Source organism: Emticicia fontis (assembly GCF_054779675.1).
In genome coordinates, this window is the sequence record NZ_BAAGXU010000009.1 from 1 (window position 1) to 50,928 (window position 50,928).

Genomic DNA, 50,928 nt, shown 5'->3' on the forward strand with positions numbered 1-50,928 from the left:
CGCTACTTTGTAGGATTTAGTAGCCGTCGGGCTTATTGTTATACTTGTGCCTGTTAAACCACCTGTCCAATATAATATCCCTTCTGTACAGCCGGTGGCCGTCAGGGTGGTAAGTGTTCCTGCGCAAATCGTAGCAGATGTTGGAGCTATGTCCGGTTTTGATGGTACGGGATTAACAGTTATTGTAAGCCCATCTCCGAATCCGGATGAAGTACTGCACCCTATATTATCGCTTACAGAGACTAAAGAATAGCTTGTAGTACTATTTGCGCTAATGGGAATATCGGCACCATTGATATAATCATTTATCGTTGTTTCATTTTTTCCATCTGTATAAACAATCGTAAATGGCCCAACAGCCCCATTAATATCAGCTACCAGGATGGTACTACTGCCCACACAATAAACAGATGGTGAACCTGATTTAATTGATAAAGTCGCTGAATTTGGTAAACAGATTTTTCCAAGAGCAATATTATCAGGTTTATGAACTAATTTTTCTTCCAACGCTAATCTTTCCGAATGACTCATTTCAATGGCTTTTTTGCCTCCGAATGTCGCATTGCCTCCATCAATATCACCGGTACTGGCAATTAATTCTATATAATTACTGGTCTGCCCCTCAAAAGTTGTGTTATTTAATGACCCGTCAGTAATAACAGCATTAGAACCATTTAATACCAGACCTTTGGCTCCTCCTGAAATAGTTGTGTTATCGGTTATTGTTAATGAGGTCTTTGAGTAATTGAAAGAATCATCAATGGTTATTCCACTTACTTCTGAATCTACTAGCTCTACCCCACTGATAATACTTTTACTGGCTTTGTTTGACATTCCAAATTGTGGGTCATTGCTTGTAGCCAGAATCCCGTATAGGTTATTCGTAAGTGTCCCACCAGAAACCTTTATCGTGCTGGCTGTCGGATTATTCCATAATAATATTCCGTATTTCATTCCGCTCACATCGTTACTTTCAACCGTGACACCTACATTAGTCTGAACGGAAGCTATTTCAACTCCGAAGTTTTCGGCTGCGGCAGCAAAGTTCCCTGAGGTTTCTTTGGCAATGGTATTATTGGCTATTCTGGCAGTTGAAGCATTACTATATTGCAGATTGTGGAAAATACCCCGGCGATAGGTATGAATTTCATTATATTCAACCACCGTTCCGGTACCCGGAGAGGCACGATAATAATTATCGTCCTGCCAGCCTACATTTACTCGTGTAGCAACATTGTGGGCAAAAGTACCATAATGGTTTTCTTCAAAGGCTGCGGCCCTGCCTCTTTCTCCGCCGAAATTATCTCCGGAAGGAATATTGTCGAATTTATTGTAGCTTACATTAGTACCGGCTAAGGCTTTTACAGGTAAAATGCCATCGGCTAATACACCGTATCTTTCCAGATTCTTAATGATATTATACTGAATAATCATAGTAGCATCAGAGCCACCTGGATTGGTATCGAATGAGTTGATACTGTTGATAATACCCGCTCCTGTATGCACTTCAACACCATTCAGTACTCGGCCACCTGATAAAGAAGGGTTATTGCCATCTATTGTAAATCCCTTAATCACTACGTCTAAATGACCTGTCCCCGCAACTCTGATGATTGTACCGGAAGTGCTATTATCAGAAGATATCTGCCTTACAGCCGGACGGATAATTGCTTCTCCGCCACGCGTTTCCGTATTAGGATTAATGCCAGCATTCGGTCCTAAAATAACCAGAGATTTTGTGACAGCTATATTCTCTTCAAAAATACCTTCATTTACTAAAATGGTATCACCTGCCAGAGTTGCTGCATCACTGATAGCTGACTGAATAGTGGTAAAATAAGTATTCCGATTTTTATTCACTACAGGAGTACACCCATTGGGCATTGGCTGAAATCCAGCCAAATCTGTTCTTAAATCAGTGCCGTTTTTCAGAAATGGGTTATATGACGGTATGGACTCTGCATGAAGACCTAAAAGGTATCTGTCAGATAAATCCGGATTTTCTCCCCCAAATTGTGAGGGTATCTGAGCAGTATAGCCCGGTTCACCAGCAGCTATCGCATTTATTGTTGGCAAAGCCACGCCATACCAGTTACAACTAAAAACTGCTCCGGTGAAATCGCCGATATTGGTCGTCGATGCTCCAGTTGCCCTTTGAAAAACAAGTTGGCTGTACCAGTTATCAGTAATGCTGTTGAATTGTACTTTTGCATTTGTCAGGCTCATTAAACCATTATCAAAATTAAACAGCACCCCATGTGTAAAATTATTTCTGATAATATTATTGGTCATTACTAATCCGCTGGCATTGTGTGTCAGTTGTATACCAGTCCGGTTATTTTCAATTACACAATTTATTATCGTTGCATTCTGCGAGTTGGCGCAATATATTCCGTTCCGGTTATCTTTTACTATCAGATTCTCCAGTTTTATATTTGATTTTGTATTGAAACTAATTCCCTGATTTATGGCACATTCGTTCCACTGTTGTAGGGTGGTTCCATAATTGCGGGTTATTGTCAGGTTCTTTAATGACACATTTTCACTGTTGATTGACACTGTATTTGCGTTTGAACTGGTATTGCTGTAAGGAGCTTTGATAATTGCATTTGTTGATTCTCCCTGTAGGGTTATTGCCTTGTTTATGGTAATCTGCTCATTGTATACACCATTACTTATTTCAATTACGTCACCAGCTACTGTTGAAGCATCATTGATAGCAGCCTGAATGGTAGAAAAGGTTTGATTTCTTGTGATATTCTTTACTTGTTGCCCCCAAGCTAATCCTGAAAACCAAGGACATAAAAGAAACAGGACGAACTTTATCGAGCCAAGCAAAAAATTATACTTGTAGTTGTTAGTAGAAGAAGATTTCATAATATATGGTTTTTTTAAAGGATTTTCCTAGATTCAGGCATGGCAAAGCCCTATCGGATGATTTCATCCGATTAAATACTGTTTTCATCTCTTAATCAATATAGCTTCGGTAATGATTGGCGATATTGTGTGGGAGAAATACCGTAAAAAGTTGAAAAGACACGGCTAAAATAGTTGGCATCCGAAAACCCAACCTGATAAGCAACACTGGAAATAGTCTGGTTTTCATGCGCCAGAAATTCTGTGGCTTTTTCCAACCTAACCTGAAGTATAAATTTAGAAGTTGAGATATTCAGGGCATTTTTTATCTTGCGGTGTACCTGAGACCGGCTCATAAAAAGTGCTTCACAGAGTTCAGAACAGCCGAATTCTTCATTTTCATAATTTTCTTCTATAATTTCTCTTGTTTTGGTGATAAAGTCTTCATATAGTGGTTTCATTTCAGGCAAGGTTTGTAAGTGTGTAGTTTTATTTTATAAGAGTATCGATAACACTGTCTTATTGATACATATAGCCAACTATTTCATTACAATTTTATTACTGTTATTTTTAGTAGTAAACTTTTTTTGAAATCACATGGAAAGTTTAACCTTTCTTTTGGTGAAAAATTCATAATCCTGCGGTTTAAGGTTAAGAAACAATATGGTATCCTCTTGTATGAAAATACAATAGCATTATTCTATTATATAAATTGGCATGTGTAATAGGGAAACCCTATCAGAGTTATAACTGGGGACTTCTATAATAAAGAAATAAGATACGTAGCAAAGGGTTTGGGCTTATTTCAATACAAATGTATAATAATGAAAAAAAGAATTTCTTCACTATTGTTGTATTTATCTACAGGGGACTCTAAAATATTAAAAAAAGAAGAAAACTGAGAAATTTACTTGCCATTAACCTAACTCAAACCAACCCCTGAACTGGTGTGCTTTTTCTTTGCTGATGATGATTTCTTCTTTGGCAGATACTAATAATTTTAATTCTATTTTTCCGGTAAAGTGTGTCCGGTAGCTTTCAATGGCAGTTTTATTGACAATAAACTGACGATTGGCACGGAAGAATTGTTCAGGGTTTAATAGCTCCTCAACCTCATCTAAAGAATTATAATCGGTTATCAGTCGTTGTGTATCTCCGTCTGAAAAAGTTTGTATCCAGATAACTTCGTCTCTGTAGAAACAAGCTACTTTGCTATCTGTAACTGCTACAATGCTTCGTTGGTGGTGGGCTGTAAAACGGGTTTTATATTTTTGCGTGGATACCCGATTCTTTAAATCAGAAAGCAGATTATCCAGTTGTTCATGATAAATATCTGATTTAGTTGTCTGGCTGTTGCGTTTAAACTTATCAAAAGCACACTTTAGTTCAGATTTATCAATTGGTTTAAGCAGGTAGTCGATACTATTCAATTTAAATGCACGAATGGCGTATTCATCATAGGCGGTAGTAAAAATAATCGGGCAGTTAATTTCTGCTTCCTGAAATATATCAAAACTCACCCCATCTGATAATTGAATATCAGACAGTACCAAATCAGGCATCGGGTGAATCTTAAACCAGGTCAGGGTTTCCTTCACGCTTCCAATCGTAGCTACAATAGCGGCTGCTGGCTCTAATTCCTGCACCAGATTTTCGAGGTTTTTAGCTACCAGCGGTTCGTCTTCTATGATGAGTATTGTCATATTAAATCAAGGGAATTTTCACTAAGAAAACATCTTCTTCTGTATTAATCACTATTTCTTTGTCGCTCAGAAAACTATACAAGGTTCTCAGATTCGCCAATCCTTGCCCATTAGAGGTTTCAACCTGCTTTTTTTTCTGGATATTGTTTTCAATCACCAAAGTATCGCCCTCGCTTTTGATATGGATAGTCAGGGGATTACTTTCATTAATAATATTATGCTTGATGGCATTTTCTATCAATATCTGTAAGGTGACAGGAGTAATCTGCAAATCTAAGGTATCTTCGGCAATGTCAAAATCCACTCTTAAAGATTCTCCGAAGCGTGTTTTGAGCAAATTTATATAATGTTTAATAAATGTCAGTTCCGTTTCCAGGCTCACCAATCCTTTCTCTTTATTTTTCAGGACATAGCGAAATACTTTAGATAATTGTTGCAAAAAATCTCTGGCTAAAGTCGGATTCTCCTGAATCAAAGAGTCGAGAGAGGTAAGGCTATTAAATAAGAAGTGAGGATTCAGTTGATTTTTCAGATTATCAAACTGTACCTGTGACTTTTCTTTTTCAAGATTAGATGCCCGCAAGGCACTCTCCCGCCATCTTTGTAATGAATAATAGGTAAAATGGCCTACATTTAATAAGATTACCAATAATGTCTGAGAAAGATAGCCAGTAATTTTAGCCAATGGTGTAAATTCCTTATTTACCAGGTAGTTGACTTTTGTAATATTAAAAAAATTGGTAGCGGCATACAGTATTCCCTGAGTAATTATATTAACAAAAATAAACATAATTATAACCTGTAAAATGAGCCTTCTGGCTATTCCGGTGTCATAAGGTAAAACTATGTCAAAATAAGCGTAGAGTCTGCGAAAAAAAAGAACAGAACTTATGAATACAGCAGCAGAAATACAGGCTAATATCAGGTTGCTTTTAGGGTCTATATCAAAAAAGTACCATCTGATAAAAGTAGAAACACTTACCATTATCAATACTATAACAACCAATATCTTATTTTTTTTGTCCATCAACTCTTCATTATCTGTCCGTCTGACATTTCAATAATTCGATCACTCCCTTTAGCAAAGTCAGGGTCGTGTGTTACCGTAATAATCGTCTGGTGGTTTTCGTGCGCAATCTGTTTGAAAATATTAAAGACCACCTCTGAATTTTTCTTATCCAGATTTCCGGTTGGTTCATCACCCATAATAATCGTTGGATCATTAATCAATGCGCGAGCGATGGCTACTCTTTGCTGCTGCCCACCCGAAAGTTTAGAAGATTGTTTCAGGGCATGGCCGTCCATATCTACCAGTTTCAGTTTCTGATAGGCTCTTTCTTCTACCTCTTTGGCAGTATACTTACCTAATTTCAATGCCGGAAGCATCACATTCTGCAATACCGTGAACTCAGGTAACAAAAAGTGAAACTGGAAAACAAAGCCCAGGTGTTCGTTCCTGAAAGCGGCCAGTTGATCCTGGGTTTTACCGGTAAGTTTCTCACCATTCATCTCCAGATTACCTTCATAATCTGTGTCCATAGTAGAGAGGATATATAGTAGTGTGGATTTCCCACAGCCTGATTTACCTACCAATGACAGGAATTCGCCTTTGTTGACTTCAAAAGATATATTTTTCAGAACCTGAAATTTTTCGGGTTCAAAGAAGTATTTGTTGATATGACTTGCTGATAAAACTTTCATTGTTAGTTTTATATAAATTTAACTAGCCTCTTAGAATCGCCACCGGATCAATCTTAGCTGCTTTCCGGGCTGGCATATATCCGGCCAGAATTGTAGTGATAACCCCAAAAGCCAGACCCATGAAATAATATTTAATATTAAAAATGACCGGAAAGGTCTTTACTGCCAGAAAATCACCTGCATCGAATGGCGTAATTGACAGCAGATAACTTAAGGAAAATCCTATCAGAAGCCCCAGGCAGGCACCTAATACACCGATAATAATAGACTGAATCAGAAAGACTGCTACAATATCTTTACCCCCAAAACCTGTGGCTTTCAGAATGGCAATGTCTTTCATTTTATTGATTACATTCATGTTCATGATATTGTAGATACCAAAACCTGCCACAATCAATAGGGTAATTGATACGATAACCACCATGGCGTTCCGTATTTTATCCCCCGTCATAAAAGCTGAATTTGCTTCTGCCCAGTCTTGTGTCTCATAGCCGTATTGATTTTTCAGCACTTTCGCATAATCAATTGCTGCCTGCGAATCTTTCATTTTGATATGAATGTCTGTCACATAGCTTTTATCTTTTTGCAGAATCTCCTGTACCATCGACATATTGGCGTAGCACCGTACCCCGTCAACTGTCTGGATACCAAAGCCATAAATACCTACTACTTTTACTAGTTTCAGGTTTCCGGTTGGGGTAGTAATCGTCAGCTTATCTCCCACTTTTACATTCAGGTTTCTAGCCAGAATAGTACCCATTAATATACCATTAGGGTTTGATAACAAGGCCTCCATGTTGCCTGATTTAATCCGACGTTTGAGGCTGTAAAGTTTGTCTTCTTTCAGAATATCCACACCAGCAATCTGCCCTGCCACCGGAATCGGACCTTTGTTGAAAAATACCTGTGAGCCAATTTGTGGAGATACTCCCAAAACCGCAGGGTCTTTTTCGATATTGGCTACTATCTGCAAGCCATTTTTGATATTGGCTAATTCATTCTTTGGCAGTTGGTGATGAATCACATTAAAAGCTTTCGGGTTCGCTTCTTCTATCAGGCTGGGATGGTTGCTCGTGATTTCTTTATAGATTCTTACATGAGGCGTAGCATCCAGTGCAGAATCTTCAAGAAATTTATTCACACCCTTGATAAAAGAAATCATGACAATAAACATGGCTATACCAAAGGTGACACCCAGCATGGCAATCAGGGTCTGCTTCTTTTTGGTAAGCAAATGCGTTTTGGCTATTTGTAAAGATATTCGTATGTTCATTTGAGTCCTATTAAATATCCGCAATGCTTAGTTTCCACGTACAATTACCGCTTTATCAGTCAATCCACCTTTTACCTCCACCAAATCAAGGTTTTCTACGCCTTTAGTGATTCTGATTTTCTTCTTATCACCATTCTCTTCAACCCAAACCGAATCGTTTCCTATCAGGTAATTCTTAGGAATGGTTAATACATTCTGGTTCTGAGAAATGATGATATTCGCCTCTAGGGTCATACCATAATAGGCATTCGGCTTTTCTTCTGTAAATTCAGCATCTACCCTGAAAGTCTGGTCGGCTTTGTTGAGTTTTGGGTAGAGCTTGCTTACGGTAGCTTTAAATACTTTGTCTTTGTATACATCTATCTTTACCAATATTTGCTGACCGATTTTTACTTTCACAAAATCGCTTTCGTCAATGGCTAATTGTGCATAAATCTCATTGGCATCGCCAATCAAGGCAATCTGTTCGCCTCTTCTTACGAGTTCGCCTTGTTTTTTATAGATTTCATAAATCTTGCCTGCCTCAAAGCTTTTGATTCTGAAATTATCTCCCTCGCGGGCATTGACACGGAAGCTGGATTGAGAATTCTGTAAATCAACATAAAGCTGGCTTCTGGTGCGCTGGTAAGCCTTCTGGCGGGCAATAACATCGTTTTTTGAAGTCTGGTAGGCTAATTCTGCACGTTCATATTCTACTTTGGTAGTAGCGCTACGGTCATAGAGCTCTTTATAGCGAATGAAATTAACAGAATCATTTGCCAATTTAGTGCGGGCATTGCGCAATTGGGTAGACAGTTCGGCTAATACCGGAGAATTCTCTCCATAGTTAGCCTCGGCCTGACGGAGAATATTACTCGATGCTTCTGAACGGGCATCTTGTGATGCACTTTCCAATTGAAAAATCAACTGGTTTTTCGTTACCAGATCACCTTCAAAAGCTGTCTGGCGTACCAGAAAACCATCGGCATTGGCCGTGAGCTTATATTCATTCTTGGGAAATATATTTCCTGAAGCATAAACTGCCTCCGTCAGAGGTTGGTATTTAGGAGAAGTAGCCTGGTCCTGGCCTTTATTACAAGAAATTAGCAATGATGTAGTAGCTAAAAAGATAATGGTCTTCTTCATATGATGATGTCAATGAGACGATTTACGTGTCTTTATAGGTTTGAGAACGAGTTTTGTTTATCGTTCCACCATACAAATAGAGAAGTAATTTAGAAAACCATCAAGAAATTATGAATGAAACGGAAGAAAATATTCCTGAGGCACGCAACAAGCCTGACGACCACTTACTAAACGGAGCCGACCGCTTGATAAATAATTATATGCCTTTTATAAAAAACATTCTTGATGAACGCTCAGAGAGTCGTATATTCGTGGCAGTTTAATTTTTTTTTTAATCCAAAGACAATTTTTCATGAAAGTTTCTTCTGTAATCCGCAAATTTACCGTATTACTTGCATTATCTGCTTTATCTTTATCAGTGATGAACTGTTCGAAAAAAGATGGAGAAGATGTTGCACCTCAGGCTCAGATAGTAGGTAGCTGGAAAATCACCAATCTTTTCGTTAAAGAAGGAAGTGCAGCTGAAGAGGATCAATTCCCATTCCTTGTAGCGCTAGTACCTTGCTTCAAAGACATCGTTATTACTTTTAATTCTAATGGCACAGTTACAGGTTCAATTCCTGCTGCTTGTCAAGATGATGTAGATGGTGTTGTTGGTGATCTTCAACAAGCTAAATATGAAGTAAAAGGTGATCAGCTTATCATGACCAGCAGTGATGGTACAAAAGAGACTATCAATGTTAGCTTTAGTGGCAAAACAATGTCATGGAATGAAACTGAAACAACAGGTGGTGTGACAACTACGAGCAGAATTGTTTTCACAAAACAATAAGAACGACTTAAAAAAGACACATTAATAAAGCCAGACTGTTGCTAGTCTGGCTTTATTATTTTTCTGATTTATTGATAATCTCCCACACCAGATCGCCTTCAAAGCCTTTACTCATGGCATAGCGGGCTAGTTTCTGTTTCAGCACTAAAGGCTGTTTTTCGGTGCGTAATTCCCGTTTTTTCTTTTCAATCAAAGTCCTGAGGGTTTCTATATAATCATCTTCATCAATCTCTGCCAATCCTTCTCTGATAGAATGCTCGGATAATTTACGGGCTTTCAGTTCATACAAAATTTTAGTTCTGCCCCAGTGTTTTACCCTGAATTTGCTTCCGGCAAAGATTTTGGCAAAGCGCCCTTCGTTCAGGTAATTTTCTTCTATCAGATATACTATTATTTCGTCGGCTTCATCTCCCTCTACGCCCAGTTTCTGCAATTTTTCACGTACCTCAGCCTGTGTACGTTCCTGATACGCACAAAAATTAGCTGCTTTCACAAGTACATCTCTCCTGATAATCATCATTTACAGGGTCTGCAATAAACTTAGTTTTTTATAGAATCCATCCTGAATTTTCAATAAATCTTCGTGCGAACCTCTCTCAATAATTTCTCCTTTATGAATCACCAGAATTTCATCAGCACTCTGAATAGTACTTAAACGATGGGCAATTACTAAAGTTGTACGATTGCGCATCAGGTTCGTTAAAGCATCCTGCACCAGTTTTTCAGATTCTGTATCCAACGCTGAAGTAGCTTCGTCTAATATTAGTATTGGCGGGTTCTGCAAAATGGCCCGGGCAATGGATAAACGCTGGCGTTGGCCACCTGAAAGTTTAGTTCCTCTGTCACCGATAACAGTCTGGTAGCCTTCTGATTGTTGCCTAATGAAATCGTGGGCATTGGCAATCTTCGCCGCCTGAATTACTTCTGCTTCTGAAACCTTTTTGCCAAAGGCGATATTATTAAAAATCGTATCATTAAACAGAACAGCTTCCTGGGTTACAATCCCCATTAAATCGCGGAGTGATTGTTGGGAGACTTTTTTCAGATTGATACTATCAATCAGGATTTCTCCGGCAGATGGGTCATAAAATCTCGGAACCAGGTCGGCAATAGTAGATTTTCCACCACCTGATGAACCTACCAAAGCAATAGTTTTCCCTTTTGGTAATTCGAAATTAATATTTTTTAAAACCTGAATGTTTTCATCATAAGAGAAATTGACATCTTTGAATGCAACTTCATTTTTAAATTCTTTGATGGCTATTGCATCAGGAGCATTCTTAATCAAGGATTCACTATCAATTAAACCCAATACCCTTTCACCCGAAGCTAAACCTCTTTGAGCCGAACCGAAGGCATTAGAAATATCTTTTGCGGGGCGCATTACCTGCGAGAAAATAGCGATGTAGGTAATAAACTCGGCAGCTTCGAGGCTTGAGTTGTTAGATAAAATCAGTGAGCCTCCATACAGTAGAATACCAACTACCACGAATACCCCCATGATTTCTGAGAAAGGAGATGCCATTTCCCGTCTGGCAGCTAAGCCGAAAATCGCCTTGCGGTAGCCCTGGTTTTCTTCTTTGAATTTTTCTGTCACAAAGTTTTCAGCTACAAAACCTTTTACTACCCTCATCCCACCAAAAACTTCATCCATCAGGCTAATGAGATTACTTAATCTTTGTTGACCGTCTCCGGCATTATGCCTCATTTTCTTAACCAGAGTAGATATAAAAATACCCGAAACAGGAATCACCAATAGCGCAAAAAGAGTTAAATTCCATGAAATAGCGAATAAAGAATAGATATAGGCCAGAAATAAAAATACCTCTTTAGTAGCTGCTGAGAACGTATTGGCAATTGAGTTTTCAACCTCCTGTACATCTGTTACAATACGTGAAATCATGTTTCCCTTACGCTCATTACTGAAAAAACCCAGATGCAGATGAATGGCTTTATCGAATACAGACTGGCGAAGATTAGCCACCATATTTGATTTGAATCTTTCTAAAAGTCTTACACTTATATACTTGAATATATTCGATAAGGTAATGGTTACAGCTACTGTGCCGCATACAAATTGCAAAGCGCCCTGTTTGCCATGTTCTTTGAGGAAGGTAGCAAAATAGAAATTGAACTGTTTGATCAGGTCAAAACCCGAACCTGGTTGCAGCATTTCGTTTAATTGCTGGGCATCAACCTGATTAAAAAGAACCCTGAGTAAGGGGATAAGTAAAGTAAAATTCAGTACGCCAAAGATACTTGCTAATATGGAAGTAATCAGAAAAGGAACAACGAAACTTCCTAAAGGTCTGGCGTAGGAAAGTAATCTAAGATAATTCTTCATTGAGGCTCATATGCACTCTTTTTTCAGAGTTTCTAAATACTACAATTTTAAAAGCTGCAAAGTTCGTAAAGATGTGAGGATAATACTATCAATAAGTACTAAAAAGCATTTATGTTAAAATACGACTATTTTTTATAAGCAAACGCAACCCAACTATTTAAACCTCCGTAATGCTTTTATTAATCAACCAAAAGCGTTTACTAATCATGAAAAAAATCCTTGCAATTGTCTCTATTCTCTCAATTATGCTTGTTGCTTCTTGTAAAAAAGATGAGGATGTAACCCCTTCTAATGAAGTGAAATTTGGCGCAACTCTAAAAGGTTCGGAAGAGGTTCCGGCTGTTACAACAGATGCTACCGGCACTTTTGAGGCCACTTACAACAAAGACACTAAGATTCTGACTTACAAGATTACTTACACTGGCATTACCCCGACTGCCTGGCATATACATAAAGCAGCGGTTGGAGTAACGGGGCCAGTTATTTTCAATTTTGGACAAACGTTTACTTCGCCTTTCACGGCTTCAACCGTTGCCTTGACAGCAGATCAGGAAGCAGACTTGATGAATGGTATGTATTATGCAAATATTCACTCTTCAAAATCTCCTTCTGGCGAAATCCGTGGGCAGTTGATGAAAAAGTAAGCTTAACTAAATGAAGTACAAAAGCCCATTATGTGTGATGGGCTTTTTTATACCCTTTGCCCCATGCCCTCTGCCCTTGTAAGTTTATATCTGCTTGGTTTTCCAGCGCCCCATTCTGAATACAAAAATACCAATGACAGCCAGAATTGACTCGCTGATGGCAATTGACCAGAATACGCCTGATGGCCCCCAGTTGAGCACTTTAGCAAAGATATAGGCCAAAGGTATTTCAAGTGCCCAGAAGCAAATCAGGTTCATAATGGTTGGTGTTCTGGTATCTCCTGCGCCATTCAATGCCTGACCAATCACCATTCCATAACCAAAGAAAATATAACCCAGGCAAATAATTTGCAAGCATACTACGCCTACCTCTACTACAGCAGGTTTATCGTTGAAAATTCCGATAAATTCCTTAGCAAAAATAGAGAAGACAATTCCGACCAATAATAGGAAAATCATATTATAAAGCGCCACTCTCCAAACCGATGCTTCAGCACGTTCGGGTTTTCCGGCACCCAGATTTTGCCCAACCAAAGTTGAGGCGGCATTAGACATACCCCATGAGGGTAGAATAGTGAAGACAATGATTCTGATAGCAATGGTATAACCCGCCACCACATCGCTTCCGAAACTTGATAAGATACGTGTCAGGAAAATCCAGCTGGCAGATTGAATGATAAACTGACCTGTGCCACCTGCACCAATATTAACCAGACTTTTCATCACTTCACGATTGGGTGTAAACTGGCTTCTCTCAATCTGCATATTGCCGTTTCCTTTAAATATGGCATATAGCTGATAGATAACACCAATGGTACGCCCTACGGTAGTGGCAATAGCTGCACCTTCTACGCCTAAGCCCATCACTGGAATCAGCATGAAATCCATACCTATATTAATAAAATTAGCTAAAATAACCGATCTCATGGCTGTAGAAGCATCACCTGCCCCACGTAATGCTCCACTTAACGTATATAGCAGAATAATAGAGGGACTACTGGCAAAAATAATTCGGGTAAAGTTAGCGCCTTTATCAATCAGGTGTTGATCTCCACCCATTAAGCGCAAAATATCTTCGGCAAAAACAAAGCCTAAAATACCGACAATTATCCCAAATACTACCGACATAATAACTACCTGGGCCATAGCGAGCCCGGCTTCTTTTTTATTGCCTTCGCCCACACGACGAGACACTACAGCCGTTGCTGCTGTGCTTAAGCCAATGGCCACTGAGTAAATGAGTGTTAATACAGACTCTGTTAAACCAACAGTGGCAACCCCCTCTACCCCTACATAACGTGCCACAAAAAAGGCATCGACAATAGCAAAGAGTGATTCGCCCACCATTTCTAATATCATAGGAACTGATAATAGAAAAATAGCCCGATTGATATTCAGTTCTGTATAGTTTTGTTCTTCGCCACGAATGGCTTGCATGAATAAGTCAAAAAATTTCCGCATGGAATTAAATAGTTTACAGCCAATATAAAAATGGCACAACACCGCCTATCAGACGATATAAATAATAGTTCTAATGAAAGGATATAAGAAATAAGACTACTAAAAACTGCCAAAGCAATTTTAGTAAAAAAGAGAAGGAAAATAATCCGTCTTTAACGGACGCGAACCGAAGCGGTCATATACATGGGCTTTTAATTTTCTGGCACAAAGATAAGTTTTTGCTTTTGTGAAGCAAAATGTTTGGAAAATAAAATTTCGGGCAAAAATGCTTTCACCAAACAAAAAGGTCTGCTATCCAGTTGATAACAGACCTTTATTTATTGACATTTAATGCGTTCTATGACTATGCTTTTAATGCTCTGATGATTTCCAGGGCATTGCCGACAATAGTTGTCACCTCATCGAAATTCTTACTGGATAGCACCTCTTTAGGTACTAATTGTGAGCCTATACCCACAGCATTGGCACCTGCACCAAACCATGCTTTCAGGCTATCGTTGGTTGGAGATACGCCACCTGTTACCATTACCTGTACATCGGGCATAGGCGCTTTTAATGCTTTTATAAAGCCTGGTCCTAATACATCTCCCGGAAATATCTTGATATATTCAGCGCCTGCCAGACGGGCATTATAAATCTCGGTAACGGTCATGACACCTGGCATCCACGGAATACCAGCTTCCTGACAAACCACACCTACTTCAGGATTCATGATGGGCGCTACAATGAAATTAGTACCTACCTCAATGTATTTTCTGGCGGTGGCTGCATCATAAATAGTACCGATACCCAGAATCATTTCGGGCATTTCGGTTTCTGCTATACTCAATAATTCTTTGAAGTTGATGTATGAATTTTCGGTACGATTCGTAAACTCGAAAACTCTTACTCCTGCAGCATAGCAGGCACGCAGAACACCGAGACAGATGTCGAGGTCGTTATGCGTAAATAAAGGCACCAGGCCCGTTGCGCTTACCTGCGCCAAGGTTGTATTTTTATCAAAACGTGCCATGCACCTAATTGTTTTATTGCCTTAAATAGATAGGATTAATATATTAACGTTTTAAACGTCCTGATTTGTCGCCACTCATGACAGACTCTACTTCTGCCACGGTAACCAGATTTTGATCTCCCTCAATGGTATGTTTCAGTGCTCCTGCCGCTACCCCAAACTGCAAGGATTTCAGGTCGTCCTCGAATGTCAGTTGTCCATAGATAAAACCTCCCAGAAAGGCATCTCCTGTACCGATTCTGTCTACAATGTGGGTAATATCCTGATAATCCGTTTCGATTAATTCCTCGCCTGTCCACATTTTAGCATTATACTGGTTGTGAGAAGCACTTACCTGCACACGGTCGGTATCAATTATTTTTTTAATATTCGGATATTGTTCCATCAACAATTTGCAAGCCTCCACAAATTTCCCTTTCTCGGCTGTTACTTTCAATGAAAATATCTCTTCAATATTTTTTCTGCTTGCCAGAATAATGTCAGAATAAGAAGCCAATTCAGGTAAAATATCTTGTGGGGTTTTGCCATATTTCCATAAATTACTACGGTAATAAATATCTGACGAAACCGTAATACCTAATTTCTTAGCCGTTTTCACTGCATCCAGACAAGCCTTAGCTGCACCTTCCGACAATGCCGGCGTAATACCACACCAGTGAAACCAGTCTGCTCCTTTCAGAATTTCTTCCCAATCAAACCATGAAGGATCAAGATTGGCAAAGGCAGAATCCATACGGTCGTATACAATCTGGCTGGCACGCATCACTGCTCCTGTTTCCAGAAAGAAAACGCCTACTCTTTCACCTTCCAGTTTTACGTAAGAATCATCTATTCCTAAAAAACGTAAATAAGCCTTCGCTTTCTGTCCCATCAGGTTATTGGGGAAACAGGTTACGTGGGTGGCGTCAAAACCAAATTTTACCAAAGAGGCGCCAACGTTCATTTCAGTACCACCAAAAGTAGCATTGAATGATTGAGCCTGCTCAATTTTCTGAAAATTAGGAGTCGACAGACGAAGTAATATCTCGCCGAGGGTTACGATTTTAGGCATTTTATTAGGTGTTATATCTTTTATCCAATATTCTTCTAAACTACAATATTACTACTTTGTGAAATAAGTTCGCATAATACCCAATTCTAAACCTCTTAATTCGGCCAGACCACGCAAACGACCGATGGCTGTATAGCCTGGGTTTGTTCGTTTGCCTGCGTTCAGGTCGTCAAGCATTTTATGTCCGTGGTCAGGTCTGAAAGGTAGTCTTATGTCTTGTCGGCCCTCGTCTATTCTTCTTTTTTGCTCGGTAAGAAGGGCTTTCATTACGCCAAACATATCAACATCGCCTGTCAGGTGGTCTGCTTCGTAGAAATTACCTTCGGCATCGCGTTTCGTAGCTCGTAGGTGAATAAAATTTACTCTATTACCCAATCTTTCTACCATGCCTGCTAAGTCATTGTCGGCTCTTACGCCATAGCTGCCTGTGCAAAAACATAAACCATTATATTTACTTTCGGCTGCCTCCAATAATGCCTTAGCATCCGCTTCTGTGCTTACTACCCGAGGCAAGCCTAAGATTGCATAAGGAGGGTCATCAGGATGGATAGATAATAAAACTCCGTTTTCTTCGGCTACAGGAGTAATAGCTTTGATAAAGGCATATAAATTCTGACGAAGTTCTGAGTCGCCGATATGTTTATAGGTATCAAGCATATCACGGAAAGCTTCAATTGTGAAGCTTTCTTCACTACCCGGTAATCCGGCGATGATATTTCTGGTTAAACGATGAATATCTGCTTCACTGGCTTTCTCAAACCATTCTTTTGCCTTTTTGAGCTGAGTTTCTGAATAAGATTTTTCTGCGTCTTTTCTTTTAAGAATGTATATCTCAAAAGCACAGAACTCGTTCATATCAAACCTGAGAGCGGTTGAACCATCAGGCATTAGATAATCCAAATCAGTGCGTGTCCAGTCCAGTATTGGCATGAAGTTATAGCAAACCGTATCAATACCACAAGCTGCTAAGTTTACCAGGCTCTCCTTATAATTTTCGATATATTGTTTATAGTTACCCGACGCCTTTTTGATGTCTTCGTGCACAGGAACACTTTCTACGACCGACCATGTGAGGCCAGCTTTTTCTATCACTGCTTTTCGGGTTTCAATTTCAGATTTTGTCCAGACTTGTCCGTTTGGAATATGATGTAATGCGGAAACTATTCCCGTAGCCCCCGCTTGTCTTACATCAGACAAGCTCACAGGATCGTTCGGGCCGAACCAACGCCAGGTTTGCTCAAGAGCCATAAGTATAAGGTTGAAATGTTGTGGTGCAAAATTATGCTTTCGTGCCTAAGTCTTCAAATAATATTCTATTAAAAATAAGTACTATTTTGACAGTCGACAGGTGCAAAATAGTAAAAAATAATCCAGATATTGTATTTAATAAATCTGGAATATGGTTTTATAAAGAAAATAAAAAATATTTAACTTTTTTTTCGGCAAAGTTTGGATATTAAAAAACAAGCTTGCATCTTTGCAGTCCCAAATGACAGGAACATATGGGAGTTTAGCTCAGCTGGTTCAGAGCATCTGCCTTACAAGCAGAGGGCCGGGGGTTCGAATCCCTCAACTCCCACACTGATAATCAAGCACTTACGAGGTTTTTCTTGTAAGTGCTTTTTTTATTTGCACAAGATTTGCACACGGAATTTTTCGGGGATCAGGGCTCATGCGTAAAAGTTGTGGGGTAGGTATGTATAAGGGCTCAAGCGAAAAAGTTGGGTACTAAGCATAAATTTTAGCGAGTCTGAAGAGGAAGAAAGTAATATTTCTTACATCTCTAAACTGGTTTCTTAGTGCTTTAACTTTTGCATTAAAGGATTCTGCGGATGCGTTGGAACTTCTTCTGTCGAAAAAGTTCAGGATTCTCATAATGGTTCTGTATTGACCTGTCTACTATATTGAACGATTTAAACCCTGTCTGCCTTACTTTCTCATGTCATTTAGCTAGTCTTGTTGAACCGTATAGTCTATCACTAGTATTTTCAAAGATATAAGAAATACTCATTATTAAGTCATATGCTTGCTTAATGTCTGGATATAACTCGAACAATATTGTGGTTCTTTGTTTCTGATTCTCTGTCCAGTCTTTCTCTTTTTTGTATAATACATATCGGCTTCTTGCTAACAATTGTTTGAGTGTATCTCCATTTGATAGTATTCTTGAGATTTATTCAGTATCCGTTTTCTTAGCTAATTCAATGGCCTCGTTTTCAGCATCCAATACTTCCGATCTATGTTTTATTCTTATTTCCTGTAAGGCTTCTGAGGCTAGTTGTTGTATATGGAATCTATCTGTTACTCTCGTAGCATTGGGAAAAACTCTTTTAGCAATTAACTCCATATTAGCTGCCATATCCAGGGTAATTTCTCTGATTTTCTTACGAAGATTAACATGGATTTTCTGTAGCACATCAATCATGGTTTCTGCCTTAGTATCTGCTACAATAGCTATAATACTGCCTTTTCACCTTTTGCTGCCTTATTAGTCAGGATTGTGTAGGGTTCACCATCAGACAAGCTGGTCTCGTCAATGGATAAATATTTGCCTATATTCTCTGGAAAAAGAAGCCATTTCTTAGCATGACTTCGCTGAGACCAAATATTAAAATCACTTTGGTGGTTCTTATACTGCTCCTGTAGTGTCTTACCATTAACACCATAGTAACCAGCAATGGATTGGGTAGCATCTTTGTTAGAATTTACTGAGAGCTTTTGGTAGGCGTTCCGATAAAAAGCGGCAAATTCTTGCGTAATTTGAGTGCCGTCTGCTACTAAATTCCAGTTTCGATATACTACTTTGCCAAGTGTATGACTAAACCACCTACGGCGTTTAATGTGTAGAAAACCTTTATAGCCTCTGATTGGAAAATCTTGAATGGTTATCTCATCAAAGAATCCTTTGGATTCTAACTTTTAATCTTCAAATTCTTTTGGTATCTGATTAATTTCCTGTAGATATAAATGCATTACCTTCTCTGTATTCCTATAGGAAGTAAGCTCAAAATTTTCAACTATAATAGCAGCTAGTAACAACTTTAATAATTCCCCAACTATGCGTCACTGTAACTCTTTTGCATGTATCTTTTCTTAAAATGTAAATCTCGAAATTATTTTATCTCTCCACAAATTTTAGGATTGATCTACTAACACTTCATAACTATCTAAATCACTTTAGATACAAAGAATTTAATAAAATTAATATGGCAGCAGCAAGAAATCAGGCGGAAGAAAGAGTCCAAGACTATTTGTTCACGTTTCAACACGAAGTGCAGCAGGGTGTTAGCAACCACCCACATCACCCATCGATGGGTTCGGGCGTAACCATTGGCCCTGGCCTTGACCTGAGGCATTTTTCCAGCCCGGAACATGCTTATAAAGAAATGGTTAAAATAGGGGTCGACGAAGCGACGGCTCTGGCGCTTTCACCAGCAGCGGGTTTATATGGGGTCGAGGCACAGGCGTGGGCCGACGCCCATCATGATATTACGATTTCTGACGATGAACAGGTGAATATTTTCAACCACATGATCCCTCAATTTGAAAATAGCATGTATACAGCTTTGGATAAGCTCGCGCATGACCACCCAGGCATAGTTATCCCCGATCACCTCAGTGATGCGCAGCGCCAGGCAATCTTTGATATTAATTATAATGTTTCTGGTGGTATAGCGACTTACCCTCGTTTCGTTGAGGCCTTTTTCAATGGTGACTATGCTTCTGCCCAGATCGAAGCTATTAGGCATGCTGATGGAAAAGAATTATATAACCGTGACCAAGATTTCAATGTGGAATTTCTGACACCGCCAGAACTCCACGAACCCGATTTACATGATGATCGTCAAAGTGCATTGGATCAGGCTCAAACTGTTTTGACAGCGAACGAACCCTTGAATAGTTACGATTCCTGGGATTTGGTGTCTATACACGATGACTATGTTGCCGCCCCGGTTGCGCCTAAAGCTAATGTGGCGGCAGTGATGGATCACCAGGATTATAAGCCTCAGGATTCAGACTCAGACCTATCTACCATGGGAGAAGACCATAGCTTTACCGAACCCCAGTCGGTATCTTTGGAAGCTTTGGATGGAGGCTTTACGGATAAAGAGGTTTACGAGAATGATAAAACCTTGCATGCGGAAAATGGAACAATCATTGATCCGGCAGACAGGCTGGTTTATGAGTATGTAGATTTTGTAGAAGGCCCGACTTCTGGTAACATTTTTGAAGACGCCATCAACAGGATACATCATGAGTTTAGTCATCCAGTGTACGACCAAGGAGGGATTTTAGGTACGCAAAGCACCCTCTACAATAACGCACCTATTACTGAAACTGACGGCCAATTAAAAGAAACCCCGTCAACTTTTTCTACAGATACTGAGGCGCTCAGCCAAAATGAACCAATAATGGTGATAGAGAACGAACCCGGATTTTTTGTCTCTCTTTTTGGTGCCGATGATACAAGTATAGAGCATGTCCATGAGACCTTGCAAACAGACATACCCAATACTGATTATGGGCCCAATTCTATTTTTACCAACTGGGCAGAACCAGTCGACTCTACTACAACTGATAACCGTATCGCGGAAAACAATAACTATAACACTACTTTCGACTGGGGCTCAGATCATATTGCAGATACTACGATTTCAATTTTCGAACCGACATCGGTCAGTGATAATCATGCACCAACATTCGACTGGAGTTCTGATTCCACGGTAGAAATAGCAGAAAACAATAACCATAACACTACTTTCGACTGGGGCTCAGAGCCTATTACAGATACCACGGCTTCAGCTTTCGATCCGGCACCGGTTAGTGATAATCATGTACTGACATTTGACTGGGGTTCTGATTACACAGCAGATGATACGACTTTTATATACAATGCCGATCCTACTCCGGTTGTTGATTGGTCTTCTCCTACCTCAGATATTGGCTATGTTGACAATGGACACTTATACACAGAATCCTCAGCCGGATCTGACAGCTTTTCTAACGATCCGGAAAAGTCATTCCTCTGATTTTAACTAACAGTTACTAACTATTGATGCCTATTATATAAAAAAGATATGAAAACATTTAAAGAAAAAAAAGCAAATATTATCAAGCTGTTCCAGGACTCTGTTCTGTATAGCCGCCACCTTGGTTACGCGGATATCGCTGATGAGATTGCTGAAGCCGGCCGCGAGTTGGCTGAAAAGGAACTGACCGTAGTGACGGCTGGGGAAATTAAACGGGGAAAATCAAGCCTGCTGACCGCCTTACTGATAGAAGAAGGAATTTTTCCAACGGATACCGAAGTCTGCACCAGTGTCGTAACAATCGTCAAATACGGTGAAAAGGAATTAATTGAGATTGTTCTTGAAGAACGTAAAGGCGATAAGGTAGAACATAAATCAAAGACCATTAAGCGTGAAGAGATTGCCAGTTATATTACTGAAGATGGTAATCCGAATAATCACAAACGGGTCAATTGCCTGAATATCACGATTCCCAACGAAAAACTGAAAGAAGGCTTCCTGTTTGTAGATACTCCAGGACTGGGCAGCCTTAACTTCGAACATGCCAGGCAAACGCTGGCCTTTTTGCCAAGTGCCGATGTGATCCTATTCGTCAGCGATACACAGAATCCATTATCTAATACCGAAATGGAGTTCATTGATAATGCATGGAGTTTGTGCAAGAACATCATTTTTGTGCTAACTAAGACTGATCTGAAAACCAGTGCCGAAACTAAAATCACGCTCGAAGATAACCGTGCTAAGATTGCTCAGCGTTTGGGAATAGACAATTCAGAGGTAGTTATTGTTGGCGTTTCCAATAAGGAAAAACTCAAGTTCGATAAGAACGGCAAAACTGACCATTATGATAGCAGCAATTTTAAGGCACTGGAAGATGCGGTATGGAAAATGATCTATGACAATCAGGGTGCCATCTTGTTCAAGCCCTATCTCGAAAAGCTCCTTGGTGGGGTTAATAAATCCAGAGTCAACGTGGATATTGTGGATAAAGCATTGGATAGTGATATCGAAGCTGTCAATGAACTGGGCGCAGAATTGAAAAGTATGGCCGCTGAAAAGACTAAATTGTCTTCAGGAGCCGCAAAATGGAAAAGCGAATTGCAGCACGAACAGCATATTGCTGGGCTGGAAGTGCAAATGACACTACAGGAAAAAGGGGCGGAACTAAACTATGAACTTTCGGAACTGTTACTGGAGGATGAGGTCATTTATGATCCTAAGAAGATTGCCAATTACATCAATTTAGAACTTACTAAGGTAATTTATGAAGCCAAGAACAGCCTCATTGAAAAAACAACGGTAACTAATGCGAAAATATCAGAAGAGCTTGGCCTGAACCTGGAACTCAATTCGGATACACTGGATAAGGTCAGGTTTGTAAAGAAAGACGAGGTGAATTATAACCATCTTAAAATGAACGGATCGGATTCGATTATTAACAGTGGCCGCAAAATAGCCGGAAAATCCCTGAGCGGCGGAACGATAGGAGCGGTGGCTGGCGGAATTATTGGCGGCGTGGTCGGTTTTTTCGTAGGAGGTCCAGCAGGGGCAATTATGATGGGTAAGGTTGGGGCTGGTTATGGGGCAACGGCGGGCGCTACCGGTGGTACGATGAAAGGGATATGGGACAACGTAACGCGGCCAAAATACGAGGATGTTCCCGCTATCCGGTCAGCTTATTCTAACTATATTAACCAAAGTATTCAGAGTATACGCAGCAGTATGGCTTATTCGAATGCCGAGATTACCAAGTTTCTGATCGATGACCTTGATAAACAACTCAAAAGACAGATTAGTCAACTAAATACAATCAGTGACCAGATTGAGAAAGATAAGAAACTAAGTGATACACAGATCAAAGATAAGAAAAACAAGTTTCAGAAATTGAAAGCAGAGATCGGTAACTGGCGCAACAAAGTGTTAGAATGGATCAAAATTTCAGAGGAAACACCAATTAACAACACACAAGAAGAACCACAAGCCATATGAATATCGGAATCGACATCGGGACCAGCTTTGCCAGAGCCTGTATACTAGAAGATAACGGCAAAAGAGTAGCTGTCAACATCGCCCAAGAAGGGCATAGAGGTAAACCGACCCTACTGCCTGCAGTCGCTTCGGTTTTTTATGACCAGTTGTTGATTGGCCATGAGGCGTTGGACAATAGACCTAAAGCTCCCGAGTACTTTATTAGTCATTTCAAAAATGATCTTGGTACAAACACACCTTATAGGCTCGGGGGCAGGAATATCTATCCAGTGGATATCTATAAATCGCTGATGCAGTTGTTGAAAGTATCTGCGGAACAACAATCCGGCGGACAGCAGATCGAAAAGACAGCTATCGCTTTTCCTGCGGATTTCACCGAACCGCAAAAAACGCAATTGAAAACTGCAGCGATGCTCGCAGGACTACCTGAGATCACCCTCATTGCTGAACCCATAGCAGCTGCAATCTACGACCAGCGCCTTAATAAATTGGACAAGGACTTCAATTTTTTGATTTTTGATTATGGTGGTGGAACACTTGATCTTGCTTTGGTCAGTTGTAAGAGCGGGAACTTTGATTTTATTTGCGAACCTTCTACACTTCCTCAAGCTGGAGGAACCGAACTAGACCAGCTGATTTCTGCGGATATCGTCAAAAAAATTGGACGCGATAAGCTAGACCAAATCACTGATACTAACGAATCCTTAGCCGTCAGGATCCAACTAGAGATCGCCGCACTGGCCGCACAAGTTAAACAACGTTTATCGACATCACAGCAGGCCGAAGGCGATCTGGCAATCGGCCTGGAGCTTTTCCATTATCAACTCGACAGGGGAAATTTTGAAAAATTAATCAGCGCTCAGATCGAAGAAACCATCACCACGTTACAATCTTATCTGAAAAGTGCTGACTTTAACCCCAATAAGATCGATCGCGTTGTGTTGATCGGCGGTTCTAGTCTGATCCCTCTGGTACAACAGCGGCTCTCTGTATTTCTTGAACGTCGTGTGCAAAGTTATCACAGCCAGGAACTTGTGATCGCTTCAGGTGCCTTAGCAGTAATTACTCCAGCCCAAGATCCTGCGCAGCCAGTATCACACGACCAATCGGCTAATGGCAATGGAACTATCGAAACTTGTCCGGTTTGTTCAGGCGAGTTGAATCCCAGAAAAAACTACTGCGGGCATTGTGGTCATGTGCGTTTTTACCCCAATTATATCCTGGATGATATGCGGGACGAATACCAACAAAACTTTAAAGGCTTGATTGCCGACTTCACCCAGTCAAGCAAATACAATGGGCCTGAACTGATCAATTCTACTGTAACCCGGTTTGTTAAAGCAATCTCAGCGGCAAAACATCTTTCTAGGAAGGATGCTTTTAAAGAAGTTGTCACAGATGGACGAAAAGAAATGATGAAAGATTTCCTAGAGCGTTGCATTTCCGGAGAGTTCCACATTGCGTTAATCGGTTCAATTAAAGCCGGGAAATCGACTTTGTTAAATGCTTTATTAAAGCAAGATTTAGCCTCCGTTAATGCTGCACCGGAGACTGCTACCCTGACCAAATTCAGAGCATCTGGTGGTGAAAACTATGTTCGGATCTCATTTTATAGTAAATCGGATTGGAAGGAATTTTGGAAAGACATAGAAAACCTAAAATATAATCCCTTCAGGGAAAGCTTTGCCAAAGCCGGAGCAAAGGAAATTGAAAATAGATATATCGGCCATGTTGAAATTTTTCTAGAACTTAAAAGTGATGAGCAGTTAAAAGAAGAAATCAAAAAATGGACTTCAGCTCAAAGTAAAGAACACTTTTTTGTGAAAGAGATCGAGATTGGACTCAAAGATTTCCATGTTCCCAAGGAAGTAGTATTTGTTGATACCCCAGGCTTAGACGACCCAGTTGCCTATCGATCCCGAATAACCAAACGCTACATGAACCGGGCAAATATTGTAGTCGTATGTGTGCCGGCTCAACGGTTGACTGGCCCAGAACTAGAGACAATTTATAACGCTTTTGCAAATACCCGTTATAACCCTTCCAAGATTTACATTTTGGCTACTAGGTACGACAACTTTAATGATCCAGATAAAGACTGGAATGATATTAGCCAAGGCTGGAAAAATATTTTGTCCAAACCCGAGTGCTTCAATGACGCCTTCTTGGCAGAACGACATCTCTTACCGGTTTCGGCCTATCTGGACATTTTATTAGCATTATACCATGAAAAGTCAAGCAAAAGGCCACCGATCAGAGCTTATTATAAAACGGTGCTACCCATTTTAGAAAGTCTTACAGGTTCTTTGGATTTGAAATTATTAGATGATCCAGCGATCATGGCTCAAGTAAAAGATTCTTCAAACTTGAAAGCATTTAACCAATTGATAGAAGATGAAATCAAAAAATCGAAAGACCTCATGTATCAAGACATCGCCGAGAAATACAAAAGTCTTAAAAGCCAGCTGGTGCCAGAGTTTGGTTTGATGCGTGATATCCATCAGAAAAAAATAATTGATCTGAATGCAGGATTGGAAGAAGTATTAATTGAACAGCGCGCTCTGCAAGAAACAAAACGTAAAACAAAAAGGGAGCAGAATCTCCTTGAAAAGGACCTGGCGGTTTTTAAGACAGGGTTAGAAGATGAGGTTGACAAACTGATTAGATACATTAAAAAAAATGTTTAAATTAAATTATTATTATTATGGGATTTTGGAGCAAAGTGGGCGATTTTCTTTCGTCAGTAGGCGACGCGATAGCTGATGCCTATAATTCAGTCAAAAACTGGCTTACCGGAACAGAAAAGGAGAACGAAAAAACTCACACGATATATTCGGGAACCAAGAGATATGACTCCAATAAGGAATATTTGGTTGAATTATATGCGCGACAGGCTACTGATCACATGAACCGAACCGGAGCACATTGGGACAATTTGGAAAAAAGTTGCATCTCAATGTTCGAACAACACTTTTTAAAGTTGCTAAACCAAACTAGTGCCGCTAAAAAAGAAATATTTCATAAGGCATTCCAAGAAAAGGTTTCTAGTTTAAAGGGCCAGATCAAAAAATATATTAGCAGTAGATATACTGCTGACGACCCTGAGTTTTTACCAATTATCGAATTAGATCCGGGTTCAAAAAAAGATAAAGAACTGAAAAAATTCCAGGATAGCGTACAAGAAAAAGCAGTTGAAAAACTATGTCTGGAAATTAAGGCTCGCACTGCCGAGCAATACCAGTTTATCAAAACAACTTTCGAGGAGGAATTTAAAACCAAAAACAATATCTACAACAAAGCTGATGCAGATTATAAAGACTTAGCAGATAAACTACGTAATCCTGATTATGAAGGCAAAAAAAACGATATTTTGCAAATAGCGGTAACTGCAGCCTCCTGCGATTACGTAATGGAACAACTTAACATCTGAGCCATGACCAGCAACCAATTACAGATCATTCTTTATGGTATAGGCGCGAACATCGTGCTGACTATGGTACTCTATATAAGCTTTCGCAATAGAATGATGGCCATGCAGGATTTCTTTTATTACAAAATCAGAAAAACCAATGAGGAAATGTCGGACCTGGTCAAAAATTTATCAGCTGGAAACCAGACAGATATTAAAGCACTGACCGACATCCTGAAACAACAGTTCTTTACAGTCCTGAAGAACCAGAATATGATACATGAAAAACTCTGTCTTGATAATGAAGCAAGAGCAATAGCAGATACGGATATACAAAGATCAATGCAAGAGGTTAAAGATGAGTTGTTGTCCTTACTGATCCAGACCAATACATTGATTGCGGAAACATCGAAAGCGGAACTTGAGCAGTTTATAATCCTTAGGGAAAAGAACTTAGCAAGCCAGCAAAAGTTGCTGGATAAGACAAGTCTGATAATTACTGTCCTCGAAGACCTACAGAAGCAGCTCAATACCGCTGCAAACGATACGGCAGAACGATACAGCCAAGTAGGGAAAGAAGTGGCTCAATATTTTGACAGGCTTATCAAGCAAACGGAAAACATAGCCACCCAGATTAGCAATATATCAGAAAAAAACAGCGCTCAACTGGAAAGCTTTATAGGGTATGGGCAGAAGCTTGCGAACGTTGCTGAAATCCTCGCACAGCGTGCAATATTTTTCTCAGACCGTTCATTTGCCGAATTGGAAAAAAACAGCCAACTGCTGAACGAGTGGGATAAACGTGCGGTAAGGCTAGAGGAGTTGACCGAAGCTGCTCACAAAGACTCTTTCCTCATGCTGGAATTACTCAAAGCAGGCTTGCTGAGCGATCTGCTTAAAGACATGCAGGCCGAAAAAAATACACCTAACTGATCAACGCATGGCACTTAAAGCAGCATTAACGACATTCCTGCAAGACCTTAAAAATATACTTGCCTCCAGTGCGCAGGATCCTGGCTTGATACATGAGATCTCCATCTTGCAAAACCGCCTGGATGAGCCATTGCGAGTAGCCGTGGTCGGTGTGATTAAGACGGGTAAATCTACTTTGATGAACGCCCTACTAAAAAGTAGCCTCGTCTCCACTGGCAACTTGGAAACCACTTATAATGTATGTTGGTTTAAATACGGTCCTGAACCTATGTTCAATGTGGTTTTCAACGATCGGAGCAGCGAATCTTTCCCTATGGAGCAGTTGGAACACTGGACGATCCGCCAACGAACTGCAGAAAACCAAAGAATTAAACAGGTGAAATATATTGAAGTGCATCTACCTGTCGATGAACTCAAAAGCCTGGAACTGATCGATACGCCTGGACTCAATTCGATCTACAAGACCGATTCCGATAATACTTTCGGTATACTGGGTATGGATAGGAGCAGCAAACTCAATCATGAACAGGCGACCATATATGAGGCTTCTATCGCAGATGCTGTGATCTATGCATTCAACAAACCAGCCAGCATTACTGATCAGCAGTTTCTCCAGAGATTTCAAGGCGATCACCGTAACATTTCATCGCCAATTAATGCCGTTGGCGTACTTACCCAGGTGGACCTGACCGAAACTGGCGATGACCTCGGTGCGATCATGACCTCAGCGCGTAAAAGAGTGAGAAGCAAAATGAAGGATCGGTCTGTTAGTAGCCTTCTGTATAGCATTCTGCCAGTGGTGGCTAAACCTATGGAAGGAGTTCTTGATCTTAGTATACAGGAATGGGATTGGCTGGAGGCACTAGCTACCATTGACCGTAATGAGCTTTGGGAAGATTTGGACAACATCAATAAATTTATCGAACGACCTTCGGCGGAAGTTCATGTCATAATGGCCGGCGAAGCTGACCGAAACGCTCTGGCGCTGAAACTGACTGCCCATGGAATTGACACGATCACTAGCCTTTTCAGAAGAGGCCATACGCAACCAGCCATCTATGACTTATTATACGAAACCTGCGGGATGAGCGACCTTCGAGACGTCCTGATCGCGCATTTCGGCAGCCGTAACCTACTTATCAAAAGCAAATATATCTTTACCAGGCTACATACGCTTTTTGCAGTCACTCCCGATCATCAGCCAGTCATAGCGAAATTATACCGGGGGATCACGGATCGTATATGGGAGATGGAAAACAATTTTCAGGTTTTCAAAGAATTAAAAGTTCTCCAAGATCATTACAACGGCTTACTGGGATTTTCCGGCGATGAACTGGAAAGCTTATTACGTTTATTCGGCGAGCATGGCCCCGGTTGCGAGCAGCGTCTGGGTCTCGACACGCCTGCTTATATCTCAGACATGTTAGCTGTAGCCAAAAGCCAGGCCATGGTTTGGCGGAAAAAGCAACACCGCGCGGGATTATTAAGACAGCAAACCAATGCGATACGGACTGCAATCAGTTCTTACGACAGCATAATCGATCTGCTCAGTAGATTAACAGGAGATTAGCATATTACACTCATTTCCTACATCCAAATGATAATTTTAAAAAACTCAAAGCTCATTCTTATGCATGAAAATCATGCCTTGGGAAAACCGACCTCAAGCGCAATTCCCTGCACCTTTTCCTCTATTACTGCTCACCGCTGTTTGACCGGGTCAAAAACAAAGAGACTTCTTATGAAGACCTTAAACTTTTTGTATAATCTACTTCAAGCGATAATCTTGAAAAAAAACATAATCAGGAAACGCTTTTACTCGCTGAGGACATCTGCAGGTAAGCACTTTTTTCATAACAGTTTACGCCGAAGATACGCTTATTGCAACGGAAGTATTCTGTGAAATTTACTAACGCTTCCTAACTATCCTCAATTTTTAATCATGGAGCGTCATGACCCTCATGCCCACTTGGGCAGGCGCTTGCAAAAAATGTAAAAAAATGAATAAAGATTTATATGTGTTAGGCCTCAATTCTGCCTATCACGAAAGCTCGGTCAGTTTATTTAAAAATGGAGAAATGATCGCCTTCATTGAGGAAGAGCGCCTAAACAGGGTCAAACACGCCAAGGAATCTGTGGTAGACAACTCTGACCAACTGCCAAAGCAAGGCATCGCCTACTGCCTACTCAAAGCCGGGATTACCTTGGATCGCGTCGATCATATTGCCTATTCACTGGATCCCGAAAAGCGCCTCCGTGAAAATACCGCGCATCGGCATCCTTATCCAGTCACAGCCGGTAGTTTCGGCTCAGCGAAAGGAGAGCGTACATTTTATGAACACAACCTGATGGCCGAACAAAATCTCCGCACAGGGGGCTTCCGTGGGAACTTTCACTATCTGAGCCATCATGATTGCCATGCAGCCGGGGCTTTTTTTCTGTCGGGTTTCGAGACCGCGGCCGTGCTAGTAGTGGACGGAATCGCGGAATTCGAATCCACGACGATTTATAAGGCAGATAAAACGAAGCTTAAGCATTTGAAACGCTTCGATTATCCTAACTCCTTGGGTTTTCTTTGGGAAAAGATATCCACATTCCTAGGTTTTTCTGAATACGATGCGGCCAAAGTAATGGGACTGTCCGCTTATGGATCTGCCATTGTATACCGGAAATATTTTCGAAAACTGGTGAACGTGGCCGACGATGGCAGTTTCGAGATCGACGACCGGATTATTCAGTTCCGTAATGAAAATTACAGTGAGCTGGAAAAACTATTCAATACCAAAAAAAGGATACAAGCGATTAGTATAGTCGGGCCTAAAAACCAACATTACGCGGATATCGCTGCTTCTCTCCAAGAACTCACCGAGGAGATCCTGCTGAAACTCTGTAGAAATATTCGAAAGCTGACCGGACAGAAAAACCTCTGTCTTACAGGCGGAGTAGCCTTGAACTGCGTGGCCAATTCCAAAATCATTTATGAGAATCTATTCCAGGATATTTTTGTGCAGCCACAGGCACACGACGCCGGAACAGCTATAGGGGCGGCCTGTTTTCTGCTGAACTATGTGCTGCGGACACCCAAAATTATTTTCCAATCCCCAGTCTATTTCGGGCCACAGTTTACTGATGATGCCATTTCACAGGAACTTGGCCGCTCCAACCTAAAATACAAACGTGTTAAAGATATTGAGCGGGTAACTGCCGAACTGATAGTAGAAGGAGGGCTGGTCGCCTGGTTCCAGGGAGATATGGAATCAGGACCTCGGGCCTTGGGTCGACGCAGTATCCTGGGTGACCCGAGAGAGAGAGATCTGCATGAGTTGATCAATCGGCAGGTGAAGTACAGGGAGCAGTTCCGCCCTCTTTGCCCGAGTATCCTAGCCGAACACGCCCACGAATGGTTCGATATGAACGACAGTATACCCGATGCCACCCGCTACATGTTGGCCGCCATGACAATCCTGCCTGGTAAGCGGGACCGTATCCCAGCGGTTGTACATGTGAACAATACAGCTCGGATACAACTGGTCGAAAAAGGGACATCACCAGAATTTTGGAAACTGTTACAGGAGTTCAGGAAACTGACGAATGTGCCCGTACTGATCAATACCTCCTTTAATATACAGGAACCTATCGTCTGCTCGCCGACTGACGCTATAGCGACCTTTTCCCGATCAAAGATCAATTATTTAGCCATTGGTAACTTTATAGCTGAAAGAAGATGACCATATTAATCAAAAATGCTGATTTCCTGGTGACTGGCAACCACGCCGGGGATATTCTGCCGCACGGCTCGGTGCTCATAGAGGACAATCTAATCCTGGAGTGTCCGACAGCGACCACTGAAGCCGACCTGGTCATCGACGCTCGGGGTAAACTGGTCTTTCCCGGCTTTATCAATACGCACCATCACTTTTTTCAGACCGCATTTCGCTTCGTACCCGAAATGCAGTCAGCCCCTCTAGACCAGTGGGTCAGTGTATTGTGCAAATACGCCGTGAACTTTCGCCCAGCCGACTGGTACAATAGTTCGCTGTGCTCAATGGCCGAGTTGGCTCTTTCAGGCTGTACGACTACATCCGATCACTGTTATCTGATACCGGACGGTCAAAATCGATTTTTTGACGAAGAAATCAGAGCGGCCACCACTATTGGGATGCGTTTCCACCCCGTTAGAGGGAGTATGTCTTTGGAACAAGCCGCGGGTAATGTATTCCCGCCAGACGTGTGTCAGCCGCTGGGCGAAATACTGGAAGAGATCCAACGCCTTTGCGATACTTATCACGACCCCTCATTCGGCTCAATGTGCCAGATCGCAGCCGGGCCTTGTTTCCCAGTATTCCCGGTTTCCTCCAGCCAGCAAGAAATGCAACAGATTATTGCACTCTGTCGGAAGAACGGCTTGCGCTTCCATACTCATGCGGCCGAGGAAATTACTGAATATGACTATACGTTAAAAAAATATGGACTTAGTCCGATCGCTTATCTGGACAGCATCGGCTGTCTGGGCGAAGATGTCTGGCTGGCGCACTGCAACTTTCTCCGTCCGGACGACATCGCGATCCTGAAAAAAACGGGAACATCCATATCCTCCTGCCCATCAGCCAATTCGAGAGGAGCTGGGATATCCCGCGTAACTGAATACCTGGACGCCGGAATACCCGTAAGTGTAGGGGTCGATGGAGCGGCTGGGAATGACACTTCTAATATCCTCTCAGAACTGCGTATGTTGCGCACCCTGCAAGGTGCCCGGGAAGGCGTATTGGCATCTTACCTTATCAACCATCCTGACCTTAGGGACTCATTCGCGGATGATACGAACGACCTCTCTTATTTGGAGATTGGCCGCTTACTGGAGGTTGCGACCATGCACGGCGCACGTGCGCTTGGCCGGGCGGCCGAAATTGGGAGCCTCGAACCCGGCAAACTCGCCGATCTAGTTATCTTCGATGACGATGTACTAAGCCATGCAGGCGCCGTAAACCGGGTCGGAGCAGTTTTTTCCTGTACGCCACTGCGCGCCTGGTATACAATCATCAACGGGAAGGTAATTGTGGAGAAAGGGCAGCTTGTGACCGCCGATGAAAGGCAGCTTATCCGCCATCAGCGGGAAAGCATCGAACACGTGATCAAAAATTGAATAACCATGACAGTCCATAAGATTGAATTCGAGCACCTGAGCAAAAAATACGGAATCCTGAGTGCTAATGACGATATAACATGCTCGGTTTCCCGAGGGGAGTTCCATGCATTTTTAGGCGAGAACGGGGCTGGTAAATCGACACTTGTAAAAATGTTGGCCGGCTACGAGGCACCAGATGCTGGCTGTATCAGACTGGATGGCAGGGTTGTTCATTTCCGCTCGCCCGCTGAGGCTAAACGATTTGGAATCGGCATGGTACATCAGCAATTTTCCCTGATTCCTAAATTGAAGATCTGGCAGAACATGCTGATCGGTGACCGGAGGTTTCCACTGTTCTTTTCTGAGAAAAGAATAAAAAAAGGACTAGCTGCTCTGCTCGGAGATATTGGGCTTAAGTTGGACCTGGACCAATTGGCCGGCGATCTGAATACCGCGGACAGGCAAATCGTCGAGATCGTCAAGTTGCTCTGGGGTAAGAGTGATATCCTCATTATGGACGAACCGTTATCACAAATATCTTTTGTTGAGGGAGAAAGAATTCTGAACCTGATCGCTGAGATCGTACGTGTTAAACAGAAAACAGTCATTCTCATCAGCCATAATATCGCTGAGATAATCAAATATGCCGATCGGGTCACGATATTGAAAAAAGGAAAGTTAGTGGCTACCGTAACGGCAAAAGGCGCGGATGAACGCGAGCTGGCTGGTCTGATGTTGGGCAATGATCAGCCCGCCATTATTCCAGAAGCAACAGTGCAATCCCACTCGGACGTTCCGCTGATTTCGCTTCGAGCCGTAGCCACTACCCCACAAAAACGATCTGGTGATATCGCTCTCAGAGGAATTGATTTGGATATTATGCCAGGCGAAATCCTAGGTATCGCAGGTGTCAACCATAACGGACAGGAAACCCTCCTCAAACTGCTGAACGGAAACGTAAAAGCGATGGGCGGCCAGATTGCAGTCGATGGAATCTCACTCCCCTCTGGAATGATTCGGGAAAGACTTCGGGTCGGTTACATCCCAATGGAAGCGTTGCGAGAGGGCTGTATACCAGAACTTACCATCAGCGAGAATCTACTTTTCAAATCGATTGGCGATGGTGCATTTGACAAAGGCTTGAGGCTTGACCATGCTTCGGTCGAGGACGCCTCGGCAAATATGATTGGACGCTTTGATATACAGCCGCCTTTTAGCACAGCAAAAGCTGGACGCTTATCGGGCGGCAATCTGCAAAAAATGATTATTGCCAGAGAAACCGAAACCAATTATCGGCTGCTGTTGGCTGCTAATCCTTTGGCAGGATTAGATTTGGGATTTTCCGGTAAACTGCTCGCCGCTTTCGCCACCCACCGTAACAACGGTCGGACAATCTTATTCCAATCCAACAATATTTCCCAACTTTTTGAGGTATGCGACCGGATAGCGGTCTTTTACCGAGGGTCGATTGCAGGTATACTAACCAAAAATAATTACAGCCTGAACAGTATGGCATTGCTGATGACGGGTTTAAAAGAACAGGACAATGAAAACACTGATCGTTTCTAAAAACGCACTCCCACTACAGATTGCCTCCGCATTGTTGCTTAGCCTGATGTTGTCGACACTTTTCTTGCTGGCAGTATCTGAAAACCCGCTGGAGGTATTTGGCGGAATCCTTTCAGGTGCCTTTGGCTCAGCATTCAGCTGGAACGAAACGCTGATAGTCGCGTGCCCAATCATGCTTTGCGCGCTCAGCGTCTCTGCTGCACAAAGGATTGGCTTGCTATCAATCGGTGCCGAAGGCCAGCTGCACCTTGGGGCACTTGGAGCGACACTCATGCTACAGATGTTGGGATTCCATAATTATTCTGCCTGGGTGCTCTTGCCATTAACTACCCTTGCAGCGATTCTGTCCGGAGCCGCGCTTTCCGGAATTCCCGGTTATCTGAAAGGCTGGATCGGAGTCAATGAAACCCTTACGACACTGCTATTAAATTTTATCGCCGTTTTATTAGTACAATATTTTATCAACAATGGTCTAAAAGACGCCAGTACATTCAACTGGCCACAATCCAAAGCTTTACCTCCCCATGCCGAACTTTTCCGTTTCGGCAACAGCCGCCTGCATGCCGGGGTACTGGTAGCGCCCTTTGTAGCGGTGCTGCTGTGGTTTTTTTATCATCATACTAAATGGGGGCTTATGAGCAAGGTTATTGGCCTGAACCCCGAGCTGGCCGCTGCCTATCATTTGCGCCGGTCAAGGTATATCTTGGTACTTATGCTGATTTCAGGAGCCATCGCAGGCCTGGCAGGCTTCATCCAACTTTCAGCCATTGAAGGCCGCCTGCGCTATCCGATCTCGCTAGACTACGGCTATACCGGTTTCTTGGTTTCCTGGTTGGCCGACCATAAACCGCTACTGATTATCCCGATCGCCGTTATCTTAGCTGGCCTGATCACCGGCAGCGACAATGTGCAAATCATGCAGCAATTGCCTTTTGCCTTTAGCAAAATATTGCAGGGAGTCTTGTTTATTACTTTTCTTGTCGTCCGCTTTTCGAAAACTAACCGCTAAATTCATTAAAATGGATATACTGATAAGTATTTTCGCAGGTGCCGTCAGCGCTGCTACCCCTGTACTCTTTGTCGTGTTGGGGGAAATTATTACAGAACGTTCCGGTGTAATCAACCTTGGGATCGAGGGCACGATGCTTTGCGCTGCTTTAGTCAGCGTGATAGTTTCCTTTTATACCGGGTCGACGCTATTGGCCATTATCTGCGCAATGCTCGCTGGCGCCATCATGGGCACCATACATGCTTTGGGCGCAGTACGATATCAAGTTAACCAGATCGCTCTTGGCTTGGCCGTAACGATCCTGGGTACCGGTCTTTCTGCTTATTTCGGGATCGACTTTGTTGGGAAAAAAATTGTTTCTGTAAATACCATGCAGATTCCTTATCTTGTCAAACTTCCTTTTATCGGCCCAGTGCTGTTTGGTCAAAACATCTTCGTCTATGGCGCTCTCCTGCTGATCCCGCTTATCGGGCTGTTTTTCAGTAAGACACGCTGGGGACTGGAAGTGATCGCCAGCGGCGATGATCCGGAGGCCGCCCTCAAAAGCGGTGTACCGGTCAGTCGGCTGCGTGCCTGCTGCACGGTGGTCGGCGCTGCGATTGGTAGTTTAGGCGGCGCCTATATTGCCTTGGTCTACACGCAGGGATGGATAGAGAATATGACACAAGGAAGAGGGCTGATCGGTGTTGGTCTGGTCATATTTTCCTTTTGGTCACCGTGGCGAGCCTTTCCGGCGGTGCTTATATATGGCGCGGTGATCTCTCTGCAACTCTACTTACAGGCGGCAGGTGTAGATGTTTCGCCTTTTATACTGGAAATGTGCCAATACATCGTCATCATCTTGGCCCTTTCCTTGGCAACCTATAGGCTGAAGAACAGTCAAGGTCAGATGCCGCAATATTTGGGAAAATCTTTCCGGGCACCTGCAAACCGCTGAGAATTCCTAACACCTACTAACTAAGTCCGAAGTCAATAATAGTACATATTTTAAATATAAAATCATGAAAAATTTTAAATTTTCTTACTGGGCAGTAGCAATATTAGTGCTGGTGTTCATGTCCTGCGGCCAAAACGGTCAGAAAAAAAGTACAGCAGATGATAAAAAGCTGAAAGTCGCTTTCATTACGGTCGGGCCTGCGCAGGACTGGGGGTATAACTATGCCCATAATGAAGGCCGTCTGTATATGGAAAAACAAGCGCCGGAACTGGTGCAAACTACCATCGTGGAAAAGGTGCCTGAAAGCGCCGAAGTAGAAAGGGTCATGGAACGGTTAATCTCAGACGGTAATAAACTGATCTTCCCTACCTCCTATGGTTATCTTGAACCAGCACTTCGTGTGGCTGCCAAACATCCTGATGTCGTGTTCATGCACTGCGGCGGATTCAAGAATGCTGACAACTTGGGTACTTATTTTGCCTATATACACGAACCGATGTATCTCTCCGGGATTACGGCCGGAAAAATGACCAAAACCAATGTGCTTGGCTTTGTCGCGGCTTTTCCCATACCGCAAGTCCTGAGAAATATCAATGCATTTACGTTGGGTGCCCGCTCTGTGAATCCCAAAGCAACTGTGCGCGTGATCTGGACTAGTAGCTGGTCTGACCCTGCCATAGAAGCCGAAGCCACAAAAAAACTGATTGCTGCCGGGGCGGATGTATTATCCATGCATGAAGATAGTCCCATCACCGTCGTACAAACTGCAGAGAAGGCAGGTGTGATGTCAGTAGGTTATCACGCTGACGTAAGCAGTTTTGCGCCCAATGGATGGATCACCGGCGCTAAATGGAATTGGGGCAAGCTTTACCTGGATATCGCCAAGTCGGTCGCTAACGGCACCTGGAAAACATCTCAAATAAGAACCGGTATAGGCAGCGGTTATGTGGATCTTTCTACATTTGGGAAAAATGTTCCTAAGAACGTTCAAGACGAAGTGCTGGCTACCAAAAAGCAAATGGTGGATGGCAAACTGGCCGTATTTCAGGCCCCTTTGAAGGACAGAGAAGGCAATATTCGTCTCAAACCAGGGCAAGAAGTTACATTTGCTTGGATGGAAAGCATGAACTATTTTGTAGAAGGCGTTGTCGGATCTATTCCTACGAAATAATGACAAATCTCCGGAAATATTTCGACTTATTAAATATGGTTCTTGAGTATCGCTTGCTGCATAAGTCAAAAGACGACTCGGGATACCCTCTGACGTTGCGGAAGAAAACAGAGAAAGCTTTCGAGATCTTTCAAAAAGAAATTGGTCTTTTCCAATTCTATATCTATTCGTCGGAAGTCAGTCCAAACGGCAGTTTTCATGTATCGCCCTGGTTGGTCGAGGAAAATGGCGACAAAAAATTGGTTCCCTATGATGATAACAAAATCATTAAACTAGAGTGGTACCGGGATGCTTTAAACGGTGATAAGGAAAAAAATGCAGATGAACACACCGCTCACTTCAAAAATGTAAGGCATAAAGCCGTTGAGCCGGAATTCGTACGCATTTTCAGCCAACTTTTTAACAAGAATATAAATTCTAAAAAGATTTCTCTTTCAGATGAAGAAGCCCAAAATAGCTTTATGTTGGTAGCAGATGGTGAGCTATCCGTTTTTTCTCTGCTATACCTACTTTGCCCTCCTGAAAGTGGCTATCCCGGATACAACTGGGCAACGGCCCATGAGTTATTCGAATTGCTCGGTTTCAACCTGAAGAAGGAAACAGCACCGAACAGGAAAAGATCTTGGATGATCTGGAAAGGCTTCCGCAAGAAGGTAGTGCCGGGTTTTAGCGAACGTTACGACCGTATGCTTTCTTGGATACTCAAAGAAAGCGACAAGGACCATCCCGCCTTGAGTCTTGAGATTAGCAGAATGGGGCATCCTAATAAAGTGCTTGGCGACCTGCTACAGGCTACGATTCTTTCAGATAAATTCCAAAAACAAGGAAGTGCGGATAATATCGTCCAGATCTTAAGGGAAGAATTGGGCCAATGGCGGTTCCGAAACGAACAAGATAAATTGGTGCCATTGCTGAGCAGTCGTCAGGCTCTGCAGTCGCTGAGTAGTGTCCGCTTCAATATCGAGGGAGAAATGCACCTAAGGAAAGATGAGACTCTATGCAGAAGTTTCTTTGCCACTCCGCTCATGTATCTTGAAGACGAGGTGGATGGTACCCAGTATTCTACCTTTGTAGTGGGGACAATTCAAGATTTGCATGATTTGCGCGATCAAAAGCATCTCAGCCGCGTCAAAATCATCAAACTGCTGATCAACGAGTTGGCCCGATTAAAAATGGACCCTAATTTTGTAAGTGGTATTGCTCACAAAACCATGCAGGTCTCTAAAATGCTAAAGGAACTTAAGCTGCATGCTAGCAAGAATTGTGAAACTAAGATTTTATCAAGGAATTTTTCACACCATATCGGTAGCCATGTAATGGTCAACGTGTCCGTAGAACAGATCCGTCGCAGATATCGGGAGCTTTGTGGTACTGAATTGAGTTTTGAACGCCTGGATATTCTTAAGGGTCGCTTAGATGTTTATATTACCGAACGGAACGAATTCTTGTGTGATCCCGACAGCGCCCTTCGGCCTATGCTTTTTTATGCCCAAACCATCCTTCCGTTTATCGAAAATGTCTTGATACAGGATAACCTTTGCCGCAGCGAAGGAATAGGTTATAACAAGGGTGGCGGTTGTGACATCCAGATCGCGGTCATCATCAACGGAAAGCCGATTAGTGTCAGTTTTGGGGGACTAGCCTATCCTGGTCAGTTGCCCTATGACGGGACATTTGCTGCGGGAGACAATAAAGGCGCGGTGATGCAGATACATGGACAAGACACGCTCATCGCACTACCGAATGTCCATATCATTTTTTCTATACTGGAGAACTTTATCCGTAATACAGCCAAACATCAAAAAGCACGGTTCAAACGTAATCCTACGCCAGAAGATAGGAGTAAAGGACTGGTGGACCAGCTTCGGGTGGAGTTGCGGCTCGACGAACTTGATCAGGATGCCTACCAACTGACTATCTCCGATAATGTGTCGCGGGTAGATTCATCCTTCCTTGAAAAACAAAATTGTGATATCATGGATGAAAATAATGCAATCGCACAAAAAGACCTTGGCATTATTGATTTTAAGATATGCGCCGGGCTGCTGAATAAAAAACCATTCCGGGATGTTGGCAAAGAACTGTTTGAGATTAGACTAGGGCCAAAGGGCGAACTGTCCTATACTTTCAGGATACTGAAGCCCAAAGATCTTTGCCTTATCGGTTATACTCCTGATATACAAATTCCGGCATTCACCTATTATTCTGATGCAGCAACATTTTGCCGGAGCGTCAAGCCAGTGGTACCATATTCATTCTGTCTAATCAAAGAGCAAGAGCTACCAAGGTTACTGGAAGATTGCCGATATACCAACTGGTTGCCTTCCCGTATACTGGTAGAACGAGATAACGCAGCGACGGAACAATATTGGCAGCAGCAGCAATATCCTCGAAAATTTTTAGTGATCGACCCTATATCTGCAGAATCAAATCCGGAAGCGCTGATGGAACTTTGCTGGCAGCGTTGGTTAGGCCGCTGGAAGATAGGTCCAGGTCATAAATCAGAAGTAATCATTTATAGCGAACAGAAAATCGCAGGGCTGGAGGATGCCCGCTTTGAATCTTCTGTGCTGGATTTTCAGTATGGTTATGGTTATGACGATGCTGGAGGGTCAAAAGATATCCGTTCACTTTCAGACAATTATCCGAAAGTTTTTTACGATCACCACGGTGGTGGTCTTAGTAACGCGGGCCTGCCAGCTAATCATTCATTTATTTCTTCCAGTGCATATGTTCCTTTCGGTAAGAACTCGTTGGACCTGGCGCTGGTTCGTCATGCCCACTCCAAACCATTCTGGACCCTTCCATATCAGCTAGCCGAGGCTGGTCTAGCGAGAGTGTTGATTATCGACGAACGCATTCTGGATATTGCCGCCGAAAGGTTCGAGCGAAGTGAAATCTATCCCCTAGCAGCGATAGGGAAATTCTGGTATGGGTGTTACACCGAAAGTTTGACGAAATTTGACGAAGAAACTACCAAGGTCCATAATTTGGATAGTTATTGGGCTTCTAATATTGCGGTTACCTCGCACCTGAATGAGGTACCGATCAAAAAAAATGTCCTTGATGGCCCGGAAGATCATTGGGTTAAGATCAATGTCGGTGAAGATCAATGTACGACAACCCTAAATTTTGACCTGTTACATGAAAAACCCTGCACACTGACCGATGTGGAGGATATCAGCAAATTACCTTACGATGTTGTCGTGATCCACCGTACTTTTCTGAACAAAGAATCCTTGGATCGCTACTGGCAAGGGCAAAGTTCGGAAGCTGTACTGGAAAAACTGAACCGCTGCTTCCCGTTTGTCTTCATTACCTCTGGCGGAGGAGATGTCATCACTTATAAAGGTGATTTTAAATTCATTTCCTTTAACAATATCCTGCACTGCCTAGTCAGCCCTGAAAATATCGGTAAACAGACCTTAATCAATAATTTATTAACGATTTGATCCCGCACTATTATGTCAAAAGTATTTTTCCTTCCGAAATCCAAAGAGTTGAAAGATATGGAGATCAGCAATCCTTCAAGCAGTTATCCAGATATTTTTATACTGGAACCCTCTGCACTTGTCATTGAGTCACGATCATTGCTGGATAAGTCGGCGACCATAGCCGCCGTCCTGCGGCAAATACAAACATTGGCCGGGGATGACGAGGAGCTATTCTTATTGTACCATATCGGCAGTACCGTTTCACTGGATGTAGAGTTCAGAACAATGGCTCCGGCTTTATTCAGCCGCCGTTATTCGGCATTCAACAGCGGCAAAGCCAATTACACGAAAATCATCGCGACCATCAAAAATATCCATTTTGCGAGTGTGCCATTAACGCCCGAAGCATTGATACAAGAGTTTTTTTTGAACCGGGAGGTAGCTGTAAAAGTGGAACTTTTGCACCAATGCCAGCTGCCAGCAAGCATACCAGCACTATTGCCTGCTGCGTTAATAGAAACCGAAGAAGCCTATCGTTATCTCACTGCTTTCAATAAATTTAAAAAAGCCTGGGCCGATCAGACAGAGGACTGCGTTTTCATGCCTGAATTTATAGCCGCACAGAAAGAACTTCGTGTCGCTTTATTAGGTGCCTGATTTTAATGAGTCGTCTCAAAATTGAATGGGATAGGTTCTTTTTATTGAGATTTATTAAAATGTCATCCGGAGGATTTTGAAGACAGTAGACTCTTTCAGGCTGCTTTCATTCTTATATTTTGGCAATATTCAATTGCCATTTTTTCCTTACACTGGAGCATAAAATGACAGAAATCATGATTCTGTTTGATATTTGCAAAAACCGATTCGACTTCACAACACTGCCTCTTTCGTGTTTTAATACCTTTCTCTATGTTAAGTAATTTTGCTGTAGTTCGTCTATGCACCTGCAAGTTAACATTAATATATAATTCTGTTAGTGCCGGATTTATGATTGACTCCAGCCGCACAATTGACAGCCTAATAGCTTCTATAAGTCTGAATAAAGCCTGTTAAAGTCTTTCAGGCTAACTCACTTACAATGAGAAGTTGATATCTGAAGATTGTATAATGTCTTAAGCTAACTGTTTCGAATCTGGTCTTCCTCCGTCCACATAAAAGAGCATCTATGACTGGTTTATCGGACCCATTTAATAAAAGAAGCTGCCTTTTTGAGGCAGCTTCTTTTATTAAATTGTAGTTACAGTTAAGGTTTACTGAGTGGTTGGGCCATCATTTCATCCAGTTTGGCTGGTGAAGCCGAGCTGTAATCATATAGCGTAATCTTACAGCGTTCGAAATATTTCGTCCAGAATTCCCGAACCAGCTTAAAATGTGTGGGATCAGCCTCGTTCTGTTCGCCTGTCAGTACTAGCGCCGTAGTGCGTTCCAATTTCAGCAGCGCCGTTTTATCCAAGTAGGAAATTAAGGTAGCAGCATTGAATGCTTTATCCTGCGGCTCCATTTTTAGTTCCGGCCCCCAATTCATCATGTCACTGAAAAACACAATGTAATTATCGTCCTCCTTTTTGAGTTTGCCCTTCAGTACTTCTATCGCACCTAAAATATCGGTACCATGGTTGATTGATTTGCGGTTAGCGATTGCATCATCCATGTTTTTGTCCAGCATCTGGCTCAAGGTATCTATATACAAGTGTAGGTTTTTCTGCATGATCTCGTCCTCTTCTATAGGGCTTACATCGTCCGGCACAAAGTTAAGCTTGGTCAGATCCTTGTTAAGGATATCAGCGGCATTGGTTATTGATGCTTTGTCAATCGGAATGATTGTTAGCTTGTCAGTTGCTTGCAGGGCAGGGAGGATATGCTTTTTGATCACTTCCCGATAAAAATCCAGGCGCTCTGCAGAGGTACTGGCATCGGAAAAATCGATCAGGCAAAGAATACTGCGCCCTGACAGGGTGTTTTTAACCGTACCCCATTTACAAGAGTACAGGAAGCAGGCAGCGGCCACTATGACCGCTAGCAAACTGTGAGTAGTTTTTATTTTCATATCTTTATTATATTAAATCTGGTATTGATCAGCTCTCTTTGTTCTCGGTATTTTTTTGTTCGAAAGCCTCGATATCGGCCACCTTTACCTGCAGATCGAGCAAGGTGTCTTGCAGACCTTTATCCATTTGGATGCCATATTCGAACAACTCATGACGCGTTGCCGCCACGGCCAAGTATTTTTGATAGGTTGGCTCGTTCAGATGCTGGAGGTTCAGCTCACCATTGGCGATACGCTCTTCCAGTTCTGCATACAGTGCCGCCCTGTCTTGGTCAACTTCAGTTTCAAAAACCCGCTGCAGGTCTTTGATCACGCTCCAGTAATTTTCGATCAGCAGATCCTTGCGGTCCAGACACTTTTTCAGCATAGCCTTGATTTGACTGTTGTATTTCTTACGCTCTTTCTGCTGGCGCTTCCAGTTATTGAAAACCTTGATCTTTTCCGATTTTTCACCGATCTCTTTTTCCAGTATGGCCATTACAACAGCAACACCAAATGTGATCATGATTGAGAATAACAGGAAAGCGATGTGCACCAGATTAGCCGATTCACTTGCATTTTTGGAATGAGGTTCCAAAAAAATAGCCCGCAAGTATCCTGTGGCTAGGTTAGACAGGATAAAGATACTAATCAAGATTATAGCTAGCTGATAATTGCGGCGGAAGTGCTTCAATTGCAATGAATCCAATTGTTCGGTCTCGACAATGGTCTTGGCTTCAAAATAGGCCCAGAGGTATTTGAATGCGAAATGCAACATCGCCACGAAGATAGAGGCGAAGAAAAAGCCCACGGCGAACTCGATACCTGGATACTGCGCCAGCATATCTTTTGATAGCAGGATTTTTTTGATCATTGAATACAGGAAAGTCTCGAATAAGAGCATCAACACCAAGGCTCCTGCATAGGCAAGCTTGTGTTGTTGGTATTTAACGATTTCGTTTTGGGTGAAGAGAGGTTGCTTCATAGGAGCCGGACGTCCAAAGATGTCCAAGTAATGATCATGCATTTTCTGTTTAGCATCCTTTAATTTGACTCTCACCCAAATGGCGGGCAATTTCGCGGTGATAGCACTGAAGCTCTCTTTGATCGCTTCTCTGCACTCTTCCTGAAAGCTTTCAGTCAGGTTCCGCATTTTGAATGGCAGTTTGCCATATCGACCTTTATAGATCCAAGATTTTACGAACCACATATGTTAAAAAAATTTAAGTTTCCACTCATGCGGTCCGGGGTAGTTAGCGTCTGTTAGGAGATTTCGGCTGGGCCGGTATAGCGGAGGCAGAGAGCATTAATTTCCTGTTCAATCTTTTCAAGTGTGACTGAAGCATCCTTAAAATCCAGTTTGAGCTGCTCTTGTAACTTTCCTGCCAAAATACTAGAGGAGTTTTCTTTATAGCCGAGTTTATGATATATCTTACTCCAGGAATGTGCAAAGATCGTTTTGACCTGAACCTCAAATGTCAGCCCAATTAGTGGGTGGTATTCTGCCAAGCCTGCACGCTTGGCTGGGTTAAGCGTGAGGTCGAAATGTGCAGCTCTGTAACCCTCATCTGTATCTTTGTAATCGGCTTGGATTGCTGAACTTCCCTTGGCATCGATAAAATCCTCACTTTGTTCCAACACCGCTACTGCTGCGGCCATATCTTCCGAGTTGTAAGTGATGACCCTTAGGCCAGCCAGATCATGAAAGCGGTGGTAGGGTTCGGTGATCGGACCTTCGGTGATCTCTTTTTTGAGAATTTTTTTATAAAAGCTTTCAAATGTTTTCACCCGGCTTTCAAACAGCGGGCTAAACAACAATCGCTCTTCCAGGTTGTTTGCAAGGATCAGTTCCGCGGTATAGACCATTTTCTGATAAATTTCCGCTTTAGCAGAGAATGATTCTTTGAGGTTCTGGTAACGGCCGACCTCCCGGTTTTGAAAATATTGTGCCACTGCCACTTTGAGAATATGGAAAAGCGAGACTATGTCCAAACGCTCCTTAATCATGTAGCTGAACGCGCCGATATGTAAGCCCTCGGCTGCTTTTGCCAGCTCCTCTTCCTTATTGCCTGAGATCAGCAGAATTACTGGTAAATGGACATCCATTTCCTTGATCTTTTTCAGGGCGACCAAACCCTCATATTCACCCTTATTAAAACTTAGGCTTAATAGAATTGCCACTACCTGATCCGAATGCGCGGCCAAATGATCTAGGCCAGCATTAATGCTATTAACTGGGATCAGTAAGAAGTCATTCTTATGGCTAATCTGATCAAATTCAAATACATAACGGCTATAGTTTTTATCCATCAGCAGGATCGTCTTTTTTTTCGGTTCCATCGTCAGGTTATTTTTTAAGAAATCGTAAGCGTTTTGATACCTCTTTTTTCTGGTCTCATCCTTCGGTCGGATAACTGGCAGACGAGATAAATCCATATTATTCTCTAGGTCAGCTAGTTTGACTTGGGTCGCCAGCAGATCGGCTTTGATCGCTGCAATATATTCTTCATAGGACTAGCCGGCTTTTCTGGTAAGTCGCTCGACCGCGTTGCAAACAGGCTCGGAAAACCCAGCGGTAGTCAGATCAGCTTTATCTAAGGCACTATCTTCGACAACATCATGAAGCAGTGCCACCATTTTTTCTTCATCACTTTGCATCTTTTGCATAACTCTCAGAGGATGCAAAAGATAATCGCTGCCTGCTTTATCGACTTGGCCTGAGTGCGCGCGCGCGATCTCCAAAGCTTTTTCTAACAATTTGTTCACTACATTCATTAGTAATCAATTACTTTTTTCTTTCTAGGCTCATCGCTGCTTAGTACAATCATAGGGTCGTAGTGCTCATACCTTTGGTGAAACAGTATCCGTTCAAAGAAATATTTCTTATTGTCTTCTGTCATCGGAAGGTTCTGGTCCCGCAAATCGATAGACGCCATAAACGCACAACTATAAAGTGGGCGCAAGTAATTTGGAAAGTCTCCGTCTTTCAAATCCTTTCCTTCGGCGATTATTTTAAATAGTTTCTCGAACTCTGGCTGGCCATGTTTAGCTTCCTTATTTTTGGCTGCAGTGTAGGGAGCATTAATCGCGTTGAAGTATTGGCAAAGCGCGTAAAGATACGGACCTGGATTTTTTTCCAGCGCTTTACGCAGCGCTTCACAAATACTAGTCACTGTCTTGGCCAACATTTCTTTAGCTTTTGTATCGGCCCTAACCAATTGCAGCAATACCCAATAGGTTTCTTTAAATTCCCCTGGTGTTTTGATATGCGGCAACCCCTCAGGGCTGAAGGCGATCTCCCGCCGATTATTGCTATTGTTTTTCTGTCCTTTGTAGACAAAGCCCAGCTTGCCTTTCTGAGCTGCTATTTCATTTTTGACCAAAGGTGTTTGATGAATAAAATCTTTAAAATACCCGGCGCATTTGGCTAGTGCGGGCAAAATGATTTTGACGTCACGGAGGATACCCAGCCCCATTTCATAATGCAAAAAATAGCGTTCCTCTACCATTATATTAAAGGGGAAATCTTCGAGCGTCAGTCCAAGATTCGTGTTCATTATTCCGCGGTAGAAATCTGATTCCGGTGCATATTTTTTACCTGCCAGCAATTCAGCAATCTGACGGATCGTCTCTTTGCTGTCCCAGCCAGGCCCACGTATAGTTTTATTAATAGCGTAGAGCCAGAGCGCTATGCGGCGGGCTACCAGGTAATCTTGAAGCCGGCGAAAGTATGACTGTTCGTTTTTTCTGAATTTAACTAAAGGACTCTTAATATGGGCAATAGGTCCGATCTCCAGTTCCTGTCCTGTATCGATTTGCTCCTGCAAAAAATCACAGATATCTTTTGCTGTAAAAGAAGTCTGTCGTTCCATTTCTTCGTAAGCTGGGTGCATACGGTACATTTTATAGGCATCGAACAGGATTTGCTGGGAAGGCGATGTACCACTAGGCATCAGCGTCTCCGCTTCATAGTTCTCTTCGGCGAGTGCAATAATCTCATTACAAAAGATCTCGATCTGGTCATCCGTCAGGTAATCTTTTTTTGATTTTATGACCGTCCGTATGTTGAAATGATGGAAACTACTCATCAGGAATTTACGCTTCATATTAGAGAATGCTACGAGCCTGATTAAGTGGTCCGTTCCGGCGATTTCTTTTAAAAACTGATAACCCTGCACCTTTTGATGCTTTCTGACCATCCCGCATACTTCGGTAAGTCGGTAATCTGCGATTACCACCATCGGCCTTTGGCTACTGGTCATACTTTCTATGAAGTGCTTTTTAGCATCATGCGCATTATCTGAACACAGGACTCTGACACCCCGCCGAAGCAGTGCTTTGATGATCTTATGGTTATGATCGATCTCATCATCCAGAAAAATAACTGTCCAAGGATAACCAGCTCTTACATGAAGGCCTGGCCCTACGTGCACGCCATCATCATAGCGGTGCTGCAGGCCTTCCGCTATTTTTACGATCTTATCGATGAGCTTGTTCATATCAGCTTTGAGGATATCCTCTGACATACATTGCCATTCCATGAGCTTTTGGGAGGGGTCTGCTGAAAATAAAGTGTGTATTTTAAGGATGGCCTGCTCAAGTTCGCTTTCGATCTTTTTTTTGTTTTCCTGAGTTACAGTAACCACACGGTACTGATCCAGTGAGTGTAGCAAATGTTCTAGTGCGCCCTCTTTGCTGCAATAAAAGTTTTTGATATCGCTGGCTTCCATAGGAGACAATTTTTTGAGCCGCTTTCCCTCTCCGAAAGCCTTGGTAATAGCGAAATTGATGTCTTCCGGCGAAGCTGGTAGTTGCAGTAAATCGTGTCCTATTGTAAGTATGATCTCCCGATCTAGATCGGATACGATGGTTGCTAAATCAACGTACGATAAGAACATTACTGGAAGATCCATTTCATTTTCGCTGCGCAGGGCTTTAACAGTTTGAATGCCCGCGAAATCCAGCCGGCTAACGGTTTCGTCCGTTATCGACCAGTTGAGTTCACAAAGGACTATCAGATGGGTATAACGATACAATTGACCTTTGATAAGATCCAAACCGGCCTTATCGCTGACCAGTTTTTTTTTCAGCACTGCAGCGAGTTTTTCGCCATATGCTGAATTATCCCATAATAACAAGCCTTCCATATTGACCAAATTTTGCGTGTGTGACATTGTTAGAGATTTTTTTATTACTTATTTCATTTTTGACGCGGCACGGGCGCGTTCGTAAGCCTCATAAAAAAGATGCGGATCCTTGATATAGAACAAGTGATCGGACTTCCCCCCGGTGCTCGTGATTATAATCGTTCCAAAACCTAAAAGCCGACCCATTTGGTGTTGCTTCACCTCCATACTTCGTACCCTATTAAGCCAGATCTCTAATGAACGTACAGGCATCGATCTTTCTGCAATCACCCGCTTGTTGGTGACTAAAAAGTGATCAAGGAAGTGCCGGGTGAGAGGTATCACGAATAAAGTAGATAAACCGGCGAAACTTAAATACTGTACCCAATGATACCCCGTCCGATAAATTTCCTTCTCGTCCTTCATCAATAGTATTTTTTCTTTCATAACTAAAAAATTATAGGATGTACTTTAATGCCAGGGCATAGTTACAAAGTGTTAGGAAAACCAACTGATCTTTCCCTGTGTCAATCAGAAGTTTAGCTGAGGTGGAAATTTTCTTTTACAAACCCTCTTTTTGTGAAGAGGAATTTATAAAAGAGAATTATTGTGATGTAAAATTTGAGTTATTTGATATGAACCACAAAAAATTGCTAACATCCAAGGTGTTCATTTTTCCATGTCAGGAATAATAAAGTCTTGTATTTGGGAATCAACTGATAAATATTCTATTAAGTAATCTGTTTTGTTCTCACTTTTTAACCTATATACTCTTCCGGATTTATTAATTGAGTTGGGTGCCTCATACAATTTAAGACCTTTTAGTATTTCTGCTGATTTATAAGACTAGCAATAACAAATAGAGAAAATAACAAAGTAGATTTTGTTTTCATTGTTTTATTAATTTAAAATTATCTTGATGCATTTTAATGAAATGTATGAAGAGTTTTGAGAAGAGAAGCAATGAAGCGTAACTTTGATAAATGTGTCTAATAAATATCAAACAGAGATGCTTAGCGATAAACCTTCCTCATTGCCATTCTACAAAAATTGTTAACAATGGGCTAAAAACAACAGATACGCAACACCTATTATGCAGAAATTTTAGTAAACTATTTCAGTGGGAGTATTTTATCAAGGAGCAAATCCTTTGGTAAAATCCCAAGTAAAAATCCAACTTCCAAAGAGGCTCTTTCCTTCATGGTTGAGGCTTTCAAGATTATTATAAAGTATTTGGCGTTATCCATTAAACTACTTTAAAGTTCTACTTTCAGAAGGTGAAAGAATACCGATAGTACTCAAAAAAAATTATAATGAAGGTATTGAAAATTGAATAGGTATTGTATTACTATAACTACTTAATTGTCAGTAGTTTTGCCAAAAACGTTGAGGGAGTAACTACCTTAATCCTATCCTAAATTTCCAAATTGCATCGTCGCAATACCAAATTTTCAAAGAAGCTGTCTATACAATAGTTTTGGATGAAAATATTTATTTTCTATTTCACACAAATACTATCATACATTCAAGAACATAACCATCTTTATTATAAATACTTCAATTTATGGGGTTTGAATACTGTATGCAAATTTTTCTATTATACGGTACTTTTTTGGATAAAAATACAATCTATACTAGAATTAGATGGAACTTGATTAACATATTACCTAATCTGAAATTGGAAATCAATCACGACATATATTTCTGAAAGTTACGGCTAACCTACCTGCAATCGTGCTGACTCCACTCTCTAGTAAAATAGTAATAACTTTGCAACATCGCGTTTCAGAGATGGTTGTGTCTGTGTATCCATCGTATTTCTGATATAAATGCTAACTGAAATATAATTCAATACTGAAAGCAGATTATGTGTCGTGACGCCATTTTCGGCTATTTGGCATTCAGCAAATGGGAAACTGTTTGTAAACTAAAAAAGGAAGTATTATGAGACAAAGGTGTTCGCTAGTTATTAACTTGTTGCGACCGAACTATGAGTTGTAGTGGTACAGTTCGATTTCAGTCATGGATAAATAACAATATCAAAATTGTTAATATTACAGATGGGATTAAAGTGAAACTGACAATTTACAGATTTTACTTAATTCAAGTTGCTAGTTAATATAGCTATAGATACCTAATGATAATATAAGCTAAAACTACAAAAAAGACTTTCAACTAAAATCCTCCTATGCTAACGGCATGAATTGAGACTATTTTTTAAACTGTGTCAAGACTAAACGGATGCCCCTTATAATAATGATCACTTACTCGTTGAACTCGAAAAAGATGTGATTGAATCATTATGGCGTTTGCGGCAAAGGAAATATGTACTATTAATTATTTCAAATCAATGAGGTATGCCTTAGGTTTTTTTCAGAGCAAAATTTTTGCGATTAAAAGAATATCTATTAAAATTATTTGATATAGAGGGTATTGTCCTCATCATTCGAATGGCAAAAATAGTAACTACAATAAAACCTGCTCCAGACCTTTTATTGTAAGCAGCCAAAGAACTGAATATAGATTTGAGCGTCTCGTGGATGGTAGGTGATATACTCTCTATGATATAGAAGCGGGTAATCAGGTGAGCTGCAGAACTATTCTTATCAATAATGGCAACGAAACAGAGTGGGATTTATCGGCCACATGCACACCGACCTTTACTTAGATCAGAATCTGTCTTATCCCTCTCCTGAAAAAGTGGTAGATGCTTTAAAATCAATTCTACAGACGATAATAAAGTTTTATCTAAAACTACTCTTCTATTGGTATTGCTACATGGCATTCAGGATAGAATTAATAAAAAGGAATACGGTTTTTTCATATTTCTTTCCTTAGAAAACTTAATAGATTTAGGTACGAATGAATTTGTTAGTATAGCTTAGCACATTACCAGAATAAGTTTTCTAACTCACATAGCCTGAATATCTTGTCTCCTCAGATAAAAATATCTATTAAGCATATAGTTATGAAAAAGTCAGCTTTCTTACAAGCAGAGGGCCGGGGGTTCGAATCCCTCAACTCCCACACTGATAATCAAGCACTTAGCAAAAATGTTAAGTGCTTTTTTGTTTTAGTTGCATAACAATTTGCATAACATCTTCTGTAAAATGGGATCAATCCCAAAAGTTAGGCTCAAGCCTAAAACCGGATCAAACTGAAAAGTTGGGGGTCAAGCCTAAAACCTGTGGGGCGAATAAAGTTAAGCATAGATTTTGGTAAGTCTAT

General features: G+C 41.7%; 38 protein-coding genes, 1 tRNA gene and 2 pseudogenes. 18 read left to right on the top strand and 23 right to left on the bottom strand.

All coding sequences use genetic code 11. From position 1 onward, the window contains the following. The 7 genes from ACYVFA_RS06205 to ACYVFA_RS06235 all read right to left on the bottom strand — a co-directional run. A partial coding sequence (locus ACYVFA_RS06205; RefSeq protein ID WP_460470944.1) for a right-handed parallel beta-helix repeat-containing protein occupies nucleotides 1-2,877 on the bottom strand: 2,877 nt, incomplete at its 3' end. 95 nt (nucleotides 2,878-2,972) lie between these two features. After that, complete coding sequence (locus tag ACYVFA_RS06210; RefSeq protein ID WP_460470945.1) at nucleotides 2,973-3,317, bottom strand: helix-turn-helix domain-containing protein; 345 nt, start codon at nucleotides 3,315-3,317, stop codon at nucleotides 2,973-2,975. 456 nt (nucleotides 3,318-3,773) lie between these two features. Next, on the bottom strand, nucleotides 3,774-4,559 hold the full coding sequence (locus ACYVFA_RS06215) for a LytR/AlgR family response regulator transcription factor (protein WP_460470946.1): 786 nt from the start codon (nucleotides 4,557-4,559) through the stop codon (nucleotides 3,774-3,776). 1 nt (nucleotide 4,560) lies between these two features. Next, nucleotides 4,561-5,586, bottom strand: a complete 1,026-nt coding sequence (locus tag ACYVFA_RS06220; protein ID WP_460470947.1) for a sensor histidine kinase — start codon at nucleotides 5,584-5,586, stop codon at nucleotides 4,561-4,563. Further along, entirely contained in the window at nucleotides 5,586-6,260 is a 675-nt protein-coding gene (locus ACYVFA_RS06225; protein ID WP_460470948.1) for an ABC transporter ATP-binding protein, read from the bottom strand. Before ACYVFA_RS06225 ends, ACYVFA_RS06220 begins: the two co-directional genes overlap by 1 nt. Nucleotides 6,261-6,282: 22 nt before the next feature. After that, the gene (locus tag ACYVFA_RS06230; RefSeq protein WP_460470949.1) at nucleotides 6,283-7,533 is read right to left on the bottom strand and encodes an ABC transporter permease; all 1,251 of its coding nucleotides are present in this window, start codon (nucleotides 7,531-7,533) and stop codon (nucleotides 6,283-6,285) included. Nucleotides 7,534-7,560: 27 nt separating this feature from the next. Beyond that, nucleotides 7,561-8,658 carry an efflux RND transporter periplasmic adaptor subunit gene (locus ACYVFA_RS06235; protein WP_460470950.1) on the bottom strand — a complete coding sequence of 366 codons (1,098 nt, stop codon included), beginning with the start codon at nucleotides 8,656-8,658 and terminating at the stop codon, nucleotides 7,561-7,563. A gap of 110 nt (nucleotides 8,659-8,768) precedes the next feature. Between ACYVFA_RS06235 and ACYVFA_RS06240 the strand changes: the two genes are divergently transcribed. Further along, a complete protein-coding gene (locus tag ACYVFA_RS06240) occupies nucleotides 8,769-8,921 on the top strand; it encodes a hypothetical protein (protein WP_460470951.1) in 153 nt (50 codons plus the stop codon). A gap of 29 nt (nucleotides 8,922-8,950) precedes the next feature. Beyond that, entirely contained in the window at nucleotides 8,951-9,430 is a 480-nt protein-coding gene (locus ACYVFA_RS06245) for a lipocalin-like domain-containing protein (protein ID WP_460470952.1), read from the top strand. Between the two features lie 55 nt (nucleotides 9,431-9,485). Here the strand turns inward: ACYVFA_RS06245 and ACYVFA_RS06250 are convergent, their stop codons facing one another. Both ACYVFA_RS06250 and ACYVFA_RS06255 read right to left on the bottom strand, forming a co-directional pair. Beyond that, complete coding sequence (locus tag ACYVFA_RS06250; RefSeq protein ID WP_460470953.1) at nucleotides 9,486-9,950, bottom strand: regulatory protein RecX; 465 nt, start codon at nucleotides 9,948-9,950, stop codon at nucleotides 9,486-9,488. Further along, nucleotides 9,951-11,774: an ABC transporter ATP-binding protein gene (locus ACYVFA_RS06255; protein ID WP_460470954.1), complete on the bottom strand. Its 1,824-nt coding sequence runs from the start codon at nucleotides 11,772-11,774 to the stop codon at nucleotides 9,951-9,953. Between the two features lie 206 nt (nucleotides 11,775-11,980). Here ACYVFA_RS06255 and ACYVFA_RS06260 point away from each other — a divergent pair, with 206 nt between their 5' ends. Further along, on the top strand, nucleotides 11,981-12,418 hold the full coding sequence (locus tag ACYVFA_RS06260; protein ID WP_460470955.1) for a CHRD domain-containing protein: 438 nt from the start codon (nucleotides 11,981-11,983) through the stop codon (nucleotides 12,416-12,418). 84 nt (nucleotides 12,419-12,502) lie between these two features. On the opposite strand, the gene ACYVFA_RS06265 is transcribed toward ACYVFA_RS06260, so the two are convergent. The 4 genes from ACYVFA_RS06265 to uxuA all read right to left on the bottom strand — a co-directional run bounded on the left by ACYVFA_RS06265 (nucleotide 12,503) and on the right by uxuA (nucleotide 17,190). Next, nucleotides 12,503-13,879, bottom strand: coding sequence for an MATE family efflux transporter (locus tag ACYVFA_RS06265; RefSeq protein WP_460470956.1), 1,377 nt, complete (start codon nucleotides 13,877-13,879; stop codon nucleotides 12,503-12,505). Between the two features lie 343 nt (nucleotides 13,880-14,222). Continuing rightward, on the bottom strand, nucleotides 14,223-14,891 hold the full coding sequence (locus tag ACYVFA_RS06270) for a beta/alpha barrel domain-containing protein (RefSeq protein ID WP_460470957.1): 669 nt from the start codon (nucleotides 14,889-14,891) through the stop codon (nucleotides 14,223-14,225). Between the two features lie 43 nt (nucleotides 14,892-14,934). Next, nucleotides 14,935-15,942, bottom strand: coding sequence for a PfkB family carbohydrate kinase (locus tag ACYVFA_RS06275; protein ID WP_460470958.1), 1,008 nt, complete (start codon nucleotides 15,940-15,942; stop codon nucleotides 14,935-14,937). 51 nt (nucleotides 15,943-15,993) lie between these two features. Next, nucleotides 15,994-17,190 (bottom strand): mannonate dehydratase, encoded by a 1,197-nt coding sequence (gene uxuA / locus ACYVFA_RS06280; RefSeq protein WP_460470959.1) that lies wholly within the window; start codon nucleotides 17,188-17,190, stop codon nucleotides 15,994-15,996. A 256-nt stretch (nucleotides 17,191-17,446) separates the two neighbouring features. Here uxuA and ACYVFA_RS06285 point away from each other — a divergent pair. After that, nucleotides 17,447-17,521 (top strand) — tRNA-Val (locus tag ACYVFA_RS06285). Nucleotides 17,522-17,670: 149 nt separating this feature from the next. Here the strand turns inward: ACYVFA_RS06285 and ACYVFA_RS06290 are convergent. From ACYVFA_RS06290 to ACYVFA_RS06300, 3 genes and pseudogenes are all read right to left on the bottom strand, one after another. After that, nucleotides 17,671-17,817, bottom strand: coding sequence for a transposase (locus ACYVFA_RS06290; RefSeq protein ID WP_460470960.1), 147 nt, complete (start codon nucleotides 17,815-17,817; stop codon nucleotides 17,671-17,673). Between the two features lie 67 nt (nucleotides 17,818-17,884). Then, nucleotides 17,885-18,367: pseudogene (locus tag ACYVFA_RS06295) on the bottom strand (ISL3 family transposase). Between the two features lie 29 nt (nucleotides 18,368-18,396). Then, nucleotides 18,397-18,849: pseudogene (locus ACYVFA_RS06300) on the bottom strand (ISAon1 family transposase N-terminal region protein); the annotation flags it as partial. A gap of 299 nt (nucleotides 18,850-19,148) precedes the next feature. Between ACYVFA_RS06300 and ACYVFA_RS06305 the strand changes: the two are divergent. From ACYVFA_RS06305 to ACYVFA_RS06370, 14 genes are all read left to right on the top strand, one after another. Further along, the gene (locus ACYVFA_RS06305) at nucleotides 19,149-20,972 is read left to right on the top strand and encodes a lysozyme family protein (RefSeq protein ID WP_460470961.1); all 1,824 of its coding nucleotides are present in this window, start codon (nucleotides 19,149-19,151) and stop codon (nucleotides 20,970-20,972) included. 48 nt (nucleotides 20,973-21,020) lie between these two features. Next, nucleotides 21,021-22,961 carry a P-loop NTPase family protein gene (locus tag ACYVFA_RS06310; protein ID WP_460470962.1) on the top strand — a complete coding sequence of 647 codons (1,941 nt, stop codon included), beginning with the start codon at nucleotides 21,021-21,023 and terminating at the stop codon, nucleotides 22,959-22,961. Further along, nucleotides 22,958-25,648, top strand: coding sequence for an Hsp70 family protein (locus ACYVFA_RS06315; protein ID WP_460470963.1), 2,691 nt, complete (start codon nucleotides 22,958-22,960; stop codon nucleotides 25,646-25,648). Before ACYVFA_RS06310 ends, ACYVFA_RS06315 begins: the two co-directional genes overlap by 4 nt. Nucleotides 25,649-25,665: 17 nt before the next feature. Continuing rightward, nucleotides 25,666-26,391, top strand: a complete 726-nt coding sequence (locus ACYVFA_RS06320; RefSeq protein ID WP_460470964.1) for a hypothetical protein — start codon at nucleotides 25,666-25,668, stop codon at nucleotides 26,389-26,391. 3 nt (nucleotides 26,392-26,394) lie between these two features. Continuing rightward, a complete protein-coding gene (locus tag ACYVFA_RS06325; RefSeq protein WP_460470965.1) occupies nucleotides 26,395-27,303 on the top strand; it encodes a hypothetical protein in 909 nt (302 codons plus the stop codon). Nucleotides 27,304-27,310: 7 nt separating this feature from the next. Next, a complete protein-coding gene (locus ACYVFA_RS06330) occupies nucleotides 27,311-28,873 on the top strand; it encodes a dynamin family protein (RefSeq protein ID WP_460470966.1) in 1,563 nt (520 codons plus the stop codon). Nucleotides 28,874-29,303: 430 nt separating this feature from the next. Further along, the gene (locus ACYVFA_RS06335; RefSeq protein ID WP_460470967.1) at nucleotides 29,304-31,031 is read left to right on the top strand and encodes a carbamoyltransferase family protein; all 1,728 of its coding nucleotides are present in this window, start codon (nucleotides 29,304-29,306) and stop codon (nucleotides 31,029-31,031) included. Beyond that, the gene (locus tag ACYVFA_RS06340) at nucleotides 31,028-32,446 is read left to right on the top strand and encodes an amidohydrolase family protein (protein WP_460470968.1); all 1,419 of its coding nucleotides are present in this window, start codon (nucleotides 31,028-31,030) and stop codon (nucleotides 32,444-32,446) included. Before ACYVFA_RS06335 ends, ACYVFA_RS06340 begins: the two co-directional genes overlap by 4 nt. 6 nt (nucleotides 32,447-32,452) lie before the next feature. Continuing rightward, nucleotides 32,453-33,997 (top strand): ABC transporter ATP-binding protein, encoded by a 1,545-nt coding sequence (locus tag ACYVFA_RS06345; protein ID WP_460470969.1) that lies wholly within the window; start codon nucleotides 32,453-32,455, stop codon nucleotides 33,995-33,997. Further along, on the top strand, nucleotides 33,975-35,006 hold the full coding sequence (locus ACYVFA_RS06350; protein ID WP_460470970.1) for an ABC transporter permease: 1,032 nt from the start codon (nucleotides 33,975-33,977) through the stop codon (nucleotides 35,004-35,006). The genes ACYVFA_RS06345 and ACYVFA_RS06350 overlap by 23 nt, the downstream gene beginning before the upstream one ends. Nucleotides 35,007-35,016: 10 nt before the next feature. Next, nucleotides 35,017-35,943, top strand: coding sequence for an ABC transporter permease (locus ACYVFA_RS06355; protein ID WP_460470971.1), 927 nt, complete (start codon nucleotides 35,017-35,019; stop codon nucleotides 35,941-35,943). A gap of 64 nt (nucleotides 35,944-36,007) precedes the next feature. After that, nucleotides 36,008-37,114: a BMP family ABC transporter substrate-binding protein gene (locus ACYVFA_RS06360; RefSeq protein ID WP_460470972.1), complete on the top strand. Its 1,107-nt coding sequence runs from the start codon at nucleotides 36,008-36,010 to the stop codon at nucleotides 37,112-37,114. Then, nucleotides 37,114-40,566 (top strand): hypothetical protein, encoded by a 3,453-nt coding sequence (locus ACYVFA_RS06365; protein ID WP_460470973.1) that lies wholly within the window; start codon nucleotides 37,114-37,116, stop codon nucleotides 40,564-40,566. The genes ACYVFA_RS06360 and ACYVFA_RS06365 overlap by 1 nt, the downstream gene beginning before the upstream one ends. 12 nt (nucleotides 40,567-40,578) lie before the next feature. Then, nucleotides 40,579-41,205, top strand: coding sequence for a hypothetical protein (locus ACYVFA_RS06370; RefSeq protein ID WP_460470974.1), 627 nt, complete (start codon nucleotides 40,579-40,581; stop codon nucleotides 41,203-41,205). A 95-nt stretch (nucleotides 41,206-41,300) separates the two neighbouring features. On the opposite strand, the gene ACYVFA_RS06375 is transcribed toward ACYVFA_RS06370, so the two are convergent. The 7 genes from ACYVFA_RS06375 to ACYVFA_RS06405 form a co-directional block, all read right to left on the bottom strand. Beyond that, nucleotides 41,301-41,555: a transposase gene (locus ACYVFA_RS06375; RefSeq protein WP_460470975.1), complete on the bottom strand. Its 255-nt coding sequence runs from the start codon at nucleotides 41,553-41,555 to the stop codon at nucleotides 41,301-41,303. Between the two features lie 236 nt (nucleotides 41,556-41,791). Further along, nucleotides 41,792-42,595 (bottom strand): hypothetical protein, encoded by an 804-nt coding sequence (locus ACYVFA_RS06380; protein WP_460470976.1) that lies wholly within the window; start codon nucleotides 42,593-42,595, stop codon nucleotides 41,792-41,794. 28 nt (nucleotides 42,596-42,623) lie between these two features. Further along, on the bottom strand, nucleotides 42,624-43,727 hold the full coding sequence (locus ACYVFA_RS06385; protein WP_460470977.1) for a hypothetical protein: 1,104 nt from the start codon (nucleotides 43,725-43,727) through the stop codon (nucleotides 42,624-42,626). A gap of 110 nt (nucleotides 43,728-43,837) precedes the next feature. Beyond that, nucleotides 43,838-44,914, bottom strand: coding sequence for a hypothetical protein (locus tag ACYVFA_RS06390; protein ID WP_460470978.1), 1,077 nt, complete (start codon nucleotides 44,912-44,914; stop codon nucleotides 43,838-43,840). A gap of 174 nt (nucleotides 44,915-45,088) precedes the next feature. Further along, nucleotides 45,089-45,349, bottom strand: a complete 261-nt coding sequence (locus ACYVFA_RS06395; protein WP_460470979.1) for a hypothetical protein — start codon at nucleotides 45,347-45,349, stop codon at nucleotides 45,089-45,091. Further along, the gene (locus ACYVFA_RS06400) at nucleotides 45,349-47,748 is read right to left on the bottom strand and encodes a hypothetical protein (RefSeq protein WP_460470980.1); all 2,400 of its coding nucleotides are present in this window, start codon (nucleotides 47,746-47,748) and stop codon (nucleotides 45,349-45,351) included. Before ACYVFA_RS06400 ends, ACYVFA_RS06395 begins: the two co-directional genes overlap by 1 nt. Before the next feature lie 21 nt (nucleotides 47,749-47,769). Beyond that, nucleotides 47,770-48,147 carry a PH domain-containing protein gene (locus tag ACYVFA_RS06405; protein WP_460470981.1) on the bottom strand — a complete coding sequence of 126 codons (378 nt, stop codon included), beginning with the start codon at nucleotides 48,145-48,147 and terminating at the stop codon, nucleotides 47,770-47,772. Between the last annotated feature and the right edge of the window lie 2,781 nt (nucleotides 48,148-50,928).

What these genes read in the sequence shown, in the direction of transcription:
- ACYVFA_RS06210 (WP_460470945.1), bottom strand. Translation starts at nt 3,317, where the DNA reads ATGAAACCACTATATGAAGACTTTATCACCAAAACAAGAGAAATTATA.
- ACYVFA_RS06215 (WP_460470946.1), bottom strand. Translation starts at nt 4,559, where the DNA reads ATGACAATACTCATCATAGAAGACGAACCGCTGGTAGCTAAAAACCTC.
- ACYVFA_RS06220 (WP_460470947.1), bottom strand. Translation starts at nt 5,586, where the DNA reads ATGGACAAAAAAAATAAGATATTGGTTGTTATAGTATTGATAATGGTA.
- ACYVFA_RS06225 (WP_460470948.1), bottom strand. Translation starts at nt 6,260, where the DNA reads ATGAAAGTTTTATCAGCAAGTCATATCAACAAATACTTCTTTGAACCC.
- ACYVFA_RS06230 (WP_460470949.1), bottom strand. Translation starts at nt 7,533, where the DNA reads ATGAACATACGAATATCTTTACAAATAGCCAAAACGCATTTGCTTACC.
- ACYVFA_RS06235 (WP_460470950.1), bottom strand. Translation starts at nt 8,658, where the DNA reads ATGAAGAAGACCATTATCTTTTTAGCTACTACATCATTGCTAATTTCT.
- ACYVFA_RS06240 (WP_460470951.1), top strand. Translation starts at nt 8,769, where the DNA reads ATGAATGAAACGGAAGAAAATATTCCTGAGGCACGCAACAAGCCTGAC.
- ACYVFA_RS06245 (WP_460470952.1), top strand. Translation starts at nt 8,951, where the DNA reads ATGAAAGTTTCTTCTGTAATCCGCAAATTTACCGTATTACTTGCATTA.
- ACYVFA_RS06250 (WP_460470953.1), bottom strand. Translation starts at nt 9,950, where the DNA reads ATGATGATTATCAGGAGAGATGTACTTGTGAAAGCAGCTAATTTTTGT.
- ACYVFA_RS06255 (WP_460470954.1), bottom strand. Translation starts at nt 11,774, where the DNA reads ATGAAGAATTATCTTAGATTACTTTCCTACGCCAGACCTTTAGGAAGT.
- ACYVFA_RS06260 (WP_460470955.1), top strand. Translation starts at nt 11,981, where the DNA reads ATGAAAAAAATCCTTGCAATTGTCTCTATTCTCTCAATTATGCTTGTT.
- ACYVFA_RS06265 (WP_460470956.1), bottom strand. Translation starts at nt 13,879, where the DNA reads ATGCGGAAATTTTTTGACTTATTCATGCAAGCCATTCGTGGCGAAGAA.
- ACYVFA_RS06270 (WP_460470957.1), bottom strand. Translation starts at nt 14,891, where the DNA reads ATGGCACGTTTTGATAAAAATACAACCTTGGCGCAGGTAAGCGCAACG.
- ACYVFA_RS06275 (WP_460470958.1), bottom strand. Translation starts at nt 15,942, where the DNA reads ATGCCTAAAATCGTAACCCTCGGCGAGATATTACTTCGTCTGTCGACT.
- uxuA (WP_460470959.1), bottom strand. Translation starts at nt 17,190, where the DNA reads ATGGCTCTTGAGCAAACCTGGCGTTGGTTCGGCCCGAACGATCCTGTG.
- ACYVFA_RS06290 (WP_460470960.1), bottom strand. Translation starts at nt 17,817, where the DNA reads ATGAGAATCCTGAACTTTTTCGACAGAAGAAGTTCCAACGCATCCGCA.
- ACYVFA_RS06305 (WP_460470961.1), top strand. Translation starts at nt 19,149, where the DNA reads ATGGCAGCAGCAAGAAATCAGGCGGAAGAAAGAGTCCAAGACTATTTG.
- ACYVFA_RS06310 (WP_460470962.1), top strand. Translation starts at nt 21,021, where the DNA reads ATGAAAACATTTAAAGAAAAAAAAGCAAATATTATCAAGCTGTTCCAG.
- ACYVFA_RS06315 (WP_460470963.1), top strand. Translation starts at nt 22,958, where the DNA reads ATGAATATCGGAATCGACATCGGGACCAGCTTTGCCAGAGCCTGTATA.
- ACYVFA_RS06320 (WP_460470964.1), top strand. Translation starts at nt 25,666, where the DNA reads ATGGGATTTTGGAGCAAAGTGGGCGATTTTCTTTCGTCAGTAGGCGAC.
- ACYVFA_RS06325 (WP_460470965.1), top strand. Translation starts at nt 26,395, where the DNA reads ATGACCAGCAACCAATTACAGATCATTCTTTATGGTATAGGCGCGAAC.
- ACYVFA_RS06330 (WP_460470966.1), top strand. Translation starts at nt 27,311, where the DNA reads ATGGCACTTAAAGCAGCATTAACGACATTCCTGCAAGACCTTAAAAAT.
- ACYVFA_RS06335 (WP_460470967.1), top strand. Translation starts at nt 29,304, where the DNA reads ATGAATAAAGATTTATATGTGTTAGGCCTCAATTCTGCCTATCACGAA.
- ACYVFA_RS06340 (WP_460470968.1), top strand. Translation starts at nt 31,028, where the DNA reads ATGACCATATTAATCAAAAATGCTGATTTCCTGGTGACTGGCAACCAC.
- ACYVFA_RS06345 (WP_460470969.1), top strand. Translation starts at nt 32,453, where the DNA reads ATGACAGTCCATAAGATTGAATTCGAGCACCTGAGCAAAAAATACGGA.
- ACYVFA_RS06350 (WP_460470970.1), top strand. Translation starts at nt 33,975, where the DNA reads ATGAAAACACTGATCGTTTCTAAAAACGCACTCCCACTACAGATTGCC.
- ACYVFA_RS06355 (WP_460470971.1), top strand. Translation starts at nt 35,017, where the DNA reads ATGGATATACTGATAAGTATTTTCGCAGGTGCCGTCAGCGCTGCTACC.
- ACYVFA_RS06360 (WP_460470972.1), top strand. Translation starts at nt 36,008, where the DNA reads ATGAAAAATTTTAAATTTTCTTACTGGGCAGTAGCAATATTAGTGCTG.
- ACYVFA_RS06365 (WP_460470973.1), top strand. Translation starts at nt 37,114, where the DNA reads ATGACAAATCTCCGGAAATATTTCGACTTATTAAATATGGTTCTTGAG.
- ACYVFA_RS06370 (WP_460470974.1), top strand. Translation starts at nt 40,579, where the DNA reads ATGTCAAAAGTATTTTTCCTTCCGAAATCCAAAGAGTTGAAAGATATG.
- ACYVFA_RS06380 (WP_460470976.1), bottom strand. Translation starts at nt 42,595, where the DNA reads ATGAAAATAAAAACTACTCACAGTTTGCTAGCGGTCATAGTGGCCGCT.
- ACYVFA_RS06385 (WP_460470977.1), bottom strand. Translation starts at nt 43,727, where the DNA reads ATGCGGAACCTGACTGAAAGCTTTCAGGAAGAGTGCAGAGAAGCGATC.
- ACYVFA_RS06390 (WP_460470978.1), bottom strand. Translation starts at nt 44,914, where the DNA reads ATGGAACCGAAAAAAAAGACGATCCTGCTGATGGATAAAAACTATAGC.
- ACYVFA_RS06395 (WP_460470979.1), bottom strand. Translation starts at nt 45,349, where the DNA reads ATGAATGTAGTGAACAAATTGTTAGAAAAAGCTTTGGAGATCGCGCGC.
- ACYVFA_RS06400 (WP_460470980.1), bottom strand. Translation starts at nt 47,748, where the DNA reads ATGTCACACACGCAAAATTTGGTCAATATGGAAGGCTTGTTATTATGG.
- ACYVFA_RS06405 (WP_460470981.1), bottom strand. Translation starts at nt 48,147, where the DNA reads ATGAAAGAAAAAATACTATTGATGAAGGACGAGAAGGAAATTTATCGG.